Origin of the sequence: Pantoea sp. Tr-811 (assembly GCF_011752535.1) — a bacterium.
In the GTDB taxonomy this organism is placed as follows: Bacteria; Pseudomonadota; Gammaproteobacteria; order Pseudomonadales; family Pseudomonadaceae; genus Aquipseudomonas.
The window spans coordinates 1-52,857 of record NZ_VWXJ01000012.1 but is presented as its reverse complement, the minus strand read 5'-3'; the positions used below and the strand labels follow the sequence as shown (position 1 = coordinate 52,857).

The 52,857-nt window shown below is 60.3% G+C and carries 72 protein-coding genes and 1 pseudogene (1 of these 73 only partly in view); 55 read left to right on the top strand and 18 right to left on the bottom strand.

Annotated features, from left to right (window positions below):
• The 10 genes from F3J44_RS18460 to F3J44_RS18415 form a co-directional block, all read right to left on the bottom strand.
• Positions 1-39, bottom strand: the beginning of a protein-coding gene (locus tag F3J44_RS18460) for an AAA family ATPase (protein ID WP_167274848.1). The gene continues 588 nt to the left of window position 1, outside the view; only the first 39 of its 627 coding nucleotides appear in the window; the start codon lies at positions 37-39; its stop codon lies beyond the left edge, outside the window.
• A gap of 274 nt (positions 40-313) precedes the next feature.
• Positions 314-484, bottom strand: a complete 171-nt coding sequence (locus F3J44_RS18455; protein WP_167274845.1) for a hypothetical protein — start codon at positions 482-484, stop codon at positions 314-316.
• Positions 481-711: a hypothetical protein gene (locus F3J44_RS18450; protein WP_167274842.1), complete on the bottom strand. Its 231-nt coding sequence runs from the start codon at positions 709-711 to the stop codon at positions 481-483. The genes F3J44_RS18455 and F3J44_RS18450 overlap by 4 nt, the downstream gene beginning before the upstream one ends.
• Entirely contained in the window at positions 708-962 is a 255-nt protein-coding gene (locus F3J44_RS18445) for a hypothetical protein (protein WP_167274840.1), read from the bottom strand. Before F3J44_RS18445 ends, F3J44_RS18450 begins: the two co-directional genes overlap by 4 nt.
• Before the next feature lie 20 nt (positions 963-982).
• Positions 983-1,168 carry a DUF551 domain-containing protein gene (locus F3J44_RS18440; protein ID WP_167274837.1) on the bottom strand — a complete coding sequence of 62 codons (186 nt, stop codon included), beginning with the start codon at positions 1,166-1,168 and terminating at the stop codon, positions 983-985.
• Positions 1,165-1,377 carry a hypothetical protein gene (locus F3J44_RS18435; protein ID WP_167274836.1) on the bottom strand — a complete coding sequence of 71 codons (213 nt, stop codon included), beginning with the start codon at positions 1,375-1,377 and terminating at the stop codon, positions 1,165-1,167. Before F3J44_RS18435 ends, F3J44_RS18440 begins: the two co-directional genes overlap by 4 nt.
• Positions 1,378-2,020: 643 nt before the next feature.
• Positions 2,021-2,665, bottom strand: coding sequence for a hypothetical protein (locus tag F3J44_RS18430; protein ID WP_167274834.1), 645 nt, complete (start codon positions 2,663-2,665; stop codon positions 2,021-2,023).
• A gap of 457 nt (positions 2,666-3,122) precedes the next feature.
• The gene (locus F3J44_RS18425) at positions 3,123-3,689 is read right to left on the bottom strand and encodes a hypothetical protein (RefSeq protein WP_167274831.1); all 567 of its coding nucleotides are present in this window, start codon (positions 3,687-3,689) and stop codon (positions 3,123-3,125) included.
• 94 nt (positions 3,690-3,783) lie between these two features.
• Positions 3,784-4,368, bottom strand: coding sequence for a DUF2335 domain-containing protein (locus F3J44_RS18420; RefSeq protein ID WP_167274829.1), 585 nt, complete (start codon positions 4,366-4,368; stop codon positions 3,784-3,786).
• 397 nt (positions 4,369-4,765) lie between these two features.
• Positions 4,766-5,476, bottom strand: a complete 711-nt coding sequence (locus F3J44_RS18415; RefSeq protein ID WP_167274826.1) for a S24 family peptidase — start codon at positions 5,474-5,476, stop codon at positions 4,766-4,768.
• Between the two features lie 89 nt (positions 5,477-5,565).
• Between F3J44_RS18415 and F3J44_RS18410 the strand changes: the two genes are divergently transcribed.
• From F3J44_RS18410 to F3J44_RS18310, 22 genes are all read left to right on the top strand, one after another.
• Positions 5,566-5,775, top strand: coding sequence for a hypothetical protein (locus tag F3J44_RS18410; protein WP_167274824.1), 210 nt, complete (start codon positions 5,566-5,568; stop codon positions 5,773-5,775).
• A 32-nt stretch (positions 5,776-5,807) separates the two neighbouring features.
• A complete protein-coding gene (locus F3J44_RS18405; protein ID WP_167274676.1) occupies positions 5,808-6,098 on the top strand; it encodes a hypothetical protein in 291 nt (96 codons plus the stop codon).
• A 278-nt stretch (positions 6,099-6,376) separates the two neighbouring features.
• Positions 6,377-7,234 (top strand): BRO family protein, encoded by an 858-nt coding sequence (locus tag F3J44_RS18400; protein WP_167274821.1) that lies wholly within the window; start codon positions 6,377-6,379, stop codon positions 7,232-7,234.
• On the top strand, positions 7,231-7,599 hold the full coding sequence (locus F3J44_RS18395; protein WP_167274818.1) for a hypothetical protein: 369 nt from the start codon (positions 7,231-7,233) through the stop codon (positions 7,597-7,599). Before F3J44_RS18400 ends, F3J44_RS18395 begins: the two co-directional genes overlap by 4 nt.
• Positions 7,596-8,354 (top strand): hypothetical protein, encoded by a 759-nt coding sequence (locus tag F3J44_RS18390; protein ID WP_167274816.1) that lies wholly within the window; start codon positions 7,596-7,598, stop codon positions 8,352-8,354. The genes F3J44_RS18395 and F3J44_RS18390 overlap by 4 nt, the downstream gene beginning before the upstream one ends.
• On the top strand, positions 8,351-9,094 hold the full coding sequence (locus F3J44_RS18385) for a replication protein P (RefSeq protein WP_167274813.1): 744 nt from the start codon (positions 8,351-8,353) through the stop codon (positions 9,092-9,094). The genes F3J44_RS18390 and F3J44_RS18385 overlap by 4 nt, the downstream gene beginning before the upstream one ends.
• Entirely contained in the window at positions 9,091-9,459 is a 369-nt protein-coding gene (locus tag F3J44_RS18380; RefSeq protein ID WP_167274673.1) for a hypothetical protein, read from the top strand. Before F3J44_RS18385 ends, F3J44_RS18380 begins: the two co-directional genes overlap by 4 nt.
• Positions 9,459-9,701, top strand: coding sequence for a hypothetical protein (locus F3J44_RS18375; protein WP_167274810.1), 243 nt, complete (start codon positions 9,459-9,461; stop codon positions 9,699-9,701). The genes F3J44_RS18380 and F3J44_RS18375 overlap by 1 nt, the downstream gene beginning before the upstream one ends.
• Complete coding sequence (locus F3J44_RS18370) at positions 9,701-10,015, top strand: hypothetical protein (RefSeq protein WP_167274808.1); 315 nt, start codon at positions 9,701-9,703, stop codon at positions 10,013-10,015. The genes F3J44_RS18375 and F3J44_RS18370 overlap by 1 nt, the downstream gene beginning before the upstream one ends.
• Positions 10,012-10,482, top strand: a complete 471-nt coding sequence (locus F3J44_RS18365; protein ID WP_167274805.1) for a hypothetical protein — start codon at positions 10,012-10,014, stop codon at positions 10,480-10,482. Before F3J44_RS18370 ends, F3J44_RS18365 begins: the two co-directional genes overlap by 4 nt.
• Positions 10,479-10,727 (top strand): hypothetical protein, encoded by a 249-nt coding sequence (locus F3J44_RS18360; protein WP_167274802.1) that lies wholly within the window; start codon positions 10,479-10,481, stop codon positions 10,725-10,727. Before F3J44_RS18365 ends, F3J44_RS18360 begins: the two co-directional genes overlap by 4 nt.
• Positions 10,727-11,323, top strand: a complete 597-nt coding sequence (locus tag F3J44_RS18355) for a recombination protein NinG (RefSeq protein WP_167274800.1) — start codon at positions 10,727-10,729, stop codon at positions 11,321-11,323. Before F3J44_RS18360 ends, F3J44_RS18355 begins: the two co-directional genes overlap by 1 nt.
• The gene (locus F3J44_RS30120; protein WP_255456985.1) at positions 11,320-11,451 is read left to right on the top strand and encodes a hypothetical protein; all 132 of its coding nucleotides are present in this window, start codon (positions 11,320-11,322) and stop codon (positions 11,449-11,451) included. The genes F3J44_RS18355 and F3J44_RS30120 overlap by 4 nt, the downstream gene beginning before the upstream one ends.
• The gene (locus tag F3J44_RS18350; protein ID WP_167274797.1) at positions 11,442-12,032 is read left to right on the top strand and encodes a hypothetical protein; all 591 of its coding nucleotides are present in this window, start codon (positions 11,442-11,444) and stop codon (positions 12,030-12,032) included. The genes F3J44_RS30120 and F3J44_RS18350 overlap by 10 nt, the downstream gene beginning before the upstream one ends.
• A 303-nt stretch (positions 12,033-12,335) precedes the next feature.
• On the top strand, positions 12,336-12,524 hold the full coding sequence (locus F3J44_RS30390) for a Com family DNA-binding transcriptional regulator (RefSeq protein WP_167274795.1): 189 nt from the start codon (positions 12,336-12,338) through the stop codon (positions 12,522-12,524).
• Between the two features lie 4 nt (positions 12,525-12,528).
• Entirely contained in the window at positions 12,529-13,371 is an 843-nt protein-coding gene (locus F3J44_RS18340; RefSeq protein ID WP_167274792.1) for a lipid II-degrading bacteriocin, read from the top strand.
• Between the two features lie 81 nt (positions 13,372-13,452).
• Positions 13,453-13,839 carry a hypothetical protein gene (locus tag F3J44_RS18335; RefSeq protein ID WP_167274789.1) on the top strand — a complete coding sequence of 129 codons (387 nt, stop codon included), beginning with the start codon at positions 13,453-13,455 and terminating at the stop codon, positions 13,837-13,839.
• A 128-nt stretch (positions 13,840-13,967) separates the two neighbouring features.
• On the top strand, positions 13,968-14,339 hold the full coding sequence (locus tag F3J44_RS18330) for a chemotaxis protein (protein ID WP_167274787.1): 372 nt from the start codon (positions 13,968-13,970) through the stop codon (positions 14,337-14,339).
• On the top strand, positions 14,339-14,656 hold the full coding sequence (locus F3J44_RS18325; protein ID WP_167274784.1) for a hypothetical protein: 318 nt from the start codon (positions 14,339-14,341) through the stop codon (positions 14,654-14,656). The genes F3J44_RS18330 and F3J44_RS18325 overlap by 1 nt, the downstream gene beginning before the upstream one ends.
• A 96-nt stretch (positions 14,657-14,752) precedes the next feature.
• The gene (locus F3J44_RS30115; RefSeq protein ID WP_167274781.1) at positions 14,753-15,214 is read left to right on the top strand and encodes a lysozyme inhibitor LprI family protein; all 462 of its coding nucleotides are present in this window, start codon (positions 14,753-14,755) and stop codon (positions 15,212-15,214) included.
• Positions 15,215-15,272: 58 nt separating this feature from the next.
• The gene (locus F3J44_RS18315) at positions 15,273-15,464 is read left to right on the top strand and encodes a hypothetical protein (RefSeq protein ID WP_167274779.1); all 192 of its coding nucleotides are present in this window, start codon (positions 15,273-15,275) and stop codon (positions 15,462-15,464) included.
• The gene (locus tag F3J44_RS18310; RefSeq protein WP_167274776.1) at positions 15,461-15,709 is read left to right on the top strand and encodes a hypothetical protein; all 249 of its coding nucleotides are present in this window, start codon (positions 15,461-15,463) and stop codon (positions 15,707-15,709) included. The genes F3J44_RS18315 and F3J44_RS18310 overlap by 4 nt, the downstream gene beginning before the upstream one ends.
• 31 nt (positions 15,710-15,740) lie before the next feature.
• Here F3J44_RS18310 and F3J44_RS18305 read toward each other — a convergent pair whose 3' ends face one another.
• Positions 15,741-15,944 carry a hypothetical protein gene (locus F3J44_RS18305; RefSeq protein WP_167274773.1) on the bottom strand — a complete coding sequence of 68 codons (204 nt, stop codon included), beginning with the start codon at positions 15,942-15,944 and terminating at the stop codon, positions 15,741-15,743.
• Positions 15,945-16,017: 73 nt separating this feature from the next.
• Here F3J44_RS18305 and F3J44_RS18300 point away from each other — a divergent pair, with 73 nt between their 5' ends.
• Genes F3J44_RS18300 through F3J44_RS18280 form a run of 5 tightly spaced genes read left to right on the top strand, consistent with a single transcriptional unit; the run spans position 16,018 to position 20,907 of the window.
• Positions 16,018-16,626 carry a putative metallopeptidase gene (locus tag F3J44_RS18300; RefSeq protein WP_205299984.1) on the top strand — a complete coding sequence of 203 codons (609 nt, stop codon included), beginning with the start codon at positions 16,018-16,020 and terminating at the stop codon, positions 16,624-16,626.
• 32 nt (positions 16,627-16,658) lie between these two features.
• Positions 16,659-17,135 (top strand): DUF2280 domain-containing protein, encoded by a 477-nt coding sequence (locus tag F3J44_RS18295; RefSeq protein ID WP_167274771.1) that lies wholly within the window; start codon positions 16,659-16,661, stop codon positions 17,133-17,135.
• A complete protein-coding gene (locus tag F3J44_RS18290; RefSeq protein ID WP_167274768.1) occupies positions 17,110-18,438 on the top strand; it encodes a terminase in 1,329 nt (442 codons plus the stop codon). The genes F3J44_RS18295 and F3J44_RS18290 overlap by 26 nt, the downstream gene beginning before the upstream one ends.
• Positions 18,438-19,889, top strand: coding sequence for a DUF4055 domain-containing protein (locus tag F3J44_RS18285; RefSeq protein WP_167274765.1), 1,452 nt, complete (start codon positions 18,438-18,440; stop codon positions 19,887-19,889). Before F3J44_RS18290 ends, F3J44_RS18285 begins: the two co-directional genes overlap by 1 nt.
• Complete coding sequence (locus F3J44_RS18280; RefSeq protein WP_167274764.1) at positions 19,816-20,907, top strand: minor capsid protein; 1,092 nt, start codon at positions 19,816-19,818, stop codon at positions 20,905-20,907. Before F3J44_RS18285 ends, F3J44_RS18280 begins: the two co-directional genes overlap by 74 nt.
• A gap of 30 nt (positions 20,908-20,937) precedes the next feature.
• Here the strand turns inward: F3J44_RS18280 and F3J44_RS18275 are convergent, their stop codons facing one another.
• The gene (locus F3J44_RS18275) at positions 20,938-21,270 is read right to left on the bottom strand and encodes a helix-turn-helix transcriptional regulator (protein WP_167274762.1); all 333 of its coding nucleotides are present in this window, start codon (positions 21,268-21,270) and stop codon (positions 20,938-20,940) included.
• A 138-nt stretch (positions 21,271-21,408) separates the two neighbouring features.
• Here F3J44_RS18275 and F3J44_RS18270 point away from each other — a divergent pair, with 138 nt between their 5' ends.
• The 15 genes from F3J44_RS18270 to F3J44_RS18200 are packed head-to-tail and all read left to right on the top strand — an operon-like array spanning position 21,409 to position 32,517.
• On the top strand, positions 21,409-22,182 hold the full coding sequence (locus F3J44_RS18270) for a hypothetical protein (protein WP_167274760.1): 774 nt from the start codon (positions 21,409-21,411) through the stop codon (positions 22,180-22,182).
• Between the two features lie 3 nt (positions 22,183-22,185).
• Positions 22,186-23,163 (top strand): major capsid protein, encoded by a 978-nt coding sequence (locus tag F3J44_RS18265; protein ID WP_167055707.1) that lies wholly within the window; start codon positions 22,186-22,188, stop codon positions 23,161-23,163.
• Positions 23,164-23,210: 47 nt separating this feature from the next.
• A complete protein-coding gene (locus tag F3J44_RS18260) occupies positions 23,211-23,651 on the top strand; it encodes a hypothetical protein (protein WP_167274757.1) in 441 nt (146 codons plus the stop codon).
• A gap of 3 nt (positions 23,652-23,654) precedes the next feature.
• Complete coding sequence (locus F3J44_RS18255; RefSeq protein ID WP_167274755.1) at positions 23,655-24,032, top strand: hypothetical protein; 378 nt, start codon at positions 23,655-23,657, stop codon at positions 24,030-24,032.
• 3 nt (positions 24,033-24,035) lie between these two features.
• Entirely contained in the window at positions 24,036-24,428 is a 393-nt protein-coding gene (locus F3J44_RS18250) for a hypothetical protein (protein ID WP_167274752.1), read from the top strand.
• A gap of 19 nt (positions 24,429-24,447) precedes the next feature.
• Complete coding sequence (locus tag F3J44_RS18245) at positions 24,448-25,104, top strand: hypothetical protein (protein WP_205299983.1); 657 nt, start codon at positions 24,448-24,450, stop codon at positions 25,102-25,104.
• Positions 25,101-25,529 (top strand): phage tail terminator-like protein, encoded by a 429-nt coding sequence (locus F3J44_RS18240; protein WP_167274747.1) that lies wholly within the window; start codon positions 25,101-25,103, stop codon positions 25,527-25,529. The genes F3J44_RS18245 and F3J44_RS18240 overlap by 4 nt, the downstream gene beginning before the upstream one ends.
• Positions 25,530-25,568: 39 nt before the next feature.
• Entirely contained in the window at positions 25,569-26,228 is a 660-nt protein-coding gene (locus F3J44_RS18235) for a phage tail protein (RefSeq protein ID WP_167274744.1), read from the top strand.
• A gap of 9 nt (positions 26,229-26,237) precedes the next feature.
• Positions 26,238-26,621 carry a phage tail assembly chaperone gene (locus F3J44_RS18230; protein ID WP_167055687.1) on the top strand — a complete coding sequence of 128 codons (384 nt, stop codon included), beginning with the start codon at positions 26,238-26,240 and terminating at the stop codon, positions 26,619-26,621.
• A gap of 47 nt (positions 26,622-26,668) precedes the next feature.
• Positions 26,669-26,935 (top strand): DUF1799 domain-containing protein, encoded by a 267-nt coding sequence (locus tag F3J44_RS18225; protein ID WP_167274732.1) that lies wholly within the window; start codon positions 26,669-26,671, stop codon positions 26,933-26,935.
• A gap of 3 nt (positions 26,936-26,938) precedes the next feature.
• Positions 26,939-30,400 carry a phage tail tape measure protein gene (locus tag F3J44_RS18220; RefSeq protein WP_167274729.1) on the top strand — a complete coding sequence of 1,154 codons (3,462 nt, stop codon included), beginning with the start codon at positions 26,939-26,941 and terminating at the stop codon, positions 30,398-30,400.
• Positions 30,400-30,738: a phage tail protein gene (locus F3J44_RS18215; protein ID WP_167274727.1), complete on the top strand. Its 339-nt coding sequence runs from the start codon at positions 30,400-30,402 to the stop codon at positions 30,736-30,738. Before F3J44_RS18220 ends, F3J44_RS18215 begins: the two co-directional genes overlap by 1 nt.
• Before the next feature lie 9 nt (positions 30,739-30,747).
• On the top strand, positions 30,748-31,497 hold the full coding sequence (locus tag F3J44_RS18210; protein WP_167274724.1) for a phage minor tail protein L: 750 nt from the start codon (positions 30,748-30,750) through the stop codon (positions 31,495-31,497).
• 2 nt (positions 31,498-31,499) lie between these two features.
• Positions 31,500-32,255 (top strand): C40 family peptidase, encoded by a 756-nt coding sequence (locus F3J44_RS18205; RefSeq protein WP_167274721.1) that lies wholly within the window; start codon positions 31,500-31,502, stop codon positions 32,253-32,255.
• A 25-nt stretch (positions 32,256-32,280) separates the two neighbouring features.
• A complete protein-coding gene (locus F3J44_RS18200) occupies positions 32,281-32,517 on the top strand; it encodes a hypothetical protein (protein WP_167274719.1) in 237 nt (78 codons plus the stop codon).
• A gap of 8 nt (positions 32,518-32,525) precedes the next feature.
• On the opposite strand, the gene F3J44_RS18195 is transcribed toward F3J44_RS18200, so the two are convergent.
• Positions 32,526-32,750 carry a hypothetical protein gene (locus tag F3J44_RS18195; RefSeq protein ID WP_167274716.1) on the bottom strand — a complete coding sequence of 75 codons (225 nt, stop codon included), beginning with the start codon at positions 32,748-32,750 and terminating at the stop codon, positions 32,526-32,528.
• 536 nt (positions 32,751-33,286) lie between these two features.
• On the opposite strand from F3J44_RS18195, the gene F3J44_RS18190 reads away from it, so the two are divergent.
• The 9 genes from F3J44_RS18190 (at position 33,287) to F3J44_RS18150 (ending at position 44,697) form a co-directional block, all read left to right on the top strand.
• Positions 33,287-33,718 (top strand): hypothetical protein, encoded by a 432-nt coding sequence (locus F3J44_RS18190; protein ID WP_167274713.1) that lies wholly within the window; start codon positions 33,287-33,289, stop codon positions 33,716-33,718.
• Between the two features lie 49 nt (positions 33,719-33,767).
• On the top strand, positions 33,768-34,091 hold the full coding sequence (locus tag F3J44_RS18185) for a hypothetical protein (RefSeq protein ID WP_167274711.1): 324 nt from the start codon (positions 33,768-33,770) through the stop codon (positions 34,089-34,091).
• A gap of 505 nt (positions 34,092-34,596) precedes the next feature.
• The gene (locus F3J44_RS18180; RefSeq protein WP_205299991.1) at positions 34,597-35,169 is read left to right on the top strand and encodes a tail assembly protein; all 573 of its coding nucleotides are present in this window, start codon (positions 34,597-34,599) and stop codon (positions 35,167-35,169) included.
• 56 nt (positions 35,170-35,225) lie between these two features.
• Positions 35,226-42,146: a phage tail protein gene (locus F3J44_RS18175; protein ID WP_205299982.1), complete on the top strand. Its 6,921-nt coding sequence runs from the start codon at positions 35,226-35,228 to the stop codon at positions 42,144-42,146.
• A gap of 301 nt (positions 42,147-42,447) precedes the next feature.
• Positions 42,448-43,170 (top strand): hypothetical protein, encoded by a 723-nt coding sequence (locus tag F3J44_RS18170; RefSeq protein WP_167274708.1) that lies wholly within the window; start codon positions 42,448-42,450, stop codon positions 43,168-43,170.
• 88 nt (positions 43,171-43,258) lie between these two features.
• Positions 43,259-43,456 (top strand): hypothetical protein, encoded by a 198-nt coding sequence (locus tag F3J44_RS18165; RefSeq protein WP_205299981.1) that lies wholly within the window; start codon positions 43,259-43,261, stop codon positions 43,454-43,456.
• Positions 43,457-43,527: 71 nt separating this feature from the next.
• Positions 43,528-43,965 (top strand): structural protein P5, encoded by a 438-nt coding sequence (locus F3J44_RS18160; protein ID WP_167274703.1) that lies wholly within the window; start codon positions 43,528-43,530, stop codon positions 43,963-43,965.
• Positions 43,962-44,459 (top strand): DUF2514 domain-containing protein, encoded by a 498-nt coding sequence (locus F3J44_RS18155; RefSeq protein WP_167274700.1) that lies wholly within the window; start codon positions 43,962-43,964, stop codon positions 44,457-44,459. The genes F3J44_RS18160 and F3J44_RS18155 overlap by 4 nt, the downstream gene beginning before the upstream one ends.
• Before the next feature lie 13 nt (positions 44,460-44,472).
• Positions 44,473-44,697, top strand: a complete 225-nt coding sequence (locus tag F3J44_RS18150; protein WP_167274698.1) for a hypothetical protein — start codon at positions 44,473-44,475, stop codon at positions 44,695-44,697.
• A gap of 20 nt (positions 44,698-44,717) precedes the next feature.
• Here F3J44_RS18150 and F3J44_RS18145 read toward each other — a convergent pair whose 3' ends face one another.
• Positions 44,718-45,458, bottom strand: a complete 741-nt coding sequence (locus tag F3J44_RS18145; RefSeq protein WP_167274695.1) for a hypothetical protein — start codon at positions 45,456-45,458, stop codon at positions 44,718-44,720.
• Between the two features lie 578 nt (positions 45,459-46,036).
• Between F3J44_RS18145 and F3J44_RS18140 the strand changes: the two genes are divergently transcribed.
• The gene (locus tag F3J44_RS18140; protein WP_167274692.1) at positions 46,037-46,330 is read left to right on the top strand and encodes a hypothetical protein; all 294 of its coding nucleotides are present in this window, start codon (positions 46,037-46,039) and stop codon (positions 46,328-46,330) included.
• Positions 46,330-46,569 (top strand): hypothetical protein, encoded by a 240-nt coding sequence (locus tag F3J44_RS18135; protein WP_205299980.1) that lies wholly within the window; start codon positions 46,330-46,332, stop codon positions 46,567-46,569. Before F3J44_RS18140 ends, F3J44_RS18135 begins: the two co-directional genes overlap by 1 nt.
• Before the next feature lie 790 nt (positions 46,570-47,359).
• Here the strand turns inward: F3J44_RS18135 and F3J44_RS29615 are convergent.
• Entirely contained in the window at positions 47,360-47,647 is a 288-nt protein-coding gene (locus tag F3J44_RS29615) for a hypothetical protein (protein ID WP_205299979.1), read from the bottom strand.
• Between the two features lie 218 nt (positions 47,648-47,865).
• A pseudogene (locus F3J44_RS18125) lies at positions 47,866-48,842 on the bottom strand (TIGR03756 family integrating conjugative element protein).
• A gap of 441 nt (positions 48,843-49,283) precedes the next feature.
• Here F3J44_RS18125 and F3J44_RS18120 point away from each other — a divergent pair.
• Positions 49,284-50,024, top strand: a complete 741-nt coding sequence (locus tag F3J44_RS18120) for a sulfite exporter TauE/SafE family protein (RefSeq protein WP_167274687.1) — start codon at positions 49,284-49,286, stop codon at positions 50,022-50,024.
• A 47-nt stretch (positions 50,025-50,071) separates the two neighbouring features.
• Positions 50,072-50,362 carry a DUF1330 domain-containing protein gene (locus F3J44_RS18115; RefSeq protein WP_167274685.1) on the top strand — a complete coding sequence of 97 codons (291 nt, stop codon included), beginning with the start codon at positions 50,072-50,074 and terminating at the stop codon, positions 50,360-50,362.
• Positions 50,363-50,672: 310 nt separating this feature from the next.
• On the opposite strand, the gene F3J44_RS18110 is transcribed toward F3J44_RS18115, so the two are convergent.
• Positions 50,673-51,686, bottom strand: coding sequence for an aldo/keto reductase (locus F3J44_RS18110; RefSeq protein ID WP_167274682.1), 1,014 nt, complete (start codon positions 51,684-51,686; stop codon positions 50,673-50,675).
• A gap of 56 nt (positions 51,687-51,742) precedes the next feature.
• Positions 51,743-52,857: aldehyde dehydrogenase family protein (locus F3J44_RS18105; RefSeq protein WP_167274679.1), on the bottom strand; the 1,115-nt coding region annotated here is incomplete at its 5' end.

Genomic DNA, 52,857 nt, shown 5'->3' with positions numbered 1-52,857 from the left:
GCTGCCGGACTTGCCCAGGATGAGAGATACCTTTGCCATGTCTGCCTCGTTGCCTATGCGTTGTGGTCGAAATGCCAGGTCACCCAGGCACGGAGGTACGCTCCAGGCCCTGGCTGCGGTGGATGGTTGCGCGCTCTCGCCGCTTACGCTCCCGAAGGGGTACGGTTATCCCGAAGGGCCGCCGTGCTCGGCTACGTGATTCAGGAAGTGATGGAGCCTGCCCAGGCGCTCGCAAGCATCCAGGCGGTGCAGAAGAAAATGGCGATGAAGCTGCCGCGCCAGGTGGCGATGCGGCGGGCGCGTTGGCGGCTGGTCATGGCCGCGGCCTCACTGATATACGCCCGGCCTTGATGGCAGCCACCAGCTTTGGCGGCAAGTGCGCGACAGGTAGTTCGCGTGGAAGCCCCGCGCCGATGATCGCCAGGCTGCGCTCGATCTGCTCAAGCTGCTCGTCAATGAGGGATTTCACAGGCGCCGTGCTCATGCCACTCTCCCATTCGCCGCCAGCCACTGCTGGTGCTCGCGATCTACGATACGGTTAAGGCGCTCGACATAGCCGCGCTGCTTTGGCAAATCGATCGCACCGGTCAGCCCGGCCAAGTCGATAGCCATCGTCAGCTCGCCGCGCAAGCTGTCGCTGAACGAGGCGTCGATAGCCTCGAACCGCGAGTTGATGATGGCCACAACCTCTTCGCGTGTTCCCTTGTTCATGCTGTCCTCCGGGCGGCGCCAGAGCCGCACATGGCTTCCATCTTGTCGAGTGCCGAGGCAATCACCCGGCGGCTTTCAACCCGCTGGCGCTCGTCGCGCTCGCGGATCATCGTGTTCCAGGCCTCGTTGTTCGCACGGGCCTGCTTCGAAGTCAGGTGGTCAGCCCAGTGCGTATCGCCAAACAATCCGAGTTGGCGGTCTGCCTCGCGCGCCTGGGCACTGTCTGCGTACAGCTCATGCTCGCGAGCCATAGTCGCCTCCAGGTGGTGGGTTACTCGGTGGGTGGGGAGGGTGGCTCAGGAAGATCCATCCAGTGCGTGACCCAGAGCAGGTCGTGGAACTCGCCGGTGAAAAAGCTGTTGTGGTGTGATGCGATGAAGACATCGCATCCATCAGAGCAGAGGACCTGCCTGTCTTCAGGCGGTAGTTGCTCCTCAACCTTGATCCAGCCGCTCATGGCTTCACCCGGGCGGCAAGCATGGCGTCGGCCAGTTCGTAACACTCGGCAACGAGATTTTCGCGTATTGCATCCGCGGTATTGGGGTCGGCACACAATCCTTGCAGCGCCTTGGCCGCGAAGTAGTCGCGCAGGGTCATACCATTGAAGTCGTCGTCATGCTGCAGGCCTGGCACCGGGAATGCCGGGCCACCAGTTGGTTTGCTCATTGCGTGAACCTCAGTAGGACCGCATTGGCCAGGAGCCAGGCGCGGGCGACCAAACCCACCGTGAAAGGTGGCCTGGCGCCTGCCAATGCGGTCGATGTGAAGGGAAGGGGATACGGGGTGCATCGGTGGCCACTCTCCGGGGCAAACCGGGTGTCGGGACGCCTCACCAGAGGGCGAGACGCTACCCACGCTCACAATTCGCGGCGATCAACTCGCGTTCAGAGTGGCCACCGATGAACCCCGCTAAAGGAACATCGGGCCTGCTTTTGGCTCACTGCAGGCAGGTGATTGAAGGCCGCTGTTTGCGCAGCGGATGCCTCGCTCGAAGCTACCAACATCGAGCGTTTCCCGTTGCTGATACCCGCCGGGATTAGGGTTGAGGGGTAGGCCGCTCGGGGCGGCCTCACTGATCAGCTCAGTGTTTTCGGGTTGCATCTGGGTGTGATCTGGCCGGCGCTGATCTCCGGCTTGCGTGAGAAGTGTCAGGTTCTACCGAGCCGGTCAGCTTTCGCCCGCCGGCGCCGCGCTTGTGAGCCTGCGTCGCTGCGCATAAGCCTGCGCATTCAGATCACACTCCGATGCAGCCTGCGATGGGGAGCAGGGCATCGGGCAGTTAGCGTCAGGCTGACGTGGCGCTGGTTGTTCAGGCTTCTTCCTGATCGCATTCCCAGCCCTTCACCTCGTACGCGAAAGCGATCCACTTCTCCTGGTCAGCCTCTGACATGCTGTTCCACCCAGCAGACTCATCCCGGGATACTGCTTCCCCGCCCTTGAAAATTACGGTGCCGCAGTTGCTGCCGATGTCTTCGTCGGCGTAGGCCAGCTCGATGGTTGCCTCTGGGAACATCTGGCTGAGCTTGATGAAGATCGGTTCAGGGAAGGACCAGGCCGTTTCAAAGCTTGCCGACTCAGGGCTGTCGACATTCGGCTCGCAGGCATTCCACTTGGTGCCCCAGGCAGATCGGGCGAAGTCCATGCTGTGCATGAATCCGGTCTTGCGGTGATTGCGCAGCATCTGCACGAACTGTTCGAAGCTTTCATCGCTCAGCTTCGACAGGTCAACTCGGTTACGGCTTTCCAACTGCATGGCGCCAACAAGCGGGTTGTCGCTGACCGGCACGCGAAGCACATGCTCCGCAGCGGTTTCAGCATCACCCATCACACCATTCCATGGAAACTCGCCTTCGAACTTGATGATCTTGCCGAAGTCGATTCGGCCTTCTTCGTTGAGCATCGCCTGAATGACTTCCTGCGGCGCCTTGACCTTGTTGGTTACCCAATTTGGCATTTCGTGTTCCTCCAGTGGATTCCCAAAGCACCCGGTCGCCCAGGTGCTTCAGTGAATACGTGGTCTCTCAGGTGCCGGTCGCTTATCCGGCAAATGCGCTCCCTGCTTCGCTTGAGGTGTTCGCACCGCTTGAGTCCAACGGGTTTTGCCCAGAGGACACCTGATCGCACCAGAGCCCTGCCGGGATGGTGGCCTGCTATGCCTGCAGGCTCGGCGGTCTGGTTTGTTAAAGAGCGGCGGCCTGTGAGGGCCTGGGCAGTCCCTGGTTGGTGACTGCTTGAGGTAGAATTTAGAAAACTAAACAGAGTTGGTCAAGGGTTATTTTTAGAAAACTTAACTTTCGCGACGCGAGCGGTTTAGTTGGACGCAAAAAAGCCCGCTCAATGGCGGGCTTCAAGGGGGAGCAAGGCGGATCCTAGGCGGGGGAGGCCCGAGGTGGCGGGCCTGTGCGGCGGGATCAGTCGAGAAGAGGAGGGAACTTCCCGCTCACGGTGTCGCGGTAATCGACAGTGGCGTAGATGCTGTGCTCGTTGGACAGTCGCTTCACGGCGGCTTTGGCCTCGTCTTTGGTTGAGAAGGGGCCCGCGCCGATGTTAGAACCCTCCATCGGCACGACTGGCAGGCCAAGAGCGATAACGGCCTGCTCGGATCTGCTGCGATCTTCATCTGGGCGACAAGGAATGGAGGCTACCCAGCCCTGTTTCAGTTTTGGTGCTGGAACAGATTCTACAGCCTCGCCGCAGAAGCGGCATTTGGTCGCTGCAGTCTTGATCAGTTCAGCGCAAGCGGGGCACGGACGTGTGTCACTGTCAGCTTCGGCAGGGGGCTGCCCCCCGCTCTTGCGAGCCATCAGGATCCCTACGATTAGGAGGATGCCTCCGATGATGGTGTAGTTCTGTCGCTCACCCATGAGCCCAATGTTGTTTACGCGCCCCAATCCTGCAGGCACTGAAACGTCCATAACCAGGGCGCCGATCAGCATTAGGGCGCCGATGGCCGCTGCAGTAATTCCGAAAGCTCGCATTGCTGTCCTCCATGAGTAGATACGCGATCCTAACACCATGGCTACTCGCCATCACGCAGGCATGAAAAAGCCCGCCGAGGCGGGCTATGTGGAATTACTTACGCTTCTTCTTCGGTTGAGGCGATGGTTTTGAAGGCTCAGGTGGGGCCTGCTTCTTGGCGGCCCTGGGAGCTATGAACGCATAGACCAGTGTTCCAAGATCCAGAGCAGCTATGATGCTTGCTGCGACGGCGCTGTACTGAACGACATACGCCGCTGTTGCAAGCCCAGCGAAGGCAACCATCAGCCCGAAGATCTGCCCGCGCCTATCCTTGTTGATGTGCCCATTGAGCCCGGTCAGCTGCATCAGGTGCGTGTGTTCCTGATCCTTTGCTGCCATGCCGACTATCATCCGACGAGTCTCCTCATCGTATGCGTTCAGCTCGCGAGCTTGAGGAAGAGGGCCGCTGAAATACTCCTGGCGCATTGCAAACTGAACCACCATCTCCGGATCCTTGCGGGCGATGGACTGTAGTACGCCCTCCAGCACATCGTGCTGCTGCGGAGTCAGCTTGCGATCCGATTCAAGACCCTCGATCGCCTTTACGACATCCTGAGGATTTGTCTTCACCTCTTCAGGATTGGTTGCTGCGCTCTGTGGCGGTTCGCCAGGAACCTTTCCCTTCGTCGTGCTGTTCAATTGACTTCCTTAGATAGTCACCTGCTGCCTTCCAGTGGCTCGCGACGCGAGTGGAGCAGCGGCCAGTCGGCATATGTTCCGAGTAATCTCCAACCGGCTGCAGATCTATAACGCTGCCCATGGCGCGAAAAGTCCTGCTTCTGATGATTACGTTGAGCATGTGTGCCTCCTTAAATTTGCGGGCAAGGTACCGTCACCCGCATTGACGCCCGTTTCCTTACGGAAATTGGCAGCCGATTCTAGACCTGCTACCAACCTACAGCAATTGAAGAAATGTAAATCCGCGCCACAAAACCTTCAATCACGATTTCGTGGCGCGCACAGTGACTATAGGTGAGACGGCGCTACCTGCCAGCAGTTCAGCTTTGCTCCGGCGTGCTATGGGCGTGAAATGGGGCTATAAAAGAACCGAGTACCAGAACACCTTCCCCAACACGCTGATCCCGCTCTCAGCCAGCTGCTGCGCGGTGTACTCCTCATCCGGGTGCTCATCCTGGTTGAAGCTCCTGAAGCGAAGGCCTCCGCCAGGCATACGGTACAGCGTCTTCACGCGAAGCTCGCCGCCGTGGTCGACTGCGTACATCTTCCCGTCCTTCACCGACGTCGACGACCTGTCAACACCGACCGTGCTGCCGTCCGGCAGAACCGGCTCCATGCTGTTGCCGTGCACAGTCACGCACACGGCTTGGTCGAACTGCACGCCCTGATTGCGCAGGGTCTGCTTACCGAAGCGGAGCTTTCTGCTGCTCGACTTCTCGATCACGGTACGTCCCGATCCTGCGGACAGTTCTACTTCCTTGAGGAACGGCACGTACACCTCGTCGTCGTCCAGCGGTGTTTCATCGTCCCAGACGGAGATCGGGCCGAGCATAGTGGCATTGGCTTTAGCAGTAGGTTCCAGCTCTGGCGAGCCTTTCCCGTCGGACAGCCATTCAGGGCTGCATCTCAGGGCCTTTGCCAGGGACAGCAAGTTTTTCCCCTTCGCGCCGTTGGTCCCGTTCACCCAGAAGGTGACCGTTGCCTTTGATACGCCAGTGGCTTCGCTGATGTCGGTCGCACGCAGGCCCAGGGCCTCCATGCGGGATTTGAGTCGGTCTTTAAATTCCATATTAAGGATTCTAAACATTCGTGCGTTTAGATAACTTGCCTTGTGCTGTTTATTTTTCTAAACTCGCCGAAGACACCGGAGAAACACCCATGACCTACGACGAAGCCCTGAATCACTTCGGCACCGGCCGCGCAATCGGAGACGCCCTTGGCGTTACCAGCAGCCGCGTCTCTCAGTGCCGTGCGACTGGCGGGTTCTCCTACCCAATGCAGTGCGTTTTGGAGAAGGAGTCGAGCGGCGCGCTGATCGCCAAGCGCGAAGACGATCCCGCCAGCACGCTGAAGAATTCCGCCGCCTAACCATTTTCTTAGCCGCAAGGAGCCACCACAGCATGTACACCGACCCCAGTCACCGCCGGGACAACGTCCACAAGGTGCGACTCAACCACTACAGCGATTTCCGGTTGCGCCGGCTCGCACAGTCGCTCGGCCTGCAGCCAGCAGTGCTTGGTCGAGAGCTGGTGGATTTGGGCGCAGAGCTGTTGGGCGATCCAGACATCGTGAGTCTCGCGGCGACTCTCAAGTGTTCAACAACTGCCTTGGTTCAACAACTGGTTAGCCAGGGCGCGCAGGAGCTGAAGGTCCTGCTTGACGAAAAGGGTACCAAACGTCTGAGGGCCTAATGAGGAGGAAGGTGGCATGACGAGTGCCGTAACGGGTCTTGATCCGGGCGAAGTTGAACGGGTCATCCCGGAATCTCTGAGGGAACTGATCAGGGAGGCAGCGCGCCGATCCGCACCGAAGGTGCGGCAGGCATTGAGCGAGAAAGGGCAGGCGGTTATCACGCGCCTCCCGTACAGAGCGAGGGACTCATAAGGGACAGAAAACAATCAGGCACAAAAAAGCCGGGATTGCGCCCCGGCTCTCTGCAACACACAAAACTCTTAGGTGAATTATGCATATGCAGACCCCCATTGTACAGGCCCTGAAAAGCATCGCGCCACAAAATGCGAACCACGATTTCGTGGCGCGCACAGTAAACCTTTTCAACTTCGAAGGTTTCGACGTCCGCGTTGTGCTGATTGATGGCGAGCCATGGTTTTCGGCCAGGGACGTTGCCGAGGGGCTTGGCTACTCAAACCCACAGAAAGCAGTGCGTGACCACTGCAAAAGCCCGCGTCCTGTGGGGGTGAACGATTCGTTCACCCTTGGGCCATCGGCCAACATCATCCCTGAGCGTGACGTTTACCGGCTCGTCATGCGCTCCAAGATGCCGCAGGCCGAGCGCTTCGAAGAGTGGGTTGTTAGCGAGGTGCTGCCCAGCATTCGTAAAACGGGCGGCTATGTCGCCCCGTCCCGGCCCGCCGACCTCAGCAAGCTGGAAATCCTCCAGATGGCCCTGGAGTCGGAGAAGGCCCGCGTCCTGCTCACCGTCCAGGTCGAGGCCCAGGCCAAGAAGATCGACCACCTGGAGAACCTGTTCAAGGAGGGCATGAGCCACGTCCAGTTCTGCAAGGGCCTGAATGGGGTCAACGTGATGCAGGTGGGTCACTTCCTTGAAGGCCGCAACTGGCTCTACAACGAGAGCCGATCCGGGACCCGCTGGCGCGTCGGCTCGTATGCCCGCGACAAGTACATGACCGAGCATCAGCACGAGGTCACCCCGCACGGCAAAGAACCGTTCATTTCCTTCACGCCTGCGCTGCTGCGCAAGGGCGCCGTGCGCCTGTACGAGCTGTACCTGGCCGGCGAGCTGCCCATGAAGAAGAACTGGGACGGCTTGCACACCCACGACAAGGCCGTGCGGGGTGCAGCATGAATCCTGAATTTCACAACGAAACGCACCGCATTGCGCGCAAGCGTCACACCTGCACCGAATGCCGGGGTTACATCGAGCCAGGCGACCGCTACGAGTTCGTCTCTGGTCTCTGGGACGGCGATGTGTCGACCTACAAGACCTGCGCGCACTGCGAAGCTGCGCGTGACTTCTACGTCAACAAGCTCAATTCGACTGAGATGCGCGATGCCGAGTATGGCGCCTACTGCTACAGCGAGGTCCGCTGCGATCTTGAAGAGGCCGCAACCGAGATCCCATCTGGCACCGGCCTGAAGTTCCGGGCGTACCGGCACGTCGTGGGTATGAGGCGCCGCGGTGGAGCAGCCAGGGCGGAGCGTGCGGCATGAGCATCATCCGCGCGCCTCGACCTGAGGCGAATTTCTATATGCTCAACAAGTCGATCAGCGAGGACGGGCGCCTGAGCTGGGCTGCCCGTGGCCTTCTGGTCTTCCTGTTGGGAAAGCCTGACCACTGGGCCGTGTCTGTCACCCACCTGCGCAACGAGACTGCCAAGTCGTCGAAGCCTACCGGGCGTGATGGCGTGTATGGCCTGCTGCAAGAGCTGATCTCCGCCGGCTATGTCGAGCGCCGCCAGGATCGTGGCGAGTCCGGTTTGCTGGGCGAAACCCACTACGTCGTGTCGGAAACACCGCTTCCGGCTTTGCCGTATCCGGTTGAACCGCTTCCGGCTCAGCCGTATCCGGCAAATCCGACACTAGTAAGTATTGAAGGTAAGCAAGGATTGAATGGAGCAAGTACCGACTCTCGCCAAGGCGAGCTGGTCGACTTCGAGCGCTTCTGGAAGATCTATCCCCGCAAGGTGAGCAAGGCCGACGCCAAGAAGGCCTGGGCGAAGATCAAGGTCGGTGCTGACCTGTTCGACCTGATGGCCAAGGCCCTGGCTGCCTGGTCCGTGTCGACCGACTGGACCAAGGATGGTGGTCAATTCATCCCGCACGCCGCGACCTGGCTGAACGGCAAGCGCTGGGAAGACGAGCTGCCACAGCCGGCGGGTGCCAGCCCGCGCGCAAGCCGCCGCCCGGCTGCCGGCCCGGACTTCGATGACCAGTCCTGGCGCCACGACACGAGTGATGACCTATGAAGACCGTCACCCAAATGATTCCCGCAGCTGCGCGGGCCCTGCAGGTGAGCCAGCCGGTACCAGTTGCCGGTCTGCCGCTGGGCGTTGTCGACGACGCCACCGGTGAGGTGGTGGAGAAGATCTTCCGTCAGCTGCAGGCCATCTTCCCGGCCCACAAGCAGGCCTGGCCTGATGACAAGGCGCTGAAGGCTGCCAAGCGCAGCTGGACGAAGGGCCTTATCGACGCCGGTATCAGCGACATCAACCAGGTGCGCTACGCCATCGAGGAGTGCCGCCGCAGCGGTTCTCCATTCGCGCCGAGCGTCGGCCAGTTCATCGGCTGGTGCAAGCCATCGCCGGAGCGCCTGGGCCTGCCTGCCGCTGATGACGCATGGATGGAGGCTCTGGAGGGCCGCTACAGCCACGAAGGCGTGCGTCTGGCGGCCGTGGCCACCGGCCTGTTCGATCTGCGTGCCGCCCAGCCGACCGACAAGGCCCTGCGCCGTCGCTTCGACCGGGCCTACGAGATCATTGTCCGCCGCGCCCAGGAGGGCGAGCCACTGGACGGCAAGATCGCCACCGGCATCGGCCACGACAGCCAGAAGAGCGCCGCCCAGCTGGCCGACGAGTACGCCAACCAGCAGCAGGCACGCCTGCTGGAAATCCAGCAGATTCCCACTGGTGCCGCCGCGTGCCGTGCACACCTGCTGGCCAAGTTGAATATCAAGCGCGCCGGGCAGCCGGCCGGGGAGGGTGCATGAGCCTGACAGATCGCGAATTGCTGGAACTGGCGGCCAAGGCCGCTGGCTTGGGGCCGGTGCTCTGCTACGAGGCAGCCCGCAATTGCCTGCGCATCGGTAGTCGCGACTCCTACCGACTTTGGCGACCGCTCCAGGACGATACCGACGCACTCAAGCTGCTTGTGGATCTCAACTTCGAGGTCGAGCGCAACGGTGGAGGCGAAAGGTTCTATGTCGGCCCATTTGGTGAGGCCAAGTGGATAGAAGACGCTGACGATCACTGGTTCGAAGGCGCTGACGAGCAAGAGGTCCGCAGTAGAGCGCTCCGTACTGCAATCGTTCGTGCAGCCGGCGAAATCGGACAGGCCATGCAGGAGGGCAAGTGATGCAGATCGCAACCGAGATGTACCGAACTGCCTGCCGCCGTTTCGAGGCGCAGATCGAGGAATGCGTGGAGCGAACCCTTGGCTGCTCGCTGCTGGAGGGTCTGGAGCGCGAGCGAGTGCACATCCATGCCGGGCAGGTGTTCGTCGATGGCCGTCAAGTCTGCTACGTCGAGCCGCCACGGCTGAGCGGCCTGAATGTGGTGTGGTTATTCCAGGATTTGACCGCGCAGGAGAATCACTGATGGACACCAACAAGATGACCGATGCCCAGCGGGCTGAGTTCGAGGTGGTTTTCCGGGCGAAGTTTGGCTTCGGGGCAACCGCTGTGGCTGAGGCCAAGAGCGAGGACGGTGCTGTGATAATGGGCGCTGCTCTGTGGGCTTGGAAGGCGTCTCGCGACAGGCTGGCGATTGCTCTGCCTGCTACGCCAGATCTGCCCGAGGAACCAGAGTTCGCCCTGGACGACTCCCACATGGACGCCTACCACGCTGCGGTTCGCATGCGCGAAGCCTGCGTGAAAGCGATTCAGGCCCTTGGCTTGCAGGTGGCGCCATGACCGAGAAAATCAGCGTAAACAGCCAGGCCAAGTTGTCCGAGGCCATCACCATGATGACCGGACTGTTCCGCGAGAAGAAGTTCGTTGTGGTCAGCATGCGCCCGGGCAAGGACCGCACCCTGGATCAAAACGCATTGTGGTTCGCGATTTACGACCGGATCGCCAAGAGCACCGAGATGGGCGACGTGGAAGAGGTGAGGCGCTACTGCAAGCTTCACCATGGCGTGCCGATCATGCGCGCCTCCTGCGAGGAGTTCCGCGACGGCTACAACATGACCCTGCTCAACCTGCCGTATGAGATCAAGCTGCGCTGGATGGGGCCGTGCGCCATGTTCGGGCCGGATGGATTCCCTGTGACCCGGTTGTTCAACCGCGCCCAAGGTTGCCAGTACACCGACCGGATCGTCGAAGAGTTTGCCGCGCGTGGCGTGCACTTCGCTGACCTGCTGGGGGAGGAGGCCGCATGAGCGAAGGTCTTGGAATTACCACGCAAACCACCGTTTTCCTCTCGGCCGAGAAGGTCGTGAAGGAGATGGATGCCGAGGATATTGGCTCGTTCTGCTCCGCCGTGGCTCAGCGCCTTGATCAGGAGTATGCGGGGCGCGCGGGTGCGGCAGCGGACTTTGCCAGTGGGCTGAGCGAAATGGGCTGCCGGTTCCTTGCGGAGGTTGTCACGAGCTTCTACCAGCGCCAGAAAAGGGAGGACCGCTGATGCTCGCCAAGGAGATCAAGCCGAAGAAGTGCAAGGCGCCAGGCTGCGACCAGCGCTTCAAGCCGGCCATGTCCACGCAGACGGTGTGCAGCATCGCCTGCGCGCTAGCCATGTCGAAGGATTCGAAGGTGCAGAAGGTTGCTGCCCGGGCCATCACCAAGCAGGCCCGCCAGGAGCTCCAGGAGCGCCGCGAGAAGCTGAAGTCGAAGGGTGACCACCTGCGAGAGGCCCAGGCCTCGTTCAACGCTTACATCCGCGAGCGGGACCGCCTGGCGGGGTATCGCTGCATCTCCAGCGGCCGGCAGCTCGACTGGAACGGCAACGCGGTCGATGCCGGCCACTATCGCAGCACCGGAGCGGCGCCACACCTCCGCTTCGATGAAAACAATTGCCACGCCCAGTCGAAGCACGACAACCGTTACCTCTCGGGCAACGTCGCGGACTATCGCATCGGGCTTATCAAGCGAATTGGCCTGGACGCTGTAGAGGCCCTGGAAAGGGACCAATCAGTCCGCCGCTACACCATCGAAGACCTGCAGGCTATCAAGGCCCTGTACAGGCAAAAACTCAAAGAACTGCGGAGGGCAGCGGCATGAACTGGACACCAATCGACAGCGCGCAGTTGCTGGCTCTGGGAATCTTCGTGATCTCGACTTACTGCATCGTGCGTGGAATGGTCATCAAGGCGAAGCGCAAGCGCGAGGAGGGCGGCCCATGCAACTGAACAGCGCACGCCAGTCCTGGCACGACTGCTTGTATATCCCATGGGACAGCCAGGGCGTGTTCATCGAGCAACTAGGCCTGCTGGGCACCATGGTCCAGACCACCGAGAAGCAACGCAAGGCCAGCCATGCGGTGCACCAGGCCCTGGCCGGGGGTGTGCAGGCGGCGATCTTTAAGCTTCCCGGCAGCCTCCGGGCCTTCGGCAACTTCATGTACGCCCCGCGCTGCAGCGATGACGAGCGTGAGGTGGCCGAAGAGGTGATCTTCGGCATGGCCATGGCCAGGTCCGGTCGAATGACAGCGGCGAAGCGCGAGCGCTGCGAGTATGTGGCCAAGGGCGTCATGTTTCGATACCGCCGCATGCACCAGGGAGGGCAGTCGTCTGCGCAGGACCCGTTCGCCAGCCCTGAGTGGTTCAAACGCTGGATCGACGATACCTATGAAGTGGCGCTGCCATCCTGTGCCTGGGCCCGTGACTGGGAACCTTTCGTACAGATCTGCTTCGAGGTTTGCGAGGACCTGGACAAGCGTGCTCTGTCGCCGGTGGCGGCCGCAATTTACGAAATGAAGGAGGCCGCTTGAGGGCCTATTGCGTTCCCGCACGTGTGATGGCACTATTTGTCCATTGTTAGAGTTTTGCCTTCGGCAAGCTCATCTAGAAACCGGCCTTGGCGCCGGTTTTTTTGTGCCCGCAGAAAAGCAAAAGCCCCGAACTAATCGGGGCTTTGTCACTTGTGAGGCGAGAGAAAAGAGAGGGCGACTCCAGAGGGTGCAGCAACACCCAAGGGAGACGCCAGATCGCAGACTGTACCTGCAAGCCAGCCAAGGCCCTCACTGCTCGCGCGAGCGGGGCGGAGCCTAGCAGAAAAACTTAAGGCTTTGCAGATGCTTAGAGACATTCGTTGCGGAAAATGTAACCGACTCCTCGCCCGTGCGGCGGGGGTTACCCAGCTCCAGATCAAGTGCTCCCGGTGTGGGACGTTGAATCATGTGAAGACCTTGAGTCTCGAGCCATCGCCATTGAGCGAAACACAAAACCGCGAAGTAGCGGCTTCTAACTCGACTTATAGGTAATATCATGGCAATTGAGCTCCCTCCGATTTATGTAGATGCAGTATCTTCGGGCTATGCGCCGCCACCGGGTGGCCCATTCAACGCTCCGAATCCCGGTCTAGTCGTTATTTCTCAGATGCAGCAGCGCCAGGCATTTTACTCTGCCGGCATGTGGCGTGAGATGGTCATGAAGCTGTGTAACGAACAGCTGACTTACATGCCTGGTGGGAAGATTGGTCCGACCGGCGTCATCGGCGGATTCGGCATGGACTGCAGCACGTTGCAGTGGGCAGATATTTACATGTCTAACAATCCGAGCATGAACGCTGCGCAAGCACTCAACTATGTAACCGGGAAAATGACTTCGGGTAACAAGATTGTGCCTGAAGCTTCGATGCCATCGAAGTTTTCTGGCGGGGTATTGACCCCGGTAGCTGCGCTGGGGCACTTTATGTATGGCAAGGGCTCGACAGCCCAGGCCAACATCAACTCCATCGGGCTTCAGCTGAATTCGACAGAAATTCCGGCACTGAATAATGCTCTTGTTTCTGCACCTGTGGGTACTTCTACCGTTTCGATTGATAAGATTCCGTACAACACAGCGAACGATTCTTGGGCAACCGGCCTATGGCTTGGTAACATTACTTTGAAAATCGAAGGTACGATTACTAAATCGGCCGATGGTAGCGTGGCATTCCAAGGTGAGGCCCGTGCCTACAATGATACGTATGACGCGAACCCAGGTTCGTGGCGCAGTGCTTTCGGTGAGAGCGCAACTCATGTGTTGTCCGAGATTCAAAAACACGTGAACGCAACCACCTACGAGATTGAAATTCAAGGTTCTTACCCGATTTCGATCCGAAAATAACATGGTTAGAGTGCGCCCTGCAAAGCGGGGTGCATTATAAGGGGTGGTATGATTAAAAGAATTTTGTTCAGGCTAGTCCCGGTGGCATTGATTTTTTTTGCAAATTTATTTTTGTGGCTTTTTCTCTTTGAGGATCCGCGCTCAGATAGTGGTGGCGAACGCGCCATTGTATTTGACTATTTTGTTATGTATGTGTGGTATTTTTCTTTTTTTGTGGCTGCTTTTTGTATCGGCTCTGCATCTGTGCGTGTGCTTATGAGTGGTTGGGCAAAGGCCAAATGCGTGTCTTTGATTCTTGACTTGCCCATCATGCTATATTCGCTAGTTGTTGGGCTTTTGAGTGCTGCAATTGCCTTGAATGGCAGTATTCTAATGCTGATGCCCGCATTTATATATTTGATTGTGTTGATTTTGGTGGTATTTCCTGGTGCTTTTGTGGGACTTTGGAATGCTGTTAAAGGCCATTAAGATTACCATTGAAGTCTGCTTTAAGAACGCTTTATCTGTAAAGAGTAGAACGAATACTCAAGGGCTGCTTGGGTGGTAATACAAAATTTATGTGGTGTTCTCGTGCGAGATTCACCAGGAGAATCTGGATGGACCCGACCGACCTCGGCCCAGGCACAGCCACCTGGCTGGGCGGAACGGGCACCGTATTGCTGGGTGGTTTTCTGTGGCTGCGCAAGTGGCTATCCAGGGATGCCACCGACAGGGCGATGGACACCGCCGACATCGGTGTAGTCAGGCGCTTGAACGAACTGCTCGACATCGAGCGCGAGGCCAGGAAAGAAGCCGAGGCCCGGGCCGACCAGTTCGCCAAGGAGCGGAACGACCTCGTGGCGACAGTTGGGCGTCTGGAGGGCAAGATCGAAGCTTTGACCAGCCAAGTCGGCCAGCTCAACGAGCGCGTAGCTGCGCAGAGCGATGAGCTCGCCCGCCTGCGCGGAAAGCTGGGAGGTTCTTCCTGATGGACAGATGCGCACTTGAATTCATTGCTCGCCGCTGGTGGCGCCGGGCAGAGGTCTGGATCATCGCTGCTCTGTTGGTGGCCGGCGGCGCGGTACTGGGTTGGCAGTCGGCCTACTGGGCCATGGCCAGCACCCAGGCCAACCAGGTGAAGCAGATCCGCGAAGCATACGACGCGGCCATGGCCGAGCGCGACAAGCGCTTGGACGACCTGACCAGTAAGGCCGAGAGCGCCGCGACCAAGGCGTCGAAGGCCGCGACCACCGCCAACCAGGCTGCCGATAAGGCTGATGAGGCCCTGAATAGGGTTTCGCCGTAGTCGCGCCACATTTCAAGCAGAGGCCGTTTCGTGGCGCGCATTTTCTTTTTGCGGCACCATGCAGCTCTGGAATAGCCATCTCAAGGAGTGAGGCGCGTGAAAAGTAATTTTAAGGCGTTCTGCATGGGATCGTTGCTCGTGATGGGCGAAGCCCACGCCGAGCTGCACGGGGAAGAAGCAGAGATTGCAGCACGGGATGCAGCGGTGCGTCAGTACGCGGCGAAGCTGGAGGCCGATTGGAAGCAGTGTTTGAAGACCGCGAAAACCACCCATGAAGATAACCTGTGTGCGCATGTCATGCGCGAGGCAGCCAAAGACGCGGTGAAAGAGAAGTACCAGAAGGCGCTGGCCTCAGCAAAGGGGTACGCCGATGAAGGCTGGCTTCCGAAAGATGTACCGGCCATGCTGCCCCAGGCGCAGGCAGCGTGGGAGCAGTTCGTCAAGGCAGATTGTGGCGTGGTAGGTGCGCTGGTCACTGGGACCGCGAGCTCTGGCTATCAGACGGTGTGCGAGTACAAGCACCAGATACAACGTCTCCACGATCTGGATGAGTGGTGAGAACCGCATTTACGTCCTTCGGGCGTTAGCCGTTGCAGACATTCAGCGAGGTGTGGTGATGAGCAACGTAACCCGACTTCGCCACGTCTTGCCGCTCCCGGCGGATGTGGTGGCCGCTACCAATGCGCTTGACGCCGCAGTGATCAAAGCTATCGATGAGGCCAAGGCCGCCGGCCTACCTCAGGGGCTGCTCGCCGCCATTCTGCATGCGCATGCCCACGCCGAAACGCACAAGATGGTGTCCACGTGAAGGTCGTTGAGTTCCAGCGCGAGGCGTGGCGCGACACGGCCAAGGCGCTACGCAAGATCGCCGACGACCTGGAGCAGGGGAACATCGACCCATGCGCAATTGGTGCTGTCGCCCTGCGCTCCCCGGCCGGGAAGGTGACGGCGTTCGGTATCGGCCCTGCCGCAGATGACCTGCAGGCCCTGGCGCTGTTCAGGCTGGCGGAACAGCAGTTGATTGATGTGCTTCTGGATTGCGGGGATGGGTAGGTGTGCCGCAGGTGAGTGCGGCACTGAGGGTTTACTCTACCGCGAGCGCTGCCTCAATCAGGTCAGCGTATTCCGATAGCTTTTGCATTTCGGATTCAAGCTGTCCGTTAGCGGTCATGGCCGGTGCGCGAGCGGCGATTACTTCGAGCGCTGCAGCAACGGCATACTTGCGGTACACCTGCTTATTGTTGCGATCCAGCGATGCGCCGATGACGTTTTCGCTTATAGCTGACATGTGGCTCTCCTTGCGTTGGTGTGAGAGTTACAGATACCGGCAGCGCGCCATCATTACAAGGAGCAAGTGACACATGAGCAGACCAATGCCGCCAACAGACCTGCTCGAATCCATGTGGCTTACCCTGCAACCTGCGTCCGGCGTGTGGGACTGGGTGCAGAGTGAAATCCTCGCCGACACCGGCAGAATCCATAACCCAGATCACGCTCACCTGATGGACGCCAGCATCGGCGTGCTGTGGGCATCTTCCGGGTTCGCCAAGCAGGGCAGGGTAGTTCTCGGCCAGGCCGAGCAGGTGATGTTCCGAGCCGGAGGGTGGCAGAAGGCCCGACAAGAGCAGCAGATGCGGGAGTGGTTTGGCGAGGAGCCGGATTACCTGATAACCCTGGCTGCCGACTACTGCGCCCAGTGCACCGACGCTGAGTTCTGCGCCCTGGTCGAACACGAGCTTTACCACATCGCCCAGGCGACCGATGAGTACGGTGCTCCCAAGTTCACCCAGGACGGGATGCCCAAGCTCTACCTGCGTGGCCACGACGTTGAAGAGTTCGTCGGGGTGGTGAGGCGCTACGGTGCGAGCAACGAAGTACAGCAGCTGATCGACGCTGCAAGCCGGCCGCCTGAGGTGGCCAAGATCAACATTTCGAGGGCCTGCGGAACCTGTCTGCTCAAGTTGGCCTGACTCCCTGACGGGGTTTGACGGATGGCAACCATATGGCAGCACTACGAAGCGAGGTCAAAGCCTACATCGTGCAGGCGCTGGCCTGCTTCGATACGCCTACTCAGGTAGCCGAGGCGGTCAAGAGGGAGTTCGGCATCGAGATCAGCCGGCAGCAGTGCGAGTCGCACGACCCGACCAAGTACGCCGGGCAGAAGCTTGGCCAGAAGTGGGTGGACCTGTTCAACCTTTGCCGTGAGCGCTTCCGCACCGAGACTGCTGACATACCGATCGCCAACCGGGCTTATCGCCTTCGTGGCCTGGGTCGGATGGCTGAGAAGGCCGAGAACATGCGCAACCTGGCGCTGACTGCCCAGCTGTACGAGCAGGCAGCCAAGGAATGCGGCGACATGTACATCAACCGCAAACTCGAACCCGACAAGCCCCTGGGCTCCCAGGCAGATCAGCCGCACGCCGTTGCTGAGTACAAGCTGGAGCCAGACGAAGGTGTCCCGACTACCCCGTACCTATGACCCGCCGGTGAAGCTGACGCCGAAGCAGGCGAACATCTACTGCTGGGGTTTCCAGCCTGAGGCGCGCTTCCGTGATGCGGTGTGCGGTCGACGGTTCGGCAAGACCTTCCTCGGCAAGGCTGAGATGCGCCGCGCGGCCAGGCTGGCTGCGGAGTGGGGCGTGAGTGTCGAGGACGAAATCTGGTACGGCGCGCCGACGTTCAAGCAGGCCAAGCGAGTCTTCTGGCGCCGGCTGAAGCAGGCCATTCCCGAGGCATGGCGCGCGGCCCGGCCGAACGAAACGGAGTGCTCGATCACACTCAAGTCAGGCCACATCATGCGCGTGGTCGGCCTGGACAACTACGACAACCTGCGGGGCTCCGGCCTGTTCTTCGTCTTGGTGGACGAATGGGCAGACTGCCCGTGGGCCGCCTGGGAAGAAGTGCTCAGGCCGATGCTCTCGACCTGCCAGTACACGATTCCCCAGACCGGTGAGTCGCGTAAAGGCGGGCATGCGCTGCGGATCGGCACCCCGAAGGGCTTCAACCACTGCTACGACACCTACCGTGACGGGCAGCCGGGCGGCGAGCCCGACCACAAGAGCTGGCAATACACCTCACTGCAGGGCGGCAACGTCCCGGCCGATGAGCTGGACGCTGCCCGGCGCAAGATGGACCCGCGCACGTTCCGTCAGGAATACGAGGCCGGGTTCGAGAACTATGCCGGGGTCGTCTACTACACCTTCGACCGGGCAGAGTGCCGCACCAGCGAGCGCATCAAGCCAGGCGAGGCCATCCACATCGGCATGGACTTCAACGTCATGAAGATGGCCGCGGTTGTGTACGTGGTCCGTGACGGCTTGCCGCTGGCGCTGGACGAGTTCCACTCGGTGCGTGACACGCCGGAGATGATCGAGAAGATCAAGGTGCGTTTCTCGGGCCACAGCGTTTCCGTGTACCCGGACGCCAGCGGCCAGAACACCAGCAGCAAGAACGCCAGCGAGTCGGACCTTTCGCTGCTCAAGAAGGCCGGCTTCACCGTCGTGGTCGACTCACAGAACCCCGGCGTGAAGGACCGTATCAACGCGGTCAACGCCATGTTCCTCAACACCTACGGGGAGCGGCGCATGAAGGTCAACATCGACCAGTGCCCGCAGCTCACCCAGTGCTTGGAGCGGCAGACGTACACCGACAAGGGCGAGCCGGACAAGGACCCCAAGAAGGGGCACGACCACATGAACGACGCCGCCGGCTACTTCATCGCCAAGCGGTTCCCGATCAAGACTCAGTCCGCCGGCACCCGCCGCATCGGAGGTTTGGCGTAATGCCTGTTCAATCCACCAACCCAGACTACGACGCTCACATCGAAGAGTGGCGGATGATGGACGACGCCTTGGAGGGCGAGGGCGCCATCAAGCGCAGCCCACGCAACCTGCCCAAGCCTAGCGGCATGACCGAGGCTGAGAAGCTGGACGGCGCGGGCAATGCCTACCTTTACCGGAACTACACCGACCGGGCCCAGTACGAGCACTGGGTGCGGGATTCGCTGCGCTCGATGATGGGGCTGGTGTCCCGGCTGATACCCGAGGTGAAACTTCCCTCGGGGCTGAAGGGGCTGGAGGACAACGCCACGGCTGACGGCTTCGGCCTGACCCAACTGTTCCTGCGGATCGTGCGCCAGGCCATTTCCCATGGCCGGGTGCCGCTGGTGGTCAACATCGATGACCAGGGCCAGCCGTACTTCGCCACCTACGCGGTGCGCAATGCCATCAACTGGGACACCGCCGACCAAGGCGGCCGGCAGGACTTGGTGCTGGCCGTGTTCCGCGAGTTCAGGCGCAAGGAGCAGGACCGCTACAGTCACGAATGCGAAACGGTCTATCGCGAGTTCTACATGGACGGCGCGGTGTGCCGTACTGGCGTGCGCAACGAGGCCGGCGAGCTGATCGAGGATGACCGCCCGCTGGGCACCGTCGACGGGCGCAACAACCTGGTGCGCGGTCTGGACTACATCCCGGTCATCTACTGCGGCTCCACCGACAACTCGCCGGACGTGGATGAGATCCCGCTGCTGACCATGGCCCGGGCCGCGCTAAAGTCCTACCAGCTCAGCGCCGACTACTTCACTGCGCTGCACCAGACCAGCCATCCGCAGCCGTGGGTCTCCGGCCTGGACGAGAGCGTGGAGCTCAGCGTGACCGGGCCGTCTGCGGCTTGGGATCTCGGGCCGAAAGGCCAGTGTGGCTACCTGGAGTTCCAGGGCGCCGGCATCCAGGCCGTTCGCACCGCGATGGAAGATCAGAAAAACGCCGCGCTCGAAGCCGGCGCCAAGGTCATGGACGTTTCGGGCACCGAGTCGGGCGAGGCCCGCAAGACCCGCCAGAACGATCAGCACGCCACGCTGCACAGCATCGTCATCACCGCGGCTGAGGCCATCGAGCAGGCCCTGCGGTACGCCGCAGAGTGGACCGGCTTCAACCCGGACGAGGTGGTCTTCACGGTCAAGCCTGAGTTCGTGATCCCTGAGGTGAATGCCCAGGTGCTGGCTGAGCTGCAGAAGAGCGTCATGGCCGGCACCATCAGTGCCGAAACCTACTGGCAGTACCTCACCACCGGCAAGCTGCCCGAGCGCCCCTACGACGAAGAGGCCGAGCTGATCGGCGACGACCACGGCGCCGGCGGCGTCAACCTGGACAAAGACGATGGCGAAGAAACCGGAGCAGGCAGCGGACGAGAAGCTGCTGGAGCAGGTAAGCCGCCACTCGGTACTGCTTGAGCGGCTGAAGGCGGGCGAGGTCCAGAAGTTCGAAACCTACCTGCGCCGGGCTGACAGCCATGTTCGTGACCAGCTGACCCGCAAGGAGCTGACGACCTACGGCCGGAGCCGGCTGGAAGAATTTCTTGGGCGGGTGGGCGGCAAGCTGCTGGAGATCTACAAGGCCTTCAGCGACCGAATGCAGTCCGACCTGGTGGACATCGCGCAATACGAGGCCGCATTCGAGGGCCGCAGCCTGGCCAAGGCGCTGCTGATCGATGCGGTCATGCCGGCAGATTCGCTGCTCAGGGCGGCGATCAACACACAGCCCGTGCAGGTGGCTGGCGTCGATGGCGGCAAGCTGCTGAAGCCCTTTTTGAGCGGCTGGACTCGCACCGAGTCGGACCGGGTAACCAACGCCATCCGAATGGGTGTCGTGCAGGGCCAGACCAACGCCGAGATCACCCAGGCCATTCGCGGCACTGCGGCGCAGAATTTCACCGACGGTGTGCTGGCGGTCACGAACCGGAGCGCCCGGGCCGTCGTCCAGACCGCAGTCCAGCATGTGGCCACGACGGCCCGCATGGAAACGCTCAAGGCGAATGCCGAGGTGGTGCCGGGCTATCGCATCGTCGCGACCCTGGACAGAAAGACCAGCGTGCAGTGCCGTAGCCTGGATGGCCGCGAGTTCGAGGTAGGCAAGGGGCCGGTGCCGCCGTTCCACATCCACTGCCGAACCACCATCACGCCGATCACCAGGTTGTCGGCGCTGTTCGGGCAAGGCGCCACGAGGGCAGCTGTGGGCGCTGATGGCGGCGGGCAGGTGTCGGCAAGCCTCAGCTACTACCAGTGGCTAAAAACACAGCCAGCGGCTTTCCAGGACGCCGCGCTAGGCCCGGTGCGCGGCAAGCTGTTCCGCGATGGCGGGCTGACTGCCGAGCGCTTCGCCTCCCTGCAACTGGACAAGAACTTCAAGCCGCTGACGCTGGACCAGCTCAAGGAGCTGGAGCCGTTGGCGTTTGGGCGGGCAGGAATTTAGCCAGAGGCGTCCTTCCCACCCTCTCTTGGATCAGTAGTTGATCGTTACCGAGGTGGCTCCACGAGCTTTGAGCTCTTGGATGATCTGCTCAACGGTGGCCTCACCAAGAGAGAGATCTTCAGTCTGAGCACTTTTACTCTTTTGCAGATCCTTTCCGCTGCCAGAAAGAAGCGCATCGAGCTTCTCCCAGGTGGACTCGCGAGGCGCACAGAAGCACGAATGCTCGGCGTTCTCATACCGGGAAGGCATTGCCGGGTTGATACCGATCGCCTTAGCAACCTCGGTGTAAGAAAGGCCCTTAGCTTCGCGGGCTGCTTTCAAAGCTGCAGGAAACTTGGGGCTGGTGGGGTGTGGAAGAGACATTACGATTTCCTTGTTGTGTATTGACGAGGTGATAATACTGTATCAGTACAGTATTGCAAGCAAAAATACCGCCTCAGTAATATTGAGGCTTTCCAGTGCCCGCCAGGCGGGCCCATCAAATCCCCAGGGGATAGCCACATGCCTTTTGACTTCGACCCGGCCGCCCACGGCCTTACCCTCGACGAAACCCAAACCGCCGCGCTCAAGGCAGCGCTGGGCGGCGAGGTACAGAAATTCCTGGACGGTGAGGTTTCGGGCCTCAAGTCCAAGAACCGGGAGTTGATCGACTCCAACAAGACCATCAAGACCGAGCTGGACGGCCTCAAGGGCAAGTTCGAAGGCCTGGATATCGAGGCGGTGAAGGGCCTGCTGGCCAAGGCCGGCCAGGACGAAGAGACCAAGCTGATCGCCGAGGGCAAGCTGGACGAGGTCATCAGTCGGCGAACCGAGCGCCTGCGCACCGACTTGGACAAGCAGGTCAAGGCTGCCAACGAGCGCGCCGACAAGGCCGAGGCCTTCGCTGCCAAGTACAGCGACAAGGTGCTGGCTGACTCCATTCGCGCTGCCGCCATCAAGGCCGGCGCGCTGCCCGAGGCTACCGAGGACATCATCCTCCGCGCCCGTGGCACCTTCAAACTGAGCGAAGACGGCGAACCCGTTGCCACCGACCGTGCCGGCGAAGTCGTGTACGGGAAGGACGGCAAGACCCCGCTGTCTCCCCTCGAATGGGCGGAATCGCTGCGCGAAACCGCTACCCACCTGTGGCCAAGGGCTCAGGGTGCCGGGCAGACCGGCGACAACGGTGGCAAGGCCACGAAGAAATGGGGCGAGTACACGGAGCAGGAGCGCGCTGCGATCGCTCGTGACAACCCCGATGCGTACAAAAAACTCCAAGCCACCCGAGGAACCTAACCCATGGCATCTACCCAACTGTCGGACATCTTCGTTTCCGACTACTACGGCACTCTGGAGCCGGTGAACTCTCCCGAGAAGACCGCCGTCTACGAGTCGGGCATCATCACCCGCTCGGCCACCCTGGACAACATCGCCAAGAACGGCCAGGGCACCTCCGAGATCAGCTACTGGCAGGATCTCGACGCCGACGAGGCGCCGAACATCTCCAACGATGACCCAGACGACCTGGGCGCCGTAGGCAAGGCCGAGCAGGGCAGCATGCGCGCTCGGACCCTGTACCTCAACAAAGGCTACGGCGTCTCCGACCTCACTGCTGAGCTGGCCAACTCCGAGCCGATGCAGCACATCCGCAACCGCTTCGGCACCTACTGGACCCGCCAGTGGCAGCGTTACCTGATGGGCGCGGGTCGCGGCATCATCGCGGCGAACATCGCCCAGAACGGCGGCGACATGGTGAAGGATGCCGGCGCCTCGATCAGTGCCAACGCCTTCCAGGATGCCGCCTTCACCGCCGGCGACGCTGCCGACATGTTCGGGGCCATCGGTGTGCACTCGGTCGTCATGAACCAGATGGTCAAGCAGGACATGATCGAGTACCTGCGCGACTCGCAGGGCAAGATCATCCTGGCCACCTACCTGGGCAAGCCGGTGTTCATGGATGACGCCCTGACCTACGCCCCGGGCCAGTTCCTTTCGCTGTTCTTCGGCCAAGGCGCCTTCGGCTACGGCGAGGGCGACCCGCACATGCCGGTCGAGATGCAGCGCAAGGCCGATGGCGGCAACGGTGGTGGTGCCGAGGTGCTGTGGGAGCGCAAGACCTACATCCTGCAGCCGGCTGGTTTCAGCTGGCAGGGCAGCGAGAACCGCAACCTGAGCCCGACCGCCGCCCAGTACGCCTCGGCAGCCAACTGGAAGCGCGTGTTCGACCGCAAGCAGGTTCCGTTCGCCGCAGTCATCAGCGGCACCGCCACCCCTTGACCCCATGATGCGGGGCGCCGGCCTGGCGCCCTGCACAGGAGATCAGCATGAAAGTCATCTACACCAACACCCCGGGCAGCGAGCGCGGCACCTGCTATCGCCGCCTGGACCAGTTCTTCGGCGTGATCGACGGCGCCACTTCGGTATCCGTGCAGGGCGAGGCTCCTCACATCAGCGAGGCCTACCAGCGTCAGGGCATCAGCGTGAGCGAGATCGAGGAAGGTCTGCGCCTGGATGGCCCGACCATCGCTCAGTGGCTGGAGCAGGGCTACAAGGCATCGGCCTACCCGCCTGCAGGCTATGCCGCCACCAGCACTGCGGCAGAGATCGCGAAGGCGCTGGAGGAGGAGGGCGACGGCGATCCCGAAACCGACCCTCACAAGATGAAGGTGCCAGAGCTCAAGGAGTGGCTGACGGCCCAGGGCATCAACTTCGATCCAGCCCTCAACAAGACCGAGTTGCAGGCCCTGATCCCGTCGAAGGAATAAGCCATGACCGACTTCATTGCCGTCGCTGATGTTGACCAGAGGCTCGGGCAGGGCTGGGAAGGCGACGGTGATGCGGTCCTCGCCGTTGCCATGGCCAATGCCTGGCTGACGGCCAGAATCAAGCGGGCGGTGCCAGAGCCGGTGCCGGACGCCATCGTGAGTGCCGGCGCGCAGGTGGCCAAGCTGGCTGCAGCCGGCCAGCTCTACAAGGACACCCAGCGCGAGGTGCAGAGCAAGACCGTGTCGGCCCAGGCTGGCACCTCGACCAGCAAGACCTACGTCGCGGGGTCTGTTGATCGCTCGACCGGCGAGAACTTCGCCCTCGACCTCATCGCACCCTGGACCCGCCGCGCCGGCACCTTAATGCTCAAGAGGATCTGACCCATGGGCATGCGCGAAGAACTCCAGGCCGAGCTGGCCGAAGCGTTCGACGACCCGGACGGCCTGGCCGATGCCATCAAGCCTGTTGCAGGTAGCCGCACGGTCAAAGGCGGCTATGACCCCGTAATCGGCGGCACTGTCCCGGACTCGATCATCTACTACACCGGGCGTGGCATGTACGGCAGCTACCTGGCCAAGGAAATCGACGGCTCCCGCATCCAGACCCAGGACGCGAAGCTGCTGGTGCTGCAGAGCGAACTGCTCGAGGTGCGGGAAGGCGCTGTCACCGATTCCCCGGCTACGCCCAAGATTGGCGACCAGATCAGCGGCCATCGAGCCATCAACGTCACCGAAGATCCGGCCCGGGCAACCTGGACCATTCAACTGAGGAAATGAGATGCCGCGTGGCTCACACATGACCCAGCGGTATGGCGGGCAGCAGGGCGGTTTCGCCGAGGCTATTCGTGCGTTCGCCGAGCAGGCAGAGCAAGCCCTGGATGCCACCTTCCGCGAAATCGTGATCGAGATAGGCAGCAGCGTTATCCGCATTTCGCCGGTCGGCAACCCAGAACTGTGGGCAGCCAACGTATCTCACCGGGCCAAGGCCAAAAAAGCTGCCGATGACTACGACTTCAAGGTGACGGTCCGCAACACCCTGATCAATCTGAACCAGGACAACTTCACTAAGGCCGGCAAGCTGCGCAAGGGAGTGAGGTACGCCAAGCCTCTGACGAAGACGGAGCGGGAGCAAAACTACGCCACTAATGGCCTGGTAGCCGGCCAAGGCTACGTCGGCGGGCGGTTCCGGGGTAACTGGCAGTTTTCCATCGATTCTCCGGCGACCGGCGAACTGGATGTGGTCGATCGGTCTGGCAACGAGACCATCGCCCAACTCAAGGCGCAGGTCGAGGCCCTGACCATCGGCCAGACCGCGTACATCGTGAACAACCTGCCGTACGCCATTCCGCTCGAGTACGGACATTCAACCCAGGCGCCGGCCGGCATGGTCAGGGTCACCCTGGCCAACTTCCAGCGAATCGTCGACGAAGCCATCAGGAACAACAGCGTATGAGCCATGCAAGAGCCCGTCAGGCCATCGAGATCAAGTTGATGGCCTGGGCCACGGCGCGCCCGATCCGCGTCGCGAACTTCGAACAAGAATTTGCAGCCTTGCCGGGCGAAACCTACCTGCAGGCCTACCAGCTGCCCGGGGCAACCACCTGCAGCTACCTGGGCGGCGATGCCTACGAATACACCGGCGTGTACCAGGTCAGCATCACTTGCCCGGCGGGCCAGGCCCTGGCGACTGCCGAAGCCCTGGTCGACGAGCTCAGCGCCCTGTTCCGGGTTGATTCTGAGCTGAGCCGCAACGGCTTCGAGGGCATGGTCACCGAGCCGGTTGACCAGGGCCCAACCATCACCGAGTCGGCGATCTACACGGTCCCGGCCAGCTTCACCTACCGCGGCGTCGCGGACCAACCGCCCGCTGGGGCGTAACTAACCGCCGCCCGGCGGGCTATCAAGAGGAAATACACCATGGCCGCACGCTTCCCGCTGCCGAACGGCGCAGTGCTGGAGATTGCACGTGTCATCGGCTCTGCCGTCCCATTCACCGCGCTGACCAACGCCAAGCCGCCCGTGGCGACTTCAGCCGATCACAACATCCAGAACGGCGATGTTCTCCTGGTCAACTCCGGCTGGGCGCTGATCAATGACCGCGCCGTTAAGGCATCCAATGTCGCTGCCGATGCGTTCTCTCTGGGCGGCCTGGACACCAGCGACATTGAGCTGTTCACCGCAGGCGCGGGCATCGGCTCCGTACTGCCGGTATCCGACTGGGTGCAGATCTCCAAAGTCACCTCCTTCAACTCCGCCGGCGGCGAGCAGCAGTACACCACCGTCGGGTATCTGGAGGATGACGACGACAAGCAGTACCCGGCCAACCGTAACCCACGCACCCTGACCATCGCGGTCGAGGATCAGCCCAGCGCTGCCTACGTGGAAACCGTGGAAGGCTATGACTCCTCGAAAGAGCTGACGGTGATCCGCCTGAAGCTCCGTAACGGTGACCAGATCCTGTACCCGGGCTACGTCAGCATCACCCCTGATCCAACCATGGAGCGGAACAACGTGATGACCCGCACCATCAGCGTCGGTCTGTCGGCTCGCTCGCTTCGTTACCTGGCCGGCGCCTAAGGAGAGCCCATGGCGAAGATCAAAATTGCGCAGAACCCGACCTTCACCGCCTTGGTTCAGGTTCCACGTATCGGCGGCGAGTCGGTGCCCGTGGAGTTCCAGTTTCGCTACATGGACCGCATGACCCTTGCCGGCATGTTTGATCGCTGGAACAAGGCGCGCGATGCCTGGGCGGAGAAGGCCAAGAACGACGGGGCGACCTGGGAAGAGGTTACCGCCGGCGAGATTGACCTGCAGGCCGAGCAGTTGGGCGAGATCGTCACCGGCTGGGACCTGGAGGACAAGTTCAGCCAGAAAGCGATCCTCGACCTGGTGCGCACCTGCACCGGCGCGCCGAAAGCAGTGACCGACGCCTTCCAGGCTGCCTATAGCCCGGCCCGCCTGGGAAACTGAGGGCGGCGGCCCGGGCCTGCTACGAGCCTGGGCCGTCCGCTGAGCAGTTGGCGGCTCTGGGGCTCACCCCGGAAGACATCGATGAGGAAGAGGTTGAGGTTTGGCCAGACGCCTGGCCTGCCTTCCGTCTGTTCGATGCGCTGGGCACTCAGTGGCGGGTTGGTCAGGGCGGAGCATCAGGCCTGGACTACACCGCCATACCCGCAACGGCCTCAATGCTCGGCATCAAGCGCCGCGACCTCTCTGACATTTTCCCCGATCTCCGCGTCATGGAGGTTGAGGCCTTGGCCGTCATGGCCGAATCGATGGAGTAGACCATGACCACCATTGCCTCCCTCGGTCTTCAGATCGACTCCAGTGATGCCGTCGAGGCTAAGGACAACCTCGACCAGCTGGCGGACGCGGGCAAGCGCAGCGAGGAGTCCGCCGGCAAGACCGGTCGCGCGTGGGAGTCGGCCCTGGGCAGCCTGCAGGGCGACACCCGGCAGATCGTCCAGGAGCTGCAGTCGCTCAACGCCAAGCAGGCCGAGCTGGCCCAGCAGATGGCCACCGTGGGGCGCGCCGTTACCAGCGCATCCCAGGCCTTCAGTAGCGCTGCAGCGAACATGGGGGCATTCCAGGCCGAAGCCGCGCAGGCTGGCAAGGCACAGGAGGCGCTGACCAGTGCTACTGATGCCGGCGCCCAGGCCGGCCGGCGCGCTGCCGAATCCGCCGACGAGCAACAGGCCAGGATTCTGGCCGTGGCTAAAGCCTCGCTGGAGGCCAGCCAGTACGTTCAGTCGCTCAATCGGGCCACAGAGCACACCACCGAGGTCACCTCCCAGGCGAACGCCGTACTGTCGGACAGCGCAAGTCGGCAGGCTGCCATCAACAGCCGGGCCCAAGCCCTCATTGCCACAGAGGAGCGTCAGGCGGAGGCGGCGAAGAAGGCTGCCGGCGCGCATCGGGAGGAAGGCCAGGCTCTGGAGGAGCTGCTGGGCAAGATCGACCCGACCGTCGCAGCAATGAGCCGGCTCGACCAGATGGAGCAGAAGCTGAAGGGCTTCCGCACCAGTGGCGCGCTCGATGCCGAGACTTTCAGCGAGTACCAGACGAAGATCGATCAGGCTCGCACGGCGCTGGGCGGCGCCGATACCGCGCTGAGCAAGACTGGCATGACCGCCAAGGCTACGGCTGCGGCCCTGCGAAACGTGCCTGCCCAGTTCACTGACATTGTGGTTTCACTGCAGGGCGGCCAGGCGCCGCTCACTGTGCTGCTGCAACAGGGCGGTCAGCTCAAGGACATGTTCGGCGGCGTGGGCCCGGCTGTTAAGGCCCTCGGCGGCTACGTCCTCGGTCTGGTCAACCCATTCACGGTCGCGGCTGCAGCGGTCGGCGTGCTCGGTTATGCCTACTACTCGGGCAGTGAAGAGGCGGTCCGATTCCAGAAGGCGCTGATCACCACCGGCAATGCCGCCGGCACCACTTCGGACCGGCTTTCCGGCATGTCGCGCGAGGTAGCGGCTACCGTTGGCACCACTGGCGCCGCAGCTGAAGTGCTCACCCAGTTAGCCGGTAGCGGGAAAATCGCCTCCGACAGCTTTGTCGAGATCACCGAGGCCGCCTTGGAGTGGCGCTCTGCAACCGGCAAGGCCGTCGAGGAGACTGTCGCCGAGTTCGTGAAGATCGGCAGAGACCCGGTGACGGCGGCCAAGGAGCTCAACGAGCAGTACAACTTCCTCACCGCGTCGACCTACTCGCAGATCGTCGCGTTGAAAGAGCAGGGCGACACCATCGGCGCCGCCAAACTGCTCACCGACACCTACGTCGATACCATCAAGAATCGCAGCAAGGAAGTCACCGAGAACCTGTCGATCTGGGAGCGCGGCTGGAAGGCGCTGCGCGGCGAGGTGGCTGCAACGGTGGATTCGGTCAAGAACATTGGCCGGGACCAGGACATCGCGAGTCAAATCGTTGATCTCCAGCGCCAAGTGGCCGCAGCGCAGAGCGCGGTGAATGCTGACAAAGACGACACCGATGCCCAGAAAAAGCTCACCAACGCCAACCTAGAGCTGAAGGGGCTGATCCAGCAACGCGACACGCTTGCCGCGATAGCCAGCGCACGCGCGCTGGATGCCGAACAGCAGCAAGCGGCGATTGTTGCGACCGGTAAGGTCGATGCACTGGAAAAATCGGCATGGACGAACGCTGAGAAGCGCGCAGAAAAATTGAAGGAATACCGGAAGTCGCTCGATGATATCCGGAAAAAGAATCCCGACGATGAGCGCTTGAAGCCAGAGCGTATCGCCCGAGTAGAGGCTGACATCGCCAAGCAGTTCAAGGATCCTGCCGGGAAGACCACTCCGCTTGACCTCACCGGCTTCAACGACCAGAAGAACGCGCTGAGCGCCATCCTGGCCGAGTACAAAAACCACCAGAAGGAACTGGACGCTGCGCAGAAGGCGGGGCTGATCTCCCAGGAATCGTATGCCGCCCAGCGCGCAGCGATCATCGAGCAACAGAGCGCCGAGGTAACCAACGCCTACGAGCTTGAGATCAAGGCCTTGGAGGAGGCCAAAGGGCGCAGCACTACCAGCGCCCAACAGCGCATCCAGTTGGACCAGAAGATCGCCGATGCCCGGGCTGCCATGGTCAAGGCGCAGAAGGACGCCGACACCGAGCTTGCGGTACTGGCGACCAATGAGGAAGGGCGGCTGGCCAAGCAGGCCAGGGCAGTGCAAACCTACACCGACGCGCTCGATCAGCAGGTCCAGGCGCTGAGGCTGCAGGGGCAGCGCTCCGCCGACAGCCTGGGCCTGGGCGACCGCCAGCGCGGCTTGCAGGACCAGCAGAACGGCATCACCGATCGAATGAACCAGCAGCGCCTGGATCTGGCGAACCAATACGGCGATGGCTCGCGGGGCATGAGCCTCGATGAGTACAACCAGAAGCTAGCGGCCCTCAACAAGACCGAGAGGGACCTGCAGGAAACCACAATCGCCAACTACGACGCCATGACGGTGGCCCAGGGCGATTGGCGCAAGGGTGCCTCCTCAGCCTTCCAGAATTACCTGGACCAGGCTCGGGATGTCGCCGGGCAGACCAAGTCACTGTTCACCAGTGCCTACTCCAACATGGAAAGTTCGATCGTGAACTTCGCCATCACAGGCAAGGCGTCCTTCTCGGACTTCACCAAGTCGGTCCTGGCGGACATGGCTCGCATTGCTGCCCAGCAAGCTGCGTCGGGGCTGTTGGGCAGCCTTGTGAGCTTCGGGATGTCGGCGGCTTCCGCTTATTTCGGCGGTGGTACCGGCAATGGAATGGCCGCGGGCTCTGCTGGTGCCGTTTCCTCAAACCTCGGTGCGTCCCAAGCTGGCTACTCCAGCGCTTACTTTCCACAAGCACTTGGCGGCGCCTGGTCAAATGGCGTTCAGATGTTCGCTGACGGCGGGGCTTTTACCAACTCAATTGTCAGCACTCCAACCGCCTTCGGCATGGCAGGGGGCAAGTTGGGGGTGATGGGTGAGGCCGGTGATGAGGCTGTCATGCCTCTGACAAGAACGTCTGGAGGACAACTTGGTGTGCGCGCGGTAGGCGGGGTTGGTGGCGGAACATCGATCTCCCTGTCCGCTCCGGTCAGCATCGTTACAGAAGACCGCAGCAATGAGGGCATGGAGCTTGACCAGGCAGCACTGCAGCGAAATATGGAGTCGCAGATGAAATCCGCAGCTGAGAAAGCTGTTGCGGACTCGTGGCGGCCAGGCGGGCTCAGCTATCGAAATACGCAGGGGAGGCGCTGATGGCGATCGAGAAGTTCAGTTGGCCAATCCAGCGTGGCGAAACGCCAGAAATAACCTACCGAACCCGCGAGTCCCGCTTCGGCGGCGGCTATCGGCAGGTAGTTGGCGATGGCCCCAACAACAAGGAAGACAGCTACCCAGTCACTGTTTTCGGCACGAAGGCCCAGGTTCGCAAGATCATGGAGTTCTTCGACCGACATGGTGGCGCCAAGGCCTTCCTATGGGCCACGCCACTCGGTGATCTGGGGCTGTTCACGTGTGCGGATCCCAAGCCCACTCCAGTAGGCGGCGGCCGGTTCAAGGTCACTGCCACATTCGAGCGGGCGTATCACCCATAAGGACCTACCATGTCATTGATCAAGGACATCCAGACCCTGGAGCCTGGCGACGAGGTGCTGTTGTTTGAGCTCGACGGTTCGGACTTCGGCGCGGATGTCCTACGGTTCCATGGGCACGCAATACCCCACTCCCCAGAAGAACTTGCTGTAGCTGGTGTTAACGCCGACCAGTTGCCCGCTAAGTCGATTTGGTGGCAAGGCAACGAGTACGGCGCCTGGCCCATGCAGATCGACGGCATCGAAGCGAACTCTGATGGTACTACGGTGCGACCTACTTTAACTGTTGGCAACGTCAACGGCAGGATCACCGCACTGTGCCTGGCCTTTGAAAACCTCCTCGAATTCAAGCTGACCATGCGCCTCACCATGGGGAAATACCTGGATGCAGAAAATTTTCCCGGAGGCAATCCAGAGGCAGCTCCCACCGAGGAGGCTCTGGAGGTCTGGTACATCGACCAGAAAATCTCAGAGGGCGGGACCACGGTGGCTTGGGAATTAGCCAGCCCTGGGGATGTAGGCGGCGAGACTATTGGCCGGCAGATGACACAGCTTTGCCACTGGGCAATGACTTCCGGCTACCGCGGGCCGAACTGTGGTTACACCGGACCTTACTTCGACCTTGATGGCAACCCCACTGACGACCCAGCCAAGGATCAGTGCAACGGCTGCCTGGATTCGGGCTGCACGGTCCGTCATGGGCAAGGCAACCCACTTCCATTTGGCGGCTACCCGGCCGTTTCCCTTATCGCGCGGAGCTGACCATGCGCAAACACATTCTCGCCGCCGTGCAAGCGCACGCCGCGGCTGAATACCCGCGCGAGTGCTGCGGGCTGATCGTCGCCGTAGGGCGCGCCCACCGATATGTGCCCTGCGAGAACACCGCGACCGACCCGGCCGAAGAGTTCCGCATCTCCCCAGAGCAGTACGCGGCAGCTGAAGACCTGGGTCAGGTGATTGGCCTCGTGCACTCGCACCCTGACGCCACCAGCAGGCCGTCGCCGCGCGATCTCGCCATGTGCGAGGCGACAGGCCTGCCCTGGTACATCCTTTCGTGGCCGGAGGGTGACTTGCGCACCATCACCCCGACCGGTCACACGCCGCTTCTGGGCAGGCCGTTCGTGCACGGGGCCTGGGACTGCTGGCAGGTATGCGCCGACTGGTACAAGCGGGAGTGGGGGCTGGAGTTTCCGGCCTACGCGCGGGAGGAGGGGTGGTGGGAGAAGCCAGACGGCCCGAGCCTGTATGAGCAGGCCTACGAAAACGCCGGCTTCTACCAGGTGAGCCAGCCGCAGCGCGGAGACATGGTCGTCATGGCCGTGGGGCGCACTGCCCACCCGAACCACGCTGGCATCTACCTGGGCGACGCTGCGCAGCTTCCCGAGGAGCACGCTCAAGTCTTTGGTCCAGGTCCATTCATGCTGCACCACTTGCTGGGGCGGCCATCAGAAATCGTCGTGTTTGGTGGGCCATGGCTCGACCGGACACGCCTTGTGTTGCGTCATCGGGACGCGAAGTGAAACGGCCAAGGCCGTAGGAGGAAGCATGCAACAGAACTACATCCTGACTATTCGCGACCTTTATTCAAAGATCAATGGCGAACTGTGCGGCGCGGAGGCTGAGGTGGCCATCCTAGAGAATGATGTCGAAATTGATCGAGTCAAGCTGTCTGGCAGGGTCGGGCCCGGCGGTAACGGGTATCAGCGAAACTACAGCGGAAAGCCCGGCCTGACTGCCGGGCTGGTGGCGGGGGTAGGTCAACTTACGTTTGCAGAAGCCTGACCAGGGAATCAGCCTTGAGGATCAGCTTCGATGATGAAGTCGTCTGTTCCAGGGATGTGGGATAGATAACTGGCCTTGTAACCGTCCCCCAGGCTTGCCGCTTTCGATTCAGCGGCCTCCTTGCTTGGGAGGGCTTCTACGAAGACCGATGGCTCCGTCCGCACCACTCCCCACGTCAAAATCCATCCTGGCTTGGCGTTTTGCTCGTTACTCACATCGACCTCCAAGGTCATCAATGCCCTGGTCCATGGGCTTTCCGGCAACGGACCGGGGCGGTTCGTTGGAGGCACAACGCTACTACGGCGGCGAGATGGCTGGTTACTGGGTTTCTGTCCAGGGTGGATGACCGTCCAGCTCAAAGTCATGATGGCTACGTGCTACAGTCGCGGACTACTAAGCAAGCGAGAAAGCCATGGCCGGCGCAGCGCCGCAATCTGCTCAAAGTGAGCTAGTTGCCCGAATCAATAGACTGGCGAACGATCGCTCAGTCAGCATCAGTACGGACGATTGGGCCTGGCGGTCCTTGAAGCGGGACGTTGAAAGGTTCGCTCAAATTCCAGAGTTCAATGCGGAGGGTACGCTCCTGTTGGCGACTGTATGGGGGCTGGCTGGTAACACCGTAGAAATGGATAGGTACTTCAGCTTGTATGCTGGCAAGTATGGGAAGGATTGGCCATGGTATCGTGGGCGGGCTTTCCAAGGGCCGGCCCTTGGGAGGCTAGATGTGGTTACCGACATGTTGAATTACGGGTACCCGCAGGGGGACAAAATGAGCGCAGCATTCGTCGCTCGCCTGTGCTATCAGTCGGGGCTTTTCCGCTCTGCAGAGAAGGCTTTGCGTGAGTCTTTTGATCTTTCGGGTGGTGTTATTTCCGAAGATGATTCGCGCCGCTATGGTCCGTTACCTAAAATAGTCGGCTACCTTGACGAGCACGGCCTGGACGAAAAAGAAATTGCAGTACGGCTAGAAGTGGCATCCCGCGTCGTCATAGAAATGGCTGGCCCGTTAACCACATTCTCTGTTGGAGGCGGTGAGTGGGGGATAACCTTTGAATATACGGTTGAGGACGAGATTGAGCGTCTAGTTGAGATCGACTTCGCGGTCACGCGCAAACTGGTTGCTACGTTTGAAGACACGCTATCCCAGCACATCAGCATTGGTGTCACGCCATTCTCGGAGAGCGAGACCGATGCCGATTGAGTTTGCAGAGTTCCTAGCGTGGTCTGAATCCGAGGTTAAGGCGCCATTGGTGGCTGAGTTCGGCTATCGGAATGCCAGCAGCCGGGCCTACTACGCACTGTTTCACGCTGCTCGCGACCGCTTGAGAGAGATGGGTGTGCCGATCAATAGGGTAAGTAACGGCGGCTCCCACGAGGCTTTAATCCAGACCATTGAAAAAATGGGGTCGGAAGGGCGCGAGCTTGCAGTCAACATGCGCCGCTTGAAGAAATTCAGACATTTTTGCGACTACGACATCAGCGACAACCTCAGTCCTCCGCGAGCGCGCAAGCAGATCCTTGAGGCTCGCCTGCTGATTGAGAAGCTTGAGAGACTTGAACCGATCCCTGCTTAGTCATGACTTTGGCCAATCCTGCTGACGGTGGTAAATTCCACCATCAACAAGGAGGGATCACATGCGAATTCTGATAGGCGCGCTTGGGCTGGCATTGCTGGCGGGCTGCGCAAGCGTTGCTGATACTCGGAGCAATCCCCCACTGCTGACTTTGACCTCAGCAAAGCCCGCTCAGGAAGTTGCGGAATGCATACGCGACAGCTGGCAGAGCACGACGGTACTTGGAGCGAGCATTGGTGGGATCCTGCAGTCTTCCGGTGATCGATACTCCGTCTTGGCGCCTGATGCGCAGGCACCCCTGCACCTGGTGGATGTAGTTCCGAGCGGAGGAGGTTCCTCGGTTCAATACCACTTCTACCGAACTTGGCAGTCACCACTCGACCGAGTGACAGACGCGGTCAGGGCCTGCGTTCGGTAACCGATGTTTCGACTGAAAACCACCTCCGGGTGGTTTTTTTGTTTCTGGAGAACAGCAATGGCCGCACCGGCAATCGAACACCATCCTATGACCAACGTTGTGCTGTACGGAAAGCTTCGCCAGTTTGGCCGGTCTTTCAGGTTGTCAGTGCGATCTCCTGCAGAGGCGATCAGAGCCCTGTGCATCCAAGTGCCGGGCTTCGAACGGTACATGGCAGAGGCAAAGTCGCAGGGTATCGAGTTCGCAATTTTTCGAGGTGACAGGAATCTGGGTGAGAAAGAGCTTGGCTTCGTTGGTGCCGGCGATATCCGGATTGCACCTGTGATTACCGGCAGCAAACGTGCCGGTCTGCTGCAGACCATTATCGGAGTTGTGATTGTAGTTCTGGCCTGGTGGAACCCACTGGGCTGGTCTGCAGCTACGGCGCTTGCCGTGGGCATGGGCGGTGGATCGATGGCCGTCGGCGGTGTGATCCAGATGCTGAGCCCTCAAGCAAAAGGGCTCAGCATGAGCGGATCACCGGATAACCTGCCCAGCTACGCCTTCGGCAGCGCGAAGAACACAACCGCCAGCGGCAATCCCGTCCCTATTTGCATCGGCAAGCGCCGATGGGGCGGGGCGATCATCTCTGCCTCCGTCGAGGCGCAAGACAAGGCCTAGGGCCAACTCAGCGAACAGGCCGCCTCCGGGCGGCTTTTTAATGCCCGGAGGAAAGTATGGGCGCAGCAGCTCACCTGGATATCACTGGCGCCAAGGGCGGCGAGAGCAAGCCAAAGACCCCTGTCGAAGCACCGGACAGCCTGCAGTCCACGAACATCGCAAAGATCCTGCTAGCCGTGGGTGAGGGCGAGTTTGATGGCACGCCGACCGATCGTGACATCTACCTCGACAACACGCCAATCATGGACGCCAGCGGCAACGTGAACTTCCCGGGCGTGAAATGGGAATGGCGGCCAGGGTCGGTCGAGCAGGACTATATCCAAGGAATTCCCTCGATTGAGAATGAAACCAACGTCAACGTCGAGCTGCGCAGTGACAATCCATTCACACGCTCCCTGAGTAATATCCAGCTGTCTGCAGTTCGGGTTCGCATGTCTTGGCCGCGCCTCGTAAGCCAAGACAGCAGCGGCAACACCAACGGCTACCGAGTTGAGTACGCTATCGACATAGCAACGGACGGCGGGGCTTATGTGGAGTCGCACCTGGGCGCTGTAGATGGCAAGACCACTAACGGCTACCAGCGGTCCGTGCGCGTCAACCTGCCCAAGGCAACAACCGGGTGGATGCTGCGCGTACGCCGGATCACTCCCAATGCCAACAGCGGAACCGTGGGCGATACGATGGTTGTGGCCGGCTACACGGAAATCATCGACCAGAAACTCCGCTATCCGAACACCGCTCTGCTCTACATTGAGTTCGATGCGCAGCAGTTCCAGAACATCCCGGCGGTTACGGTTGACTGCAAGGCCAAGCGCTGGCCCGTGCCGACCAACTACGACCCGGTCACCCGCACCTACACCGGTGTGTGGGACGGTACCTTCAAGCAGGCGTGGACCAATAATCCCGCCTTCGTCACCTACGGCATCTGCGTCGAGGACCGTTTCGGTCTAGGCAAGCGGATTCAGCCATGGATGGTTGATAAATGGGAGATGTACCGCATCGCCCAGTATTGCGACCAGCAAGTAACCAATGGTGTCGGCGGTCTGGAGCCGCGGTACCTCTGCGATATGAACTTGCAGGGCCGCGCCGAGGCGTGGACGCTTCTGCGCGACCTTTCGGCAATCTACCGAGGGATGGTGTATTGGGCTCACGGCTCCCTGTTTATGCAGGCAGACATGCCGCGCGCGCAGGACATCGACTATGTCTTCACCCGGGCAAACGTGATTGACGGGGAGTTCGTTTACGGTGGCGCCGAGCGCAGCACGCATTACAGTCGGGCACTGGTCAGCTACGACAACCCGGCCAACAACTTCGACACCGATGTCATTCCCGTAACCGACCTGGCGCTTCAGCGCCGTTACCGCGACCGCCCCGTAGAAATTTCCGCGATCGGCTGCACCCGTGCGTCCGAGGCCCAGCGTCGTGGTAAATGGGCGCTGCTGAGCAACAACCAGGACCGGACCGTAACCTTCAAAACCGGCATGGAGGGCCGCATCCCGCTGCCGGGCTACGTCATTCCTGTGGCAGATGAGCTGGTGGCCGGGCGACCGAACGGTGGCCGGATCTCGTCGGCAGCCGGCCGTGTGGTCACCCTGGACCGCGACACGCCGATCAAGGCTGGCGATCGCCTGATTCTGAACCTGCCAAACGGAACCGCCCAGGCGCGTACCGTGCAGTCGGTCGCCGGGCGGGCTGTAACGGTAACCGCCGAGTATGGCGTGCAGCCTGAGCCACAGCTGCAGTGGGCCATCGACTACGACGACCTGGCGGTCCAGCTGTTCCGGGTGCTGAAGACCACGCGCACCAAGGAAGGCGAGTTCGAAATCACCGCACTCGAATTCAACCCGAGCAAGTTTGCAGCCATCGACACAGGCGCCAAGCTGGACGAGCGGCCGATCAGCGTCATTCCCGTGACCACCGTGCAGCCGCCGGCCAGCGTCACGCTGACCTCGGCACACGCGATTGACCAGGGTATCGCGGTCAATACCATGACCATTGCTTGGCCGGCTGTGCCGGGCGCCGTCGCCTACGACGTGGAATGGCGCAAGGACAATGGCAACTGGATCCGCTTGCAGCGCACCGGTGCGGCGTCTGTCGATGTGGTCGGTATCTATGCCGGCGCCTATCTGGCCCGCGTGCGGGCGGTCAGCGCCTTCGACATCACGTCGATTTGGAAAAGCTCGATCCTGACTCAGCTGAACGGCAAGGAAGGTCTGCCACCGGCGGTCACCTTCCTCAACACCGAAAGTCTGCTGTTCGGGATCAGCGTCAAGTGGGGTATCCCAGCTGGTGCCGAGGACACCCAGCGCACCGAGTTGTGGTACAGCGAAGGCACGGATCTCGACGCGGCCAACAAGCTGGCCGACCTGGCGTACCCGCAGCAGGAATACGTCATGCAGGGCCTGCGCGGCGGCCAGCGGTTCTTCTTCTGGGCGCGCCTGGTGGATCGCACTGGCAACCTCGGCCCGTTCTTCCCGGTGGCACCGACCGTGGTCACCGGCGTGGCCAGCATGGACGCTTCGCCGATCCTTGAGCAGATCACCGGCGAGGTGCTGGAAAGCCACCTGGGCCAGGAGCTAAACGAGCGCATCGACCTGATCGACAAGGACGGTCCAGGCTCGGTAAATGAGCGCCTGGGTGAAGTGCGCAGCGACCTGAACGAGCAGATCGCCGACGTGAGCAACGCTGTCGCGGATGTCGACAGCGCGTTGGCCCAGGCGAAGCAGGACCTGCAGCGCCAGATCGACGAGGTGGCCGACCTGGCCGACTCGATGCCGTACAAGCCTGACCAGGCCTATACCGCTGGTCAGAGTGTGCTGGGCGAAGATGGCAAGCTGTACCAGGCCAAGGTCGACGTACCGGCTGGCAACGCGCCGCCGAACGCCACCTACTGGACCGACATCGGTCAGGCGGTGCAGGCGGCGAACGGGATGGCCGCTCGCGTGCAGACCGTTGAAACCAAAGTTGAAACCCTGGAAGGCGTCACCACGGCTCAGTCCCAGCAGATCACCGGCCTGCAGTCGAGCCTGACCACCACCAATGGCAACGTCGCAGCAGCTCAGCAGGCCGCCGAGGCCGCCGCAACGCTGGCCGGCGGCAAGGGCAAGGTCATTGTGCAGTCGGCCGCACCGGCCGTCGCTGATCGTCTCGCGCAGAACCTGTGGATTGATACCACCGGCAACGCCAACACGCCCAAGCGCTGGAGTGGCACCGCCTGGGTCGCTGTGACCGACAAGGTGGCCACTGATGCTGCGGCTGCGGCGGCCAATGCCCTGGCCGTGGCGCAGACCAAGGCCGATGCCACTGTGGTGCAGAGCCTCACCACTCGGGTAACCGAGGCCGAGGGCTCGCTGTCGTCGCAGGGCCAGGCCATCACCGGGCTGAACAGCAGCCTGACCACCACCAACCAGAACGTCACCGCTGCGCAGCAGGCCGCCCAGGCGGCTGCCACCGCAGCTGGCGCGAAGGGCGAGGTGATCTACGGCTCGACCGCACCCGCGGCAGACAAGCGCTTGGCGCAGAACCTTTGGATCGACACCACCAGCAACGCGAATACCCCGAAACGCTGGAACGGGTCGGCTTGGGTTGCCGTCACCGACAAAGTTGCAACGGACGCGGCAGCAGCTGCCGCCAGCGCGCTGAGCCAGGTGGCCACCAAGGCGGAATCCTCGGTGGTGCAGACCCTGACGGGCCGGGTCACCGACGCCGAGGGCAAGCTGACCACCCAGGGTCAATCCATCACCGGCCTGCAGAACAGCCTGACCACGACCAACCAGAATGTGACGGCAGCACAGCAGGCGGCCCAGGCTGCCTCGGACGCCGCCGGCGCCAAGGGCAAGGTGCTGTACCAGTCGACCGCGCCGGCAGCGGCGGACCGCCTGACGCAGAACCTGTGGATCGACACGACCAGCAACGCCAACACGCCGAAGCGGTGGAACGGCTCTGCATGGGTGACGGTGACCGACAAGGTGGCTACTGACGCCGCTGCTGCTGCGGCCAATGCGCTGAGCCAGGTGGCGACCAAGGCAGATGCCTCGACTGTCCAGTCCCTGACCAACACCGTGGAACAGCAGGGGGCTGCCATCACGGCCAATGGCCAGGCGCTGACCAGCATCAACGCTTCGCTGGCCCAGGCTGGAGGCGAGAACCTGTTCTACAACCCATCCTTCGAGCGGGTAGGCTCAACTGCCGGCCTGGCAGATGGGTGGACCACTGGCACGCCTGCCGGTGTGACTCGCACAGCCTCGCTTGTGGCGTCGACGCTTGACCCGAGTGGCAAGGCCCAGCGCTACGATGTTTCCGGCATCGACAACGCTTCGCGATACCTGGATACCTACCATTCACCGAAGTTTCCAGCGGTGAGCGCCGGCCAGTTCGTGAGCGTTTCGATCTATGTGAAGGTGACCGCTGGCTGCCTGATCCGCTGGTATCTCCAGCCGAGAAACGCCGCAGGCACGACCATCGTCACCCAGACCCCAGGAAACATCGTCGCTACGGGAGAGTGGCAGCGCTTGGTGTTCGAGGGCCGGGAGATGCCGGCGGGCACAGTGGCGTGTCCCGTGATCTTCCGCGTCTTCGGTGCCTCATCGACTCCGCAGGATGCGGTCGTTGAGATAGACCGCGCCCAGTTTGAAATCGGGCGAATCGCGACAGGGTGGCGAGACAACGGCCAGCTTGCTGGCGCCGACGTTGCCGCCAACGCCTCGGCGACAACGGCGCTGGCTGGCCGTGTCACTGCTACCGAAACCGGGCTGACCGCTGCCTCTGGGCAAATCACCGACCTGAACAACTCGATCGGGGATGTCGGCGGCGAGAATCTGTTCTACAACCCCACGTTCACCAAAGCAGGAACGGGGACCGACATTGCTGATGGCTGGGCCACGGAAGGGCCGGCGACCAGCGTCGAATCGCTGGTTACCTCATGGCTGAACGCAGGGGAGAAGGCGGTACGTGTTGAGGTTTCCAGCGTGGGTACGGGCACGCCCTATAAATCGCTGCGTCCAACTGGAGGCACGAAAGACCGCCGGCCAATGGTCGCCGAAGGTCAAACCGTTGCGACCTCTGTCTATCTTCGCGGCACCGCTGGCCTGGGGCTCAGGTTCTTCATTCAGTGGATCAACGCGGCAGGCACCGTGATCAGCGCCCCTAACTCGGTGATGTTTACCATTACCGCAGCAGGCAAGCGTGAGCAGTTCAGTGCCGTCGCGCCTGCAGGGGCGGTGACTTGCTACGTCTACCTGCGTGTCTACAGCGCAACCGGCGCGGTTACCGCGGGATACGTGGAAATGGCGCGGCCCCAGTTTGAGTATGGGGCGCGTGCCACCGGGTGGCGAGACAACGGCCAAGTCAACGCGGTGAACAACAGCGCGAACTCGGCTGCCGTGCAGAGCCTTACCTCAACCGTAGACCAGCAAGGCTCAACTCTATCCGGCGTGGCCGGGAGGACCACCAGCCTGGAAAACAGCCTGACCACGACCAACCAGAACGTGACAGCTGCGCAGCAGGCGGCCCAGGCCGCCGCTACAGCAGCGGGCGCGAAGGGGGAAGTCATCTACGGCTCAACCGCTCCGGCCGCAGACAAGCGTCTCGCGCAAAACCTGTGGATCGACACCACTGGCAACGCCAACACGCCCAAGCGCTGGAGCGGCACCGCCTGGGTCGCCGTGACGGACAAGGTGGCCACTGATGCGGCGGCTGCGGCTGCCAGTGCGCTCAGCCAGGTGGCGACGAAGGCTGAGGCCTCGGCGGTCAACTCGCTGACCAACCGGGTAAGCACTGCTGAGGGCGCGATCACCAGCCAGAGCACCGACATCACCCAGCTCAAGAACAGCATCGGCGCGGCTCAGCCGTTCGTTGCCGGGATGACCTGGGAGTTTACGAACTCCACCAGGGGCTGGGTGGCAACCGCAACGGGTGGCACGATCGCTGCTGGGCCGCTCTTCGCCACGGTGACCAAGAACCCCAACCTGCAGTGCAACTTCACCCCTACCGTTTCGGGGGCGCAGAACCCATACCTGCGCATCCGGCTGCGTCGGCGCAACACTACGCGGTCCGGGGCGCAGATGTACTGGGCGAACGAAGATGGAGGCCTATCCGAAGCCCGGCGCATGGCCTGGGCCATCAGCACGACCACCACGGATTGGCAGGACATTGAAATCGATCTCTCCGGCCATGCCGGATGGAACGGCAAGAACATGTATGCCATCCGCCTGGATATGATGAACTCGGCCGACACGACCGGTGAAATCGACATCGCCTACATCGCAGTGGGAAGGCGATCGGCGGCTGCCTCGGCGCAAGCGGTATCCAGCCTCGACAGTGTTGTAACGCAGCAGGGCGCAACGCTCACTGCGGAGTCGAAGCGCATCGACGGATTGTATACCTCTGTTGGGGATGCCAATGCGGCCATCCAAAGCGAGGCCACGGCCAGGTCCAGCGGCGATGCTGCGCTGGGCCAGCGTGTGGATACGGTCCAGAGCAATCTGGGCACCACCAACGCCTCTGTGCAGCAGATCAGCACGGCTCAGAGCACGCTCAACGGCAAGATCACCGCGTCTTACTCGGTGAAGCTCCAGGTCGTCAACGGCAACCAGTACGTGGCCGCCGGCTTCGGCACGGGCATAGAAAACAACAACGGAGTGTTGCAATCCGTTTTCGCGGTGATGGCTGACCGTTTCACGGTGCTCAACCCGACCAATAACGGCTTCGTCAGCCCGTTTGCAATCCAGAACGGGCAGGTTTTTTTGAATGAAGCCTTTATTTCCAAAGCGACAATTCAGAATGCAGTAGTTGGCTCAAGCATCGATTCTGCGCAGCGAGCAACTTGGGATGGAGGACCGATTATGAACTGCGATTTCGTCACGGGGGCTATCACTTTCCGCCATGGCACCCGGAACCAAACTTATAGCGTTTTGAATCGAGATGGTGGTGCCGTGTTCATTGATGGAACGATTAGGGTTAGATGGGGGGTTTGGTAATGCCTCAGGGGTTACAAGTCTGGGATGCCCAAGGTAGATTAATTTTGGATGTGACTGACCGGCTGAGTCGGATCTTGGGCCAAGTTGCGACAGGCAGCGCTGCTGGTGCAATTGCAGTGCCTGAATTCGCTGCAGGGTATGGCACACCTTGGGCTTTCGTGCAGCAACGGAATGCATCAGCCAACCAGTTCGGTAAGAGGTGCGCACGAGTGACCATTAGTGGGACGACGCTGAGTTGGGATTTTCCGGGGCTTTCCAGTTGGGAAATACTGCCAGCTGTCATTCAATACGGAGTTTACTGATGCCAGCCGGACTTCAAGTATTTAATGATGCAGGCGTTCTCCAGATCGACGGCACGTTCAAGAACATGGTGCTCACCGCTGTGGGTACTGCAACCCTTGGGAAGGTCGGCGGCGCTGGTATTCAGCCCTATCCCAGTGCCGGGTACTACAGGATCTCGTACCCGGTCAGCTCAAGGCAGCCGATTCTCGCACTGCGCTCATCAGCAAACGTATGCTTCCTGACCGACGACAACGGATTCACTGTGTTCGGCGCAGAGGGCACCAGCATCGGGTTCTATGTCTATGACAGAGTGGATTTCGGTAATGGTGCTGGGAACTCTGGGTTTCAGGTGTTCAATGAACAGGGCGTTGAGGTGTTTAACGCTAACAATCGGTATATGCGTGTCCTCGGTAGCTACTCTGTCAACATTCCTGTAACCGATCTAAGCAATACCGCTCCGACTCCGACATTCAGCGGGGTTGTTGATTCAAACAAGGCAGTAGCGGTATGCATGGGCGTTCAAAGCACGGGACACTACACCGACAGTGGAGGCACGTCGCAACAACCCGCAGCTATCATCCGTTATTGGCAATGTCAGGTTAGGACCCCTGATGCCAATACGTTCACCTTGTCGAATGGAATCATTCAGGTGTTCGCCGGACCAATCACTGTTCCGCCCGGGACAACTGGCTCGATCAGCCCATACAATAGTGGGCTACTGCTGGATGTTACCGGTATTTAAAAAGGCTCTTAAGTACAAGCAATAAACCAATGTTCTGATTACTAACTTAGCCCTGGAGGGCCATGCAATGCCATATGTCGCCGTAAACATGAGCAATATGTTCGATGTTGCCAACAACACCCGTTATGCCACCCCCGAGCAGGCTGACGCCCGCGCACGTGAAATCCTGGCGCAGTTCCCAACGGCCCAGGTTTACACCGCTCAGGTACTGAAGGAGTACACCGCCAAGGTGGACATCACCGTGGCTGACCCGGCCGAGCCTGTGGAAGAGCAGGCACCGGAATAGGCCGACCTTGATTCCGCTAAAGACCACCCAGGCCCGCCTATCGCGGGCTTCTTTTTGCCTGGAGAAAACCTATGACCACTCCCCGCGGCGTCCGCAACCGCAACCCCGGCAACATCGATTTCAACCCCCGCAACGACTGGCAGGGCCAGGTCGGCAAGGAGCCCGGTGGCCGCTTCGCCGTCTTCGACACCCCGGAGAACGGCATCCGCGCCCTGGGCAAGCTGCTGATCGCCTACCGCGGCAAGGACGGCATGCCCGGTGTTGGCGGGAAGGGTATAGACACCGTGCTCGAAACCATCAACCGCTGGGCGCCGAGCAACGAGAACGACACCCAGGCCTATGCCTCGGCCGTGGCCAAGCGCCTGGGCGTGCGCACCACCGACCCGATCAACATCAAGGACGCGGCAACCCTGCGCGGCATGCTGGTGGGCATCATCATCCACGAGAACGGCGGCAACCCGTACACCCCGGCGGTCATCGATGAGGGCGTGCGGAGGGCGCTGGCATGAAGTCCTGGGTCATCAGGTCGGCGCTGCTGCTGGCGCTGCTAGCGTCCTACTGGGGCGTGTACCAGCACGGCCGAGCAGTGGAGCGGGCCGACGCCGCCCAGGCATCAGCAGAACGAGACAGCGGCGACCGCCTGGCAGAGGTGATTGGCGAGCGCGGCGCCCGCCAGGAAGAACAACGACGCGCTAAGGCGCAGGAGGAGGCGAGAGCCCATGCTCAGGAAGAACGAACGATTGCTGATACTGGCGCTGCTGGTGCCGATGCTGCTGGCCAGCGGCTGCGCGACGAAGCCGGAAAGCTCGCCACCACCGTCAGTTGCCCCGGCACGGATACCTCCGCTGTCGCCCGAGGCCAGGCAGCCACCCGCGCCGCCATGGTGCTCTCCGACCTGCTCGCACGGGCTGATGAACGAGCGGGAGAGCTGGCGAAGTCTTATGACCAAGCCCGAGTAGCCGGCCAGCTCTGCGAGGCGTCCTATAATGCTCTGACCAAGTGATCGGGGCATAGCCGTGGAGAAGCGCACTTTCATCGGGATGGTCGAAGCCGGCGAGCCGCTGATCCAGCAGGCTGTCGATGCCATGCGGCAGTACCATGAGGCCGAGGCGGCGGGGCAGCCACCGGAAGAGGTGGAGCGGCTTCGCCTCTTGGCCGAGTCGCTTTTCCAGGCGGTATCCGATTACCAGTTGCGCGTCATGGCTAAGGCTCGCGGCAAAGACCTGCCGAGACTTAACTAAAAAGTCTGTAGAACATCGGATTACCCTAAGTGCGGCAAGAAGTACACAATGCCGGACGCGGATATTGCTTTCGTAACATTCTCAGAGCCAGAGACGAGATCGTTAATTCTCCCAATAGTTTCAAATACTCCTGTGAAGAAACTTACCGATTTCTCTGGCTGATCTTTGATTTCTTTGCTTCTTCGGTTGATTGATCCGGCGACCTCGTTCAATATATCGTCAAGGGCGGAGTCGCCAAATATTCTATATTCGTTTAGTGCGCTTCTCAATTTATTGATGGTGCTAGAAAAAAATTGTTTAAGGTCCGGGTTTATTTCGGATTTTAGACACTCTTCAAGCAGTGAGTCTAGTTTGGAGGTAATGTCTGCCACCTCAGTTGCTTTGGGTCCTGAGGCTAATAATATTGAGTTGGTAATGAAGTGATCTGCGAATTTTAGCCCTTGTAGCATGGATGGAGTTATGCGAGGTAAGTAGCTTTTCCAAGGAGCTGATAGGTTAATATCTTGAAAGAATGCCTTTATTTCGAGTAGTGGCGCTAGGTGCATGTCTTGCTCGCCAAAGACATGAAGCTTTACAGCCTTAATGGCTTGTTCAGTTGTATCCTCTAATTCAATCATGGTCCGGGCTAAGCTCATGGGGTTTTTCGTTTCGACCCCTAAGACATTAGCAATGGCGCTAAGGGCAGGATTATCGCCATTCTGCTTGCGGAGTTCTTGCATAACTTGAATTAGGGTTGATGTAGGTGTGAGGATTTCGTCCATAATTTCCGCCCTGCAGTCGCGTCGACTATTTAATTTTTTATGACTGAAATTGTCATTCGATCATTGAAATCAGAATGTTTTCTTCAGAATTCAAAACATTCTAGGGGTGTGCTCTTATAACTGTTTCTCCTGCCCATGTAGCAGTTGAGGAGGAGGCTTACACCGAGAGTGGTGCGGCAGCCCAACTGGATTGCTATGCCGGGCTAATACCGGTCAGCATCTCGAAGTGGCGAAACGATAGCACCACAGCGACCGGCGTTCCAGCGTTTGCGAACCGAGGAAAATGCGGGGAACCATTCCCTGGGAATGCGAACGTGCGCTTTTATCAAGATGGCCGATGCAGGCGAGCCGCCCACTCGGAAGGCTATCAATGTCATCTGGGAGTATCAGGCAAGCCTGCGTAGGAATCGCGCGCCTGCAACTGCTGACGGAATTGCCGTTCCAGGCGTACTAACTGAGCGTTGAGGCTAAGCCCGGGGCAAGGACGTCCTGCCTCTCCAGTAAGCCCGCTGATCGATAATTTCCCATCGCGGGCTTTCTCTATATGATACTGTGTTTTTATACAGTATAGGTGCCCCATGTATTTTCTACTCGTCCGCCGCCGCGAGCACGGCGTTGCCATCCCCGCTGAAAAACTAAACAAGGTCCAGCCGCTGCGGGCCGACGTGCACATCGAGTACGGCAACAGCAAGGTACTCGGCCGCCCATGCATCGAGGCCTGGGTGTTCAACCCAACCCCAAGCGGCGACATCATCCCGCGGCTGCACGACGCCTGCGTGAACGGCATGGCCACGCTGGGGATGAATATCACCGGTTTCGAGGAGGTCGACGGCGTGCTGTACGCGCAGTCGTGGTGGTGCAGGACAATATGATGGCCGGGATACCGCAGGCCTGGCTCGACGAGCTCAACGATCACTTCTCGCTGGTCAGCGATCCTGATGGCCGGGCGGATGTGCTCAATGAGATGGCCTATGCCGCTCGCCGGCGCCAGGTGGTGGGTGAGGGCGACCTGGTGGAAATGCTGGAAATGGTTGAGGCGGCCAGGCTGTGGGCGCTTTCGGAACTTGAAGGGGCGTCCAGGGTGGAGCCTGCTGAAGGCGCGGCCGGTTGAGCTTGGCGAGCAGGTTTAAGCTCGGCGGGCGAGCGGGTACATAAAGGAAGGGATACGATCGGCAGAACGCCGGATGCGGGCCGAAACCCGTGGGGAGATTTTCGGGGAATGGTGAAATCGGGTCATGCACAGTGCGGCACCGTTTGCAGCGAGCGCCCGCTCAAGGCCTTGATCCGTAAGGCTTTAGGTGTATCCCGCACGCATGGGGTGCAAGGGGTCGAGTGTTCGAATCACTCCGTCCCGACCAAATAACTCCAAAGAATCCAGTCACTTAGCGGTGGCTGGATTTTTTATGTCTGTCCGTTTCTACTTGGTTAGTAATTTTGCCCCACTTTTTGCCCCACCGAATTTCAACAGCCGTTTGTCAATAATTCAGAAACGGCAGGGTCTCGGGAATTTGCATCCATTTATGCGAAATGGCGATTAGGCGAGGGGGCGGGGCGCTGATAGGCCGATATCGGCAGTTACCCGCAGCGTCTCGCGTCGCAGGTCTCCACCTCGGTTTCCCCGAGCACACGCGTCGCCCACTCGGAGGCTTCCTCGGGACTCGACCAGGCTTGGCAGATGGCACAACTCGGCAACTCAAACCAAGAGCTGAAGTATCCTCGACCGCCCGGTTGTGCAGCAGGTTGTAGCCGGCTTTGACTACGTCCGACGTCGCCCGGCTGGGTTGCTGGCCGTTGCCACCGGCTTTTTGCCCACCGACCCAACTGACGCCTTTGTTGCCGTTATTGGATTCGGTGTCCTTCACTGCCGTCACGGCACCGCCGTCGGACTGCTCGAGGTTGTGCTACATCTTCTGGTTCTGCGCCAGCGCGCCCCAGCCGGCTTGGTCGACCTTGTCGGCCATCTTCGCCGTCATTGCCTGGTAGGTGAGCTTGGAGCGGTCGAAGTCGATCCGTCCCTGCAGAACACCATTGCTCAGCAGCTCATACAGCCCTTGATTGGCCTGCTGGATGATCATCGCCGGCAGTGACATCACCGCCCGTGTGGCGTTCTGAATGACGTTGCCCATGATCTGCTGGAAGCACTGGGTGGCGCCATTGAGCTGGTTCTGCAGGGGGGGCGAGAGGTTCATGTTTCCGCACATCATGTTGGTGCGCCAAGACATGCCTACACCAAGGCCATTGGGTCGGTAGAGCGAGGAGGGCGCTCCTGCCGCCGAACCGCCGCCGATGGTATACATCACGCGGTCGTCCAAGACCGGTGCCTAGTCACCAAGGTGGTAGCCATTCTCGGCGGCGTGGCCCACGGCATATATGAGGAAGCTCAGCAATCCGAGGAAGTAGGTCTTCATCATTGACCTCCCTCAAAATCGATGCTGAACAGGAAGTTCTGGCCCATGCGCTGGCAGCAGCGGTACGGCCGCCATAGCGACCAGGCATACGCGCCGTCGGCGCTCTGGATCGTTGGGCTGGGGAAGATGGCGCAGGTGTTCTGGATCACCGGAGTAAGCACTTGCCAGCGGTGGTTGTTGAAGTTGTTCTCCATCAGCGGCTGCGTTGGCCCGAAGCCGGGCGCGGGCATCGGCTGCAGCGGCCGATAGACGTGCGGCTGGCCAACGCGGGTGATGAAGTCGCTGGAGCGCTGAGCCATCACGGCACTCCCCTAGAAATCGTCGGGCTGCACCAGAAAACCGTGGCGTGGGTAGACGCTACCCCACATGTCGCCGACTGCCTGGTTACCGAACTCGCGCATGCCCGGAACCAGTTGTTGCGGGTAGACGGATTCGGGAATGGCATGGCGCCACGCCAGCGGGTCGAGGGTACTGAGGTAGTAGGGCGCAAACGGCACTGCACCGCTTGGGCACGCATAGCCGAACGTATGCGCCAGGGCGGTAAGTGCAGCCCCGCCGGGGTGCCCGATACCGTCCACATTCTTGAACCGTGGCAGGTTATCGCGCTGCGGCGAAGGCGTGATCAAGTTGCCACCCCTTGTGATGCTGACGTCGGCGTCGACAGTGCTGACATCTCGCTCCAGGGGTTTCCGCCGGTGTCGGCGTAGCTCGACACCACCAGCTCGGGGATGAGGTGACGGACCTTCGGCGAGGTGCGCACCGTGCAGCCGAACGGCGTGCACAGCAGCCAATAGCAAATCCCGACGACCCGGTACTCCAGGCATTGCAGCGAAGTGACGGAAGCGATGATGGTCGGAGTGGTGAGTGCCAGGCACTGCTCGGTGGCGACGAGCAGAACTGCCGCAACGAGCGCACGACTTCGGCTGCTCTTTCTGGGTTTCGGTGATCTGCAGGCGGTAGAGGCGGTCACGTTCATGGGCAGCGCTCGGCTGGTGATAGCATGCATCCGTGCGCCAAGTTTCAGCATCCCGAATCCGGTGCTGGAGGAGGATGAACAAATTGAGTTCGGGGTGATCAGTTTTGTCTGGCGCCTGATCCAACGACGCGAATCAAGCAATTTGACGAAGGAACGCAAGTGTATTATTTCGGCTTTTTGACTAAACCACCTTTATTACTCCTTTGCCAGCTTTCTACTAGGCTCCCAAGGCATTCATTTGTGCCAGTGTGCGAAATTACGGTCAAGCAGGACTCAGCGATGTGTTCTGTGATTTCATGCTTTCAGTCTCTAATCTTCTATCCAGAAAAATCTATTGGCCTTAAAATGCGCGGCAGGATGCCAGTTTGATATCTTACATAGGTGCCGAGTCTGAAGGTGTTGCTCTAATGGTTCTACATATCATGCCGAGGTTGCGCATCGATGTTTACTGAATTCATGGTTGTGTCACCTTTTATCACCGTTTACTCCCTTTGCTGCGTCTTTGTGGCTGCAATCGCGCGGGGTTTTTCTGGCTTCGGTTTTACTCTGCTCGCTATCATGTCGCTGTCGTTCGTATTGCCCCTGACAACGATCGTGCCAACGATGTTCGTGCTAGAGATAGCGGCTGGCTTGAAACTGCTTCCTACGATTTGGCGTCAAGTGCACTGGTCTTCGATCCAAGTACTTGTCATCAGCTCCATTATCACCACACCGCTCGGCGCCTTTCTGCTCGCTACAATTTCAGCCGGCTTAGTCAAAATAGTAATGGCTATTTTGATCATCGTATGCTGCGTGGTAATGCTTACAGGCTACAAACTTCGGAGAATGCCGTCTTTGATTGAGACAGCGGCCACCGGTACAGGTGCAGGGATCCTCAATGGGGCCCTTGGCCTAGGAGGACCACCGGTCATAGTTTTCTTCCTCGGATCGCCCTTGGCGCTGGAGGCGGGGCGGGCATCGATTATCGCCGCGTTTTTGGCTATGGATATTGCGGCATTACCAGCGTTTTGGATGATGGATTTATTTAGTCGAGATTCGTTGCGTCTTGGATTGATGAGCTTGCCAATACTGGTAATTGGCGTCTGGTTCGGCTCTCTAATCGCCAGTAAGGTCCATGAGGAAGTAGCCAGAAAATTGATCATCAGCCTGCTACTTTTGCTCGCACTCGGTAGTTTTCTTTAAGTAGCCCAGATCGAGTGCAACATAGTAAACCTTAATAGGAGAATGTGATGAAAGGGTACTGGATTATTTTCGGCTCATCTGTGATCGACACTGAGGCACAGCAGGAATACGGTCGACTGTGGGGGCCTATCGCTGATCATTACGGGGCGAAAATTAAGGTCGTGGATCGCGAAGCAAAGCTTGAAGTGAATGCTGATAGCCGAGTGCTCGTTGTTGAGTTCCCAAGCTATGCCCAGGCAAAAGCATGTTATGAAGATCCGGCTTACGCGCATGCCAAGAGCTTTGCATTGCGAGCAGCAAAACGAGAATTGATCCTCTTGGAGGGTGACTTGAACTGAGCAGTTTAGAGCAGCAGGGCGTGTTCGTCGTAGTAACTGCTCTAGTTCTTCACCCTATTGCCATGAGAAAGTTACTCTTAAGCTTATACCGATACAGGTTTTGTATAGTGTTCCTACACCCTGATTGCAATCAGTTTCTGGTTGCGCGGCTGTTTTACCGCCGCGCAGCTTTTCGGCAGATAACTAGTGGGAGCGTCTGATTCTGTTACGCAATGTCCGCAGGCGCAGAACGACGGTTTGAATAAAAAAGCGAGCACAGGTGAGGCAAATGCTCGCTGGATCCATACGGATCAAAACTGTGGGCATGTGATCACGGTGTGGGTGCATCCGCTCGGATAAGCGATTTGCGTTTCAGCTCGTGCCAGAATTCGTCGGGTATTTCGCGCTCGAATGTGATGATGTTCTCGCTAAGCTGCTGGATGCTTCGCACGCCTGGAATAATGTTGATTACCGCTGGATGTGCGGCGATGAACTGCAATGCCGCCGATTTGAGTGGGACATCGAAGTCATGGCACACAGCCTCGATCCGACTGACGTGCTCCAGTATTTCAGCATCTGCCGGGGCGTAGTTGTAGCGCGCCCCTGGAATCGCGCCGGTGGCCAGAATCCCACTGTTAAAGCCACCTCCTACGATGAGAGACACACCCTGCGCTTCACACTGCGGAAGGAAGTCATTCAACGTGTCTTGCTCGATAAGCGTGTAGCGCCCTGCCAGTAGAAGACAGTCAAAGTCGATACGACGGATAGCTTCGTGAGCCACATCGCTCTCGTTCACACCAATCCCAATTGACTTGACGACGCCTTGATCGCGCAGCTCAAGTAGCGCCTTGCCCGCACCATTCATTGCATAGTTGAAAACTTCGGGTTGTTCAGCCCCATGTGTATACACGTCAACCTCATGAATGAGCGCAACGTCGATGCGTTCTAAGCCCGTGCGCTGAAGGCTGTCTTCGATAGAGCGCATCGTACCGTCGTAGGAGTAATCGAATCGCCACTCGAAAGGCAGCCCTTTGATCCAGCAGCCGAAGTCGATCTCTTCCCGTCGACGAGGGCTTAGCAATCGCCCTACCTTGGTAGACAGCACAAACTGGTCGCGAGGCTTCCAACGCAAGCCCTGTCCCAGTCTTGCCTCGCTCAAGCCATGGCCGTAGCTCGGTGCCGTATCAAAGAAACGAATTCCCGCGTTCCAGGTGACTTGGATCAGTTCAGCCGCGGTTTCTTCGCTAATGGGGGCCATGAAGTTGCCCAACTGAGCGGCGCCAAAGCCCATTACACTGGTCTGAATACCAGAACGAGACCACGTTCTTTTTTGCGAAGCTTGCATGGATGACGTTCCTTCAAGTGGCCCGACCGAAGCCGGGCGTTAGCGAAACCGCGTCTTCAGATGCTCAAACAGAGGTACTTGATCTCAAGGTAGTCCTCGATCCCATACTTGGAGCCTTCGCGGCCCAGACCCGAGGCCTTGATGCCACCGAATGGCGCGACTTCGTTTGAGATCAGTCCGGTGTTGACACCCACCATGCCGTATTCCAATGCCTCAGCGACACGGAACACACGGCTCATGTCACGGGCGTAGAAATACGAGGCCAGGCCGAACTCGGTGTCATTTGACATGGCAATGACTTCGGCTTCGTCTTTGAAGCGAAATAGCGGCGCCAGTGGGCCGAAGGTCTCCTCCTTAGCGACAGCTGCGTCGATAGGTACATCGACCAAGATGGTCGGCTCGAAGAAATGCCCTTCAATTAGCTGCCCACCCGCGAGTATTTTTGCGCCTTTAAACACGGCATCATCAATATGCTCTTGGATTTTGGCGACAGCTTTGCCGTCGATCAGCGGGCCAGTAGTCACGCCTTCTTCTAGCCCATTGCCAACCTTCAACCGGCCAACCGCTATAGCCAGCTTCTCGGCGAACGCGTCGTAGACGCCGTCCTGCACGTAGATTCGGTTGGCGCAGACGCAGGTCTGGCCGTTGTTACGGTATTTGGAGATGATCGCGCCCTCGACAGCCTTGTCCAGGTCGGCGTCGTCGAACACGATGAACGGGGCGTTGCCACCCAGCTCCAGGGAGACCTTCTTGATGTCCTTGGCGCATTCTTCCATCAGCTGGCGACCGATTTCGGTCGAGCCGGTGAAGGACAGCTTGCGTACCAAGGAGTTGCCGGTCAGCTCGCCGCCTACTTCGCCAGCGCTGCCGGTGACCACGTTCAGCACGCCAGCCGGGATGCCGGCACGGGTGGCCAGCTCGACCAGGGCCAGGGCGGAGTACGGGGTTTGCGAGGCAGGCTTGAGCACCATGGTGCAGCCAGCGGCCAGGGCCGGGCCAACTTTACGGGTGATCATGGCGGCCGGGAAGTTCCACGGGGTAATAGCCGCGGTAACGCCGATTGGCTGCTTGATGACGATCAGGCGCTTGTCTGGCTGGTGGCCCGGGATGGTGTCGCCGTAGACGCGCTTGGCTTCTTCGGCGAACCACTCGATGAACGAGGCGGCGTAGG

Excerpts from the sequence above, each read along its gene's own strand:
- F3J44_RS18410 (WP_167274824.1), top strand. The coding sequence starts at position 5,566 with ATGACCTACGACGAAGCCCTGAATCACTTCGGCACCGGCCGCGCAATC.
- F3J44_RS18275 (WP_167274762.1), bottom strand. The coding sequence starts at position 21,270 with ATGTCTCTTCCACACCCCACCAGCCCCAAGTTTCCTGCAGCTTTGAAA.
- F3J44_RS18390 (WP_167274816.1), top strand. The coding sequence starts at position 7,596 with ATGAGCATCATCCGCGCGCCTCGACCTGAGGCGAATTTCTATATGCTC.
- F3J44_RS18220 (WP_167274729.1), top strand. The coding sequence starts at position 26,939 with ATGACCACCATTGCCTCCCTCGGTCTTCAGATCGACTCCAGTGATGCC.
- F3J44_RS18385 (WP_167274813.1), top strand. The coding sequence starts at position 8,351 with ATGAAGACCGTCACCCAAATGATTCCCGCAGCTGCGCGGGCCCTGCAG.
- F3J44_RS18230 (WP_167055687.1), top strand. The coding sequence starts at position 26,238 with ATGGCGAAGATCAAAATTGCGCAGAACCCGACCTTCACCGCCTTGGTT.
- F3J44_RS18110 (WP_167274682.1), bottom strand. The coding sequence starts at position 51,686 with ATGCAAGCTTCGCAAAAAAGAACGTGGTCTCGTTCTGGTATTCAGACC.
- F3J44_RS18340 (WP_167274792.1), top strand. The coding sequence starts at position 12,529 with ATGGCAATTGAGCTCCCTCCGATTTATGTAGATGCAGTATCTTCGGGC.
- F3J44_RS18140 (WP_167274692.1), top strand. The coding sequence starts at position 46,037 with ATGTATTTTCTACTCGTCCGCCGCCGCGAGCACGGCGTTGCCATCCCC.
- F3J44_RS18145 (WP_167274695.1), bottom strand. The coding sequence starts at position 45,458 with ATGGACGAAATCCTCACACCTACATCAACCCTAATTCAAGTTATGCAA.
- F3J44_RS18240 (WP_167274747.1), top strand. The coding sequence starts at position 25,101 with ATGAGCCATGCAAGAGCCCGTCAGGCCATCGAGATCAAGTTGATGGCC.
- F3J44_RS18120 (WP_167274687.1), top strand. The coding sequence starts at position 49,284 with ATGTTTACTGAATTCATGGTTGTGTCACCTTTTATCACCGTTTACTCC.
- F3J44_RS18415 (WP_167274826.1), bottom strand. The coding sequence starts at position 5,476 with ATGGAATTTAAAGACCGACTCAAATCCCGCATGGAGGCCCTGGGCCTG.
- F3J44_RS18395 (WP_167274818.1), top strand. The coding sequence starts at position 7,231 with ATGAATCCTGAATTTCACAACGAAACGCACCGCATTGCGCGCAAGCGT.
- F3J44_RS18330 (WP_167274787.1), top strand. The coding sequence starts at position 13,968 with ATGGACCCGACCGACCTCGGCCCAGGCACAGCCACCTGGCTGGGCGGA.
- F3J44_RS18380 (WP_167274673.1), top strand. The coding sequence starts at position 9,091 with ATGAGCCTGACAGATCGCGAATTGCTGGAACTGGCGGCCAAGGCCGCT.
- F3J44_RS18370 (WP_167274808.1), top strand. The coding sequence starts at position 9,701 with ATGGACACCAACAAGATGACCGATGCCCAGCGGGCTGAGTTCGAGGTG.
- F3J44_RS18270 (WP_167274760.1), top strand. The coding sequence starts at position 21,409 with ATGCCTTTTGACTTCGACCCGGCCGCCCACGGCCTTACCCTCGACGAA.
- F3J44_RS18235 (WP_167274744.1), top strand. The coding sequence starts at position 25,569 with ATGGCCGCACGCTTCCCGCTGCCGAACGGCGCAGTGCTGGAGATTGCA.
- F3J44_RS18260 (WP_167274757.1), top strand. The coding sequence starts at position 23,211 with ATGAAAGTCATCTACACCAACACCCCGGGCAGCGAGCGCGGCACCTGC.
- F3J44_RS18175 (WP_205299982.1), top strand. The coding sequence starts at position 35,226 with ATGGGCGCAGCAGCTCACCTGGATATCACTGGCGCCAAGGGCGGCGAG.
- F3J44_RS18195 (WP_167274716.1), bottom strand. The coding sequence starts at position 32,750 with ATGACCTTGGAGGTCGATGTGAGTAACGAGCAAAACGCCAAGCCAGGA.
- F3J44_RS18205 (WP_167274721.1), top strand. The coding sequence starts at position 31,500 with ATGCGCAAACACATTCTCGCCGCCGTGCAAGCGCACGCCGCGGCTGAA.
- F3J44_RS18305 (WP_167274773.1), bottom strand. The coding sequence starts at position 15,944 with ATGTCAGCTATAAGCGAAAACGTCATCGGCGCATCGCTGGATCGCAAC.
- F3J44_RS18355 (WP_167274800.1), top strand. The coding sequence starts at position 10,727 with ATGCTCGCCAAGGAGATCAAGCCGAAGAAGTGCAAGGCGCCAGGCTGC.
- F3J44_RS18245 (WP_205299983.1), top strand. The coding sequence starts at position 24,448 with ATGACCCAGCGGTATGGCGGGCAGCAGGGCGGTTTCGCCGAGGCTATT.
- F3J44_RS29615 (WP_205299979.1), bottom strand. The coding sequence starts at position 47,647 with ATGAACCTCTCGCCCCCCCTGCAGAACCAGCTCAATGGCGCCACCCAG.
- F3J44_RS30120 (WP_255456985.1), top strand. The coding sequence starts at position 11,320 with ATGAACTGGACACCAATCGACAGCGCGCAGTTGCTGGCTCTGGGAATC.
- F3J44_RS18450 (WP_167274842.1), bottom strand. The coding sequence starts at position 711 with ATGAACAAGGGAACACGCGAAGAGGTTGTGGCCATCATCAACTCGCGG.
- F3J44_RS18165 (WP_205299981.1), top strand. The coding sequence starts at position 43,259 with ATGAGCAATATGTTCGATGTTGCCAACAACACCCGTTATGCCACCCCC.
- F3J44_RS18215 (WP_167274727.1), top strand. The coding sequence starts at position 30,400 with ATGGCGATCGAGAAGTTCAGTTGGCCAATCCAGCGTGGCGAAACGCCA.
- F3J44_RS18160 (WP_167274703.1), top strand. The coding sequence starts at position 43,528 with ATGACCACTCCCCGCGGCGTCCGCAACCGCAACCCCGGCAACATCGAT.
- F3J44_RS18280 (WP_167274764.1), top strand. The coding sequence starts at position 19,816 with ATGGCGAAGAAACCGGAGCAGGCAGCGGACGAGAAGCTGCTGGAGCAG.
- F3J44_RS18375 (WP_167274810.1), top strand. The coding sequence starts at position 9,459 with ATGCAGATCGCAACCGAGATGTACCGAACTGCCTGCCGCCGTTTCGAG.
- F3J44_RS18265 (WP_167055707.1), top strand. The coding sequence starts at position 22,186 with ATGGCATCTACCCAACTGTCGGACATCTTCGTTTCCGACTACTACGGC.
- F3J44_RS18400 (WP_167274821.1), top strand. The coding sequence starts at position 6,377 with ATGCAGACCCCCATTGTACAGGCCCTGAAAAGCATCGCGCCACAAAAT.
- F3J44_RS18190 (WP_167274713.1), top strand. The coding sequence starts at position 33,287 with ATGAGCGCAGCATTCGTCGCTCGCCTGTGCTATCAGTCGGGGCTTTTC.
- F3J44_RS18285 (WP_167274765.1), top strand. The coding sequence starts at position 18,438 with ATGCCTGTTCAATCCACCAACCCAGACTACGACGCTCACATCGAAGAG.
- F3J44_RS18425 (WP_167274831.1), bottom strand. The coding sequence starts at position 3,689 with ATGCGAGCTTTCGGAATTACTGCAGCGGCCATCGGCGCCCTAATGCTG.
- F3J44_RS18365 (WP_167274805.1), top strand. The coding sequence starts at position 10,012 with ATGACCGAGAAAATCAGCGTAAACAGCCAGGCCAAGTTGTCCGAGGCC.
- F3J44_RS18455 (WP_167274845.1), bottom strand. The coding sequence starts at position 484 with ATGAGCACGGCGCCTGTGAAATCCCTCATTGACGAGCAGCTTGAGCAG.
- F3J44_RS18350 (WP_167274797.1), top strand. The coding sequence starts at position 11,442 with ATGCAACTGAACAGCGCACGCCAGTCCTGGCACGACTGCTTGTATATC.
- F3J44_RS18440 (WP_167274837.1), bottom strand. The coding sequence starts at position 1,168 with ATGAGCGGCTGGATCAAGGTTGAGGAGCAACTACCGCCTGAAGACAGG.
- F3J44_RS18430 (WP_167274834.1), bottom strand. The coding sequence starts at position 2,665 with ATGCCAAATTGGGTAACCAACAAGGTCAAGGCGCCGCAGGAAGTCATT.
- F3J44_RS18405 (WP_167274676.1), top strand. The coding sequence starts at position 5,808 with ATGTACACCGACCCCAGTCACCGCCGGGACAACGTCCACAAGGTGCGA.
- F3J44_RS18115 (WP_167274685.1), top strand. The coding sequence starts at position 50,072 with ATGAAAGGGTACTGGATTATTTTCGGCTCATCTGTGATCGACACTGAG.
- F3J44_RS18200 (WP_167274719.1), top strand. The coding sequence starts at position 32,281 with ATGCAACAGAACTACATCCTGACTATTCGCGACCTTTATTCAAAGATC.
- F3J44_RS18445 (WP_167274840.1), bottom strand. The coding sequence starts at position 962 with ATGGCTCGCGAGCATGAGCTGTACGCAGACAGTGCCCAGGCGCGCGAG.
- F3J44_RS18435 (WP_167274836.1), bottom strand. The coding sequence starts at position 1,377 with ATGAGCAAACCAACTGGTGGCCCGGCATTCCCGGTGCCAGGCCTGCAG.
- F3J44_RS18180 (WP_205299991.1), top strand. The coding sequence starts at position 34,597 with ATGACCAACGTTGTGCTGTACGGAAAGCTTCGCCAGTTTGGCCGGTCT.
- F3J44_RS18325 (WP_167274784.1), top strand. The coding sequence starts at position 14,339 with ATGGACAGATGCGCACTTGAATTCATTGCTCGCCGCTGGTGGCGCCGG.
- F3J44_RS18315 (WP_167274779.1), top strand. The coding sequence starts at position 15,273 with ATGAGCAACGTAACCCGACTTCGCCACGTCTTGCCGCTCCCGGCGGAT.
- F3J44_RS18295 (WP_167274771.1), top strand. The coding sequence starts at position 16,659 with ATGGCAGCACTACGAAGCGAGGTCAAAGCCTACATCGTGCAGGCGCTG.
- F3J44_RS18255 (WP_167274755.1), top strand. The coding sequence starts at position 23,655 with ATGACCGACTTCATTGCCGTCGCTGATGTTGACCAGAGGCTCGGGCAG.
- F3J44_RS18170 (WP_167274708.1), top strand. The coding sequence starts at position 42,448 with ATGCCAGCCGGACTTCAAGTATTTAATGATGCAGGCGTTCTCCAGATC.
- F3J44_RS18250 (WP_167274752.1), top strand. The coding sequence starts at position 24,036 with ATGGGCATGCGCGAAGAACTCCAGGCCGAGCTGGCCGAAGCGTTCGAC.
- F3J44_RS18300 (WP_205299984.1), top strand. The coding sequence starts at position 16,018 with ATGAGCAGACCAATGCCGCCAACAGACCTGCTCGAATCCATGTGGCTT.
- F3J44_RS18360 (WP_167274802.1), top strand. The coding sequence starts at position 10,479 with ATGAGCGAAGGTCTTGGAATTACCACGCAAACCACCGTTTTCCTCTCG.
- F3J44_RS18210 (WP_167274724.1), top strand. The coding sequence starts at position 30,748 with ATGTCATTGATCAAGGACATCCAGACCCTGGAGCCTGGCGACGAGGTG.
- F3J44_RS30390 (WP_167274795.1), top strand. The coding sequence starts at position 12,336 with ATGCTTAGAGACATTCGTTGCGGAAAATGTAACCGACTCCTCGCCCGT.
- F3J44_RS18135 (WP_205299980.1), top strand. The coding sequence starts at position 46,330 with ATGGCCGGGATACCGCAGGCCTGGCTCGACGAGCTCAACGATCACTTC.
- F3J44_RS18155 (WP_167274700.1), top strand. The coding sequence starts at position 43,962 with ATGAAGTCCTGGGTCATCAGGTCGGCGCTGCTGCTGGCGCTGCTAGCG.